Here is a 57,671-nt window from a genome sequence, read left to right as displayed (position 1 = left end):
GCCCGCACCGGCGCCCCCCGCCGGTCCGCACCCGGCCCCGGACGGTGCCCCCGCCGCCACCGACACCACCACCCCACCGGGCAGGGACCGGGCACCCGAGTCCCCGAACGGCCCGGCACCGCGCCCGGGCAACACCCCACCGCCCGCACCGGGTTCGACCCGGGCGCCCGCGCCTGAGGCGCATCCCCCGGCCGCCATGTCGGAGACGGGCAGTTTCCGGCTTCCGCCCCCGCAGGCGTCCGTCACCTCCACGTCCGTCCCCGGCCCCCACCCGGGCGGTCCGGGCGGCCGGCCCCCGTACTACGGCCCGCCGCTCCCCGCCCAGTCCCCGCCGTCGCCGTCCGCGGGACAGCAGGACGCCGACACCGACACCGACACCACCGCCGCCTACACCGCGCGGAGCCCGCAGGGGCCGGTGCCGGCAGCACCACCACCGGCAGCCGCACCCGTGACCGCCCCTGTCCCCGCGCCGCCGCGGCGGCGCGTGTCCCGGCGGCGGCGCCGTCCCGGGCCGCCGGCCGGTGTGGCGGTCCCGGTCCTGCTGCTCGCGCTGGTCTGCTACGCCGTGGGCTTCTGGGCCCTGGCCCGGCTCTGACCCGGTCGCTAGGCCCTGCGCGCCCCGCGGCGGGCCGCCGCCGTCCACGCGCCCAGGCCGAGGAGCAGCGCGCTGCCCGTGCCGATGCCGCCCACGGCGAGTGCCTTCAGGGCGAGGTCGTCGTCCGTGGCCCCGGCCGCCTCCGGCGCGGCCGCCCGGTCCGCCGCCGAGACCTCGAAGACGCCCTCCGGCCGGGACTCCCCGGCGTACTCGGGGCCGGCCTGCGACGCTCCCCCGAGCCGTACGCGCAGCGTCAGTCCGAAGGGGCCCTCGCCGAAGTCGTCGGCGACCTGGGCCGCCAGGTGCACCACCAGGTAGTAGGCGCCGGCGAAACGCATCGCGGCGACCTGGCCGTCGGCGTCGTACCGGTTGGCGTAACCGACCGGCGGCAAGGGGGACAGGGCGGCCGTGGCCGGCCGGCCGGTGTAGCCCTTGGCGGCGTCGTCGACCTCGCCGCGCACCGGGTTGTGCAGGGCCAGGCGCAGGGCGCCGGTGGCGTAGCCGGAGCGGTCGCCGGAGCCGTCGAGTTCGGCGGTGGCGTGCACCTGGCGGCCCCAGTCGAGGGGCACCTTGTAGAAGAGGGTCTGTCCGGGGCGGATGTCGTCGCGCCAGGCCCCCTGCTCGACCGGGGTGGCGTGGGCGAAGCCGCTGCCGCCCGCAAGGTGTTCCGGTTCGCCGGCGGGGGGCTCGGGTGAGGCGGAGTCCCAGGATTCGGGTGCGGTGGTCTCGCCGGGCTGCTCCGGGCGGGGTTCGGTGACGGCCGTGATTTCCAGGTCCCAGGCGTCCGGCGGGGAGTCCTCGGGCCGGGTCCGCTCGACCGTGACGTAGTACGTGCCCGGGTCCTGGCAGCGGGACCCGCCGGGGTCGATCTCCCGCAGTCCCCAGGCGGTGACCGGCCGGGGGCTGCGGGCCGCGCCGAAGGTCGCGCTGTCAGAGGAGCAGGCGGCGCCGTCGGTGCCCTGGACGGAGACCCGGACACCGTCGACGGCGGTGACCTCGCCGGCCGCGCCCGGTACGGCGGTGACGGCGACGTGGGCGTCGGAGGCGGCGTCGAGTTGCAGCCGGTAGTAGAGGGTGCCGTTCCTCGGGAGGGAGCTGTGGTAGGTGGCTCCGGGTTCCAGCGGCGGAGCGTCCGACGTGCTGTTCGCGCCGTCGATCCGCCGGGCGTCGTCGGCGAAGGCGTATCCGGCGGGCTCACCGGCCGCGCGAGCCGTGCCGCCGGGGAGCGCGGCGGTGGTGACCAGTGCGGCGGCCGTGACCAGTGCGGCGGCCGTGGTGAGCGAGACGGTCGTGGTGCGGACGACGGTCGCGGTGCGTACGACGGTCGCGGCCCGTATGACGGTCGCGGCCCGTATGACGGTCGCGGCCCGTATGACGGTCGCGGCCCGTATGACGGTCGCGGCCCGTATGACGGTCGCGGCCCGTATGACGGTCGCGGCCCGTATGACGGTCGCGGCCCGTATGACGGTCGCGGTGCGTACGGCGGTCGCGGTGCGTACGGCGGTCGCGGTGCGTATGACGGTCATCCCCGCCCGCCGCGCACGTCCCGCCCCGGCACGCCGCCGTTCACCGCGCCGCCGTCCCATCATCCGCCACCCTCCGCGCTCACCGGCGTCGTCCACCGCCGCTTTCGGACCGGACCGTGGCCCATCCTGCCGCGCGAACCCGTACTCCCGTGCGCTGAGCGGGAATTCACCGGGAATCCGGGCAACACAAAACCCCGACCGCAAGACGGCCGGGGTCTGCTCGGGGCCGGTGTCAGAACCGGATGTCGCTCGTACTCACGAACCCGTGGGCACGGAGTCAGTCGCCTCCGTCCACAGATCCTGCTCGGCGCGATCCGCCTGGATCTGGCGGTACACGAGGAGCCCGCCGATGGCGGCCAGTGCGACCAGGAGAAGCTTCTTCACCGCGCGACCTCGTCTTTCCTTGACGTAGGGGACCTCTGGCGCCCGACTATACACACCGGCCGATACCGATCGGTTACCTGCGTCGGCGGCCAACTTCCGGACGCCGGAGCCTCGTAGAGGGGCCGGGAGCCGGTCCGATCGGAGGGTGATCACACCCTCACGAAGAGTTGTTTCGCCCGGCTCTCTCCCGTCTCGGCACCTTTTCCGACCCCTTGCGCCCATCCGGGTGGTGTTCATCTGAACATCGCCGCGCCACGGGCGTCGGTCCACCACTTCGCGAGGCTCATACACATCATGAGGAAAGTACGCAAATCGCCCAACCCGAAAGTGAGGGGTTATGGCCCGGAACAAGGTCATGACGCTGTGGACCGCCATCGTCACCGCCTTCCTCGCGCTGTGCACGGCGCTCGGACTGATCACGACGTCCGCCTCGGCCGCCGTACCGCAGAGCGGCTCGCACAGCAACGCGGAGAGCGCCTCCCCCGAGACGGCGCCCACGGTGGTGATCCCACGGCCCCGGTCCCGCACCGGCTCCCTGCCCCCCACGATGAAACAGCGCATCCGCGCCGAGGCCCACGGCAAGGCCCCCAACTGCCGGCACCGCCCGGCCACCGGAACCGCCGCCACCGCCACCGACCTCCTGTGCGACGACACCGCCGAGACCCGGACCCAGCACCCGGCCGCCCAGCACACCGCGCCACTCCAGCGCTGAGCCGGACCCGCAGTACCTCATTCAGACACAACCGGCGATCTGCGTACCGCACCACACGCCAGAAACGGCCCGGCCGCTCGAGAGAGCAGCCGGGCCGCCGCCATGCCGGGCGCCACTGCGGGAGCCCTCGAGTCCTCAAGACCTCTTTAGGAGCCGTACGCTGTGCTCGTGCCCAAGGCGTACGAAGTCATCGCGGACGACCTCCGCCGCTCCATCCGCGAGGGGGAGCGCGGACCGGGCGACCGCCTGCCGTCCGAGGCGGTCCTCGCCCGGCACTACGGGCGCAGCGTGCCCACCGTGCAGAACGCACTGCGGCTGCTGAACGACGAGGGCCTGATCGACAAGCACCACGGCCGCGGCACCTTCGTGCGCCGCCCCCGCACCCCCGCCGTCCGGGACAACAGCCGGCACCAGTGGGAGAAGGACCGCGCCCGCACACCCCTCGCCAACCGGGCCGCGACCGGCGCCACCGAGCGCGACACCGGCCTGCACCCCGGCGACCTCGTCTTCCACGCGGAGTACCGGGAGGTCCCGGCCTCCGCCGAACTGGCCGGGGCCTTCGGGGTCCCCGAGGGCACCGTGCTGCTGCGGCGCGGCTACCGGACGCGCTGCTCGGCCGAGGCCGCCCCGTTCAACCTCGTCACCTCCTACCTGGTCCGCGACATGATCGCCGCCAACCCCGACCTGCTGGACGAGTCCAACGAACCCTGGCCGGGCGGCACCCAGAACCAGCTGTACACCGTGGGCATCGAAGTGGACCGCGTCGAGGAGCGCTTCACCGCCCGCCCGCCGACCCCGGAGGAGGCGGCGGCCCTGGACCTGCCGCCGGGCACCTCGGTGATCCTGCTCCACAAGACCTCGTACGACACCGACGGCCGCGTGGTGGACGTCTCCGACGTCACCCTGCCCGGCGACCGCACGGAACTGCTGTTCACCACTCGTCTGGAAAGGTGGTGAGTGCCGCCGTGAACCGGCGCGTCATCATCGTCACCGCCGTCCACGGGCCCTCGGCGCCCTTCCTGCCCGAGGCCCACCGTTCCCTGTGCGCGCAGGAGCTGCCCGAGGGCTGGGAGTGGCGCTGGGTGATCCAGGAGGACGGGCGGACCGACGACGTACGGCCCCACGTGCCCGACGACCCGCGTGTCGTCTTCCGGCAGGGGCGGCCCGGCGTGCAGGGCGGTCCCGGTGTGACCCGCACCCTCGCCCTGTCCCACGCGGACGGCGAGTACGTGAAGATCCTGGACGCCGACGACCAGCTCGCGCCGGGCGCCCTCGCCCGCGACCTGGCCGCCCTGGAGGCCGACCCGGCGCTCGGGTGGGCCACGTCACGGGTGCTGGACCTGCTGCCCGACGGGTCGACGGCCGGTTTTCCGGGCGATCCGGAGCACGGACCGGTCGAGCGCGGGGCGGTCCTCGACTTCTGGAAGGCGAACGGCTACCGCGCCCAGGTCCACCCGGCGACGCTCCTGGTCCGGCGGGATCTGCTGCTCGCCCTCGGCGGCTGGATGGCCCTGCCGGCCTCCGAGGACACCGGCCTGCTGCTGGCGCTCAACTGTGTGAGCCGGGGGTGGTTCTCCCAGGAGGTGGGGCTCCTGTACCGCAAGTGGGAGGGCCAGGTCACCGGCCAGGCGGCCCACGTGGACCCCGGCGAGCGGGACGCCCGGATGGCGGTGGTCGAGGCAAGGGCGCGAGCGCTGGCGTCACTGGGGTGGCGTTTCCCGGCCGACGGGGACACCCGGGCCGTCCAGCCGTAGCGGCCCGTTCAGCCGCAGCGGCTGGGTGGGACGCCCGGATGACGGTGGTCGAGGCCGGGGCGCGAGCGCTGGCGTCACTGGGGTGGCGTTTCCCGGCCGACGAGGACGCCCGGACCTCCAGCCGTAGCGGCCCGTTCAGCCGCAGCGGCCTGTCCGCCCAGAGCCTCCCGTCCACCCAGCGCGGCCCGTCCACCCAGCGCGACCCATCCGGCCCGGCCTGCCCACCCGGAGCGGCCGGAGCGGTAGGGACCCGGCGGCCCCCACGCCCGCCACGAACCACCAGCACCCGACGGCACACCACCGCCCCGCTCAACCGCCCCGCGCCTCCTCACCCGGCACGGCGGCGGCCCGGCGGATCAGCGGAGCGTCTCCGCGTCGACCCGGGAGAAGACCAGGTCGCTCTCCTCGGTCACGGGCCCCCGCAGGCGCACCGGGACGCCCAGCGCGTCGCCGCGCGCGGCGGGGTAACTCCCGGGCGTGTAGTCGTTGGCCAGCCGATAGCCGTGGAAGCCGGCGTCGCGCATCACCGTGAGCAGTTCGCCGATGGAGTCCCCGAGGCGGGCCATGCGCTCGGGGGCCACCTCGACACTGATCTCCGCGTCGGGCCGCAGGGCCCCCAGCATCGGCGCCAGCCCGCGCACGACACCGCCCTCCGCCCCCTCGACGTCGATCTTGATCACCCGGGCGCTCGCGATCTCCGCCGGATCCAGCAGCTCGGGCAGCGGCCGGGCCTCGATCTCGAACGTGGACTCCGCCGGCCCCTCGTACGGAACGATGCTGTTCGCGCCCATGTTGCGCGAACTGGCGAGGACGAAGGTGAGCGTCTTGCGGCCGTCGGAGACGGCGGCGTTGACCGTCCGGAGGTTCCCGCACCCGTTCAGCCGGGCGTGCCGCACCAGCCGCCGGTGGAACCCGGGAGAAGCCTCGATCGCGACGACCCGGCCCGCATCACCGACTAGCCGCGACGCGAGGACGCTGAAGACACCGATGTTGGCCCCGACGTCGATGAAACCGTCCCCGGGCCGCAGCCGGCGCCGCAGCCAGGCCGTCAGGTGCGGCTCCCAGACCCCGAAGAGGTAGAGGTACCGCTGGATCAGGTCCCGCGTGTCCACGGCGAACCGGTCACCGGAACGCACCTGGACGACCCTGCGACGCGGGTGCTCGCGCAGGTGCGGGTCGAGCAGACGCGCGGCGAGCGCCGCCTTCCCGACCGTGCCGGGGGCGCCGCGCACATAACGGCTGCCGAGGGTGACCAGCGTGCGCGGGACGACGCCGTCCGGTCCGCCGCGGATGATCAGTCCTCCCGCGTGATGGTGATCGCGGCAGCGGGGCACCCCTCGACCGCCTCACGTACCCGTGGCACGTCCAGGTCGTGCTCCCGCCCGGGTATCACGGCGCCCAGACCGTCCACCTTCGTGAACACGGACGGAGCCCGGTGGACGCAGTCGCCGGAGCCGTAGCACTGCTCGGGATCGACGGAAATCCTCATACGCCCTCCAGCGGCAGTCGGGAAGCGCGGCCGGCGGCCGCGGCCAACACGACGTCCCTGCCCGCGGACCGCCCCGCTGAATCCGCCCCGCCCGCTTGCCGGTTGGGGCAGCGGCCATAAGATCGACCGGCATTCCGCGAAACGACTGGGGGGACGGCGTGGGGACCGGCGCGCAACTCGTGACGATCGCGGCCGTGGTGATCGGCGCACTGACCACGCACCTCACGAACCACCTGATGGAGCGGAGCAGGAACCGCCACCAACTGCGGACGCGCTGGGACGACAAGAAGGTCGACACGTACGGGGAGTACGTGGAGGCCGCCAAGACGAGGATCGCCGCTTCCGCACGGCTGTACGAAGCCAGGGAGAACCTGCGCGAGGACCACCGGCCCGAGGAGGAGCTCCGCGAGGACCTGGCGGCTGCCGCCCGACGCTGGGGGTCGGCCTTCGAGCGGGTCATGCTGCTCGGCGGCGACGGCGCCATCGAGGCGGGGCACGAGCTGAACAGGCTGGTCGCCGAGATCGACTGGCAGGCGACCGGCCGCGTCGCCGGCACCCTGGAGCAATGGCGCGAGCGGCACCGGGCCGCGTTCCGCGCGATCAACGCCTTCCACGAGGAGGCGCGCGCCGACCTCGGCATCCGGGGCAGCGTCACCGGGGAGAAGCACCCCGAGCGCGACCTGCTGCTGCCGCCGGCCCGGCAGGCGTCCGCCGAGGACTGACCTCCGCCCCCGGGATTCCACCACCACCGGCATGCTTCGGCACCGGTCCCTCCCCTCGTGGGGACCGGTGCCCAACCATGCCGGCGGCGTGCTGGACGCCGTACCGGAACAGGAAGGGCTGGGCCGTCGAAAGCTGACCGAGAACATGCGGCCTCAGGTGGCGGCTTCCGGGAACGCCGGGCCGCTGACCTGTCCTGGTGTCGGCCGGCCGACTCGGCACCGCGACGCGATCCTGCCAGCTGCGGTCGCCCGCGAGGAGGCCGCAGCACCACAACACTGACGTAGCCGCAGGTCAGACGTATAGAGTGAGTTTTCCGGTCCGGACGTCCAGGTGCGGGGGAGTAAGGAGTGGAGGCCTTGAGTTTCGACTCAGGGGCACGCACGGCCTTCGCCGAACGTCTCGCACTGCTGTACCGGGAGGCCGGCAACCCTCCCCTCAAACGCGTCTCCGAAGCGGTCGTCCGGCTCCAGCGCGTCGACGAACGGGGACGCCCCGTACGGGCCTCCGCCCAGCGGATCAGCGACTGGCGGCGGGCCAAGAACGTCCCCGCCCAGTTCCCCGCCCTCGCCGCGGTACTGCACGTCCTCATCCCCCAGGCACGGCGCGCGCGGCCCGAGCCGGTCGTCGTGGGCCTGTACGACCTGGCCCAGTGGCAGCGGCTGTGGGAGCGGGCGTTGGCCGACCCGTCCGGCGAGCGCCCGGCGCCGGCCACGGGCGACGAGGAACGCGCCGCACCCGACCGGGCCCCGGGCGGCGTCTGCCCCTACCGGGGGCTGGCCGCCTACCGGCAGCAGGACGCCGGCTGGTTCTTCGGGCGCGAGCGGAGCACGGCCGCGCTCGTCGACCAGCTCCGCGCGGCCGAGGACACCGGCGGCCTGGTGATGCTCGTGGGCGCCTCGGGGGCGGGGAAGTCCTCCCTGCTCAACGCGGGCCTGGTGCCCGCCTTGCGCGACGGCGGGCCGGACGGCGACACGGGGCCGCCGAGGGCGGTGCTCCAGCTCGTACCGGGAGCCGGTCCGCTGGGCGAACTGTGCCGCCGCATCCCCGGGCTCGCGTCCGTGGCCGCAGCCGACCGGGCGCGGCCGGCGGAACCGGACGACCCGGGGTTCGCGCGCGCGGTCAGAAGGGCCTTCGCGGCCTGGGCCACCGGCGACGGAGCGGCGACAACGGTCCCGCCGACCACGTCGGGCACCTCGGGCACGCCGACGGCCACGACCACGTCGGTAACACCGGCGACCTCGGACACCTCCGGCGCGTCGGGCGCCTCAGGTACGTCGGGTGCGTCAGGCACCTCAGGGACGTCGGGGGCGTCGGGCACCTCGGGCACGCGGGCCACCTCCGGCACCCCGGGCACCTCGGGCTCATCGGGCGCCTCAGGCACGTTGGGCACGTCGGACACGCTGGCCACCGCGGACACCTCCGGCGCGTCTGGCACGTCGGACACCTCGGACACCTCCGGCGCCTCTGGCACGTCGGACACCTCAGACACCTCCGGCCCGTCTGGCACGTCGGGCACCTCGGGCACGCCGGCCACCTCCGGCGCGTCAGGCACCTCCAGAACGTCGGACACGTCGGGCACCTCGGGCACGTCTGGCACCTCGCGTGCCTCAGACACCTCGGGCACCTCGGGCACGCCGGCCACCTCGGGCACGCCGGCCACCTCGGACACCTCCGGCGCGTCTGGCACGTCGGCCACCTCGGGCACCTCGGGCACGCCGACCACGAACACGTCGGTAACACCGGCGACCTCGGACACCTCCGGCACATGGGGCGCCTCAGGTACCTCCGGCACGTCGGGCACCTCGGTGGCCACGAACACGTCCGGCACCTCAGGCACCTCGGCGGCGACGGCCGCGTCGGCAGTCACGACTACGCCCGCCACAACGGTGACCACGACCACCTCCAGCACCTCGGCGGCCTCGGCCGCCACGAGCACGCCGGTCACACCGGCAACCTCGTACACCACCGGCGCGTCGGGCACCTCGGCCGCATCGGCACCCGGCACCACATCAGGGGTCTCGGCCGGCCCAGCCGCCCCGGCCCGCCCGGCCACCCCGCCGCGCCCCGTCCTGATCGTGGACCAGTTCGAGGAGGTCTTCACCCTCTGCACCGACGAGTGGGAGCGGCGCGCGTTCATCCGGATCCTCCAGGCCGCCTGCACGCCCGGCGGCCCGGACGACCCGGCGCCCCTGCTGGTCGCCCTCGGCGTGCGCGCCGACTTCTACGAGCGGTGCCTGCGCCACCCCGAGCTGGCCGACGCGCTGCAGCACCGGCACATGGTGCTCGGGCCGCTGACCACCGCGGAGCTGCGCGAGGCGGTGACCGGCCCGGCCAGGGCCGTGGGCATGGAGCTCGAACCGGGCCTGGCCGAGCTGATCGCCCGGGAGGTCGGCACCGACGGCCCGGGCGCCGCGCACGACGCGGGCGTGCTGCCGCTGCTGTCCCACGCCCTGCTCGCCACCTGGCAGCGCCGCAAGGCGGGCCGGCTGACGCTGGCGGGCTACCGCGCGGCCGGCGGCATCCAGGGGGCGGTGGCGGCGACCGCCGAGCGGGCCTGGTCGGACCTGGACCCGGCGGCCCGCGCGGCCGCGCGGCTGCTGCTGCTCCGGCTGGTCCGGGTGAGCGAGGACACCCAGGCCACCCGCAGACGGGGCACCCGGCGCCGGCTGGCGAAGGAGTCCAGGGACCCCGGCAAGACCGAGGAGTCCCTGGAGGCGCTGGTCCGCGCCCGGCTGGTCACCCTCGACGCGGACACCGTGGAGATCACCCACGAGGCCCTGCTGCACGCCTGGCCGCGCCTGCGCGACTGGATCGACGAGGACCGGGCCGGCAACCTGCTGCGGCAGCGGCTGGAGGAGGACGGCCGGGCCTGGGAGGAGTCGGACCGCGACACCTCGCTGCTCTACCGGGGCTCCCGGCTCGAGCAGGCCCGCGGCTGGGCGGAGTCCGCCGACGGCACCCTCCTCACCCGCGGCGCGGTGGACTTCCTGGCCGCCGCGGTCAGGCTGCGCAGGCGCACCGTCGTGCTCAGACGTGCCGCGGTGTCGTCCCTGGTCGTCCTGGCACTGCTCGCGGTCGGTTCGGCGGTGCTCGCCTGGCAGCAGCGCAACGACGCCGTGTTCGAGCAGGTGGTCGCCGAGGCGGACCGCGTCCAGTACACGGACCCGTCGCTGTCGGCCCAGCTCGACCTGGCGGCCCACCGCCTGCGCCCCGACGACGCGGACGTGCGCAACCGCCTGATCTCGATCGTGAACGCACCCCTGGCCACGCCGCTCCTCGGCCACACGGGCGCCGTCTACCTGACGTCCTTCAGCCCGGACGGCCGGACCCTGGCGACGGCCAGCTACGACCGGACCGTGCGGCTGTGGGACGTGTCCGACCCCGCCCGTCCCGAACCGCTGGGCAAGCCCCTCACCGGTCACACCAGCTGGGTGAGCACCGCGGTGTTCAGCCCGGACGGCCGCACGCTGGCCAGCGCCTCGGACGACGGCACGATCCGGCTGTGGGACGTGTCGGACCCCGGCGCCCCCCGCCCGCTCGGTGATCCGCTGCCCGGTCGCGGCGGCACCGTCTACCTGCTCGACTTCAGCCCGGACGGGCACACCCTCGCCTCCGCCCACGACGACCACGCCGTACGGCTGTGGGACGTGACCGCTCCGGGCCGGCCCGGGGCACTGGGCACCCTGACGGGCGCCGGCGCGGCGGTGCGCTCGGTGGCGTTCAGCCCCGACGGGCGGACACTGGCGGTCGGCGGCGACGACGAGACGGTCCATCTGTGGGACGTCGCCGACCCGCACGACGCGTCCCGGATCGGCACGCCGCTGACCGGCCACACCGGCCTGATCCACTCCGTGGCCTTCAGCCCCGACGGCCGCACCCTCGCCAGCGGCGGCGCCGACGACACCGTACGGCTGTGGGACGTCACCGACCCGCGCGACGCCTCGCGGATCGGCTCGCCGTTGACCGGGCACACCGGTCCCGTCTGGTCGGTGGCCTTCAGCCCCGACGGCGACATGCTCGCCGCGAGCAGCGCGGACAGCACGGCGAGCCTGTGGAACGTCAGCGACCCGGCCTACCCCTCGCAGATCGGCGTGGAGCTGGCGGGCAGCAGCGGGGAGATGTACGCCCTGGGGTTCAGCCCGGACGGGCACACCCTCGCCACCGGCAGCGGCGACAGCAAGGTCCGTCTGTGGTCCCTGCCCACCTCGGACATGAACGGCCGCATCGGGGCGTTCCGCCCGGACGGTCACCTGCTGGCCACCGCCGCCCGCGACGGCCGGGTCCGGCTGTGGGACGTCAGCGATCCCGCCCGGCCCGTGCCCGTGAGCGAGCCCTTCAGGCCGGGCGAGGGCGACGTCCGTTCCCTGGTGTTCTCCCCGGACGGCGGCACCCTGGCCGTGCTGACGGGCAGCCGGGCCATGCAGCTGTGGGACGTCACCGCCCCGTCCCGGCCCACCGCCCACGGCCCGCCGGTCGCGCTGCGCAACCGCTACGCGGGCCCCGGCACTCTTGCCTTCGGCCCGGACGGCCACATCCTGGCCACCGCCCAGGACGACCGGGGCATCCAGCTGTGGAACACCGAGGACCCGTCCCGGCCCCGCCCGCTCGGCAACCCGCTCACCGGTCACACCGGCTACGTCAACACCCTCTTCTTCAGCCCCGACGGCCGCACCCTCGCCAGCGGCGGCGCGGACGACACCGTACGGCTCTGGGACGTCACCGACCCCGCGCACGCCACCGCCCTCGGTGTCTCCCGCACCGGCCACCTGGGCCCCGTCAACGCCCTCGCCTACAGCCCCGACGGCCACACCCTGGCCAGCGGCAGCGACGACGGCACGGTCCGCCTCTGGGACGTCACCGACCCGGGCCGCCCCACGCCGGCCGGAGAGCCGCTGACCGGCCACACCGACTCGGTGGTGACGCTGACGTTCAGCCGGGACGGCGCCACCCTGGCCAGCGGCGCCAACGACAACACGGTCCGCCTCTGGGACACCCGCACACCCACCGAAGCCGCTCCGATCGGCGAGGCGATGAGCCCCAACGCCAAGACGGGCGGCTTCCTGTCCTTCAGCCCGGTGCGTCACATGCTCGGGGTGTCGAGCGGCACGGACAGCGTCCGCCTGTGGAACCTGGACGTGGACGACGCCATCGACCGCATCTGCTCGGCGACCCGGGGCGTGCTGACCGAGGAGAAGTGGCACGAGTACCTCCCCCGGCTCTCGTACGAACCACCGTGCGAGCGGTGAATCCCTCCCGCGCCCCGTCCGCCCTTGTTAGCCTGACCCACAGCCCGGCCGCCGGCGTATCCCCCGTCGCCGGCGGCCGGGCCCTGAACGCAGCAGACCCCCAGCCGGATCCGACTGGGGGTCTTTGTGCTGGTGGGGCTAACAGGATTTGAACCTGTGGCCTCATCCTTATCAGGGATGCGCTCTAACCAACTGAGCTATAGCCCCGCCGCGCTCTGCGGTGTTTGTCCCGCGCGCTGACTCCTGAAGATTAGCGCACGAGGCGGGCAGTCCCAAAATCGGTTGGCGCCAGGCCGGAGAGCGACGGTCACTCGTCCTCGGCGAGCGTCAGCTCCACACCGCCGACGAAGCCGGCCGACAGGTTGTAGATGAACGCGCCGAGCGTGGCCAGGGCGGTGGCGAGGACGACGTCGATGACCGCGATGACCGTGGTGAACAGCAGCACGTTGGGCAGCGACAGGAAGGACTGCAGGTCGAAGCCGTTGGACTCGTTGGAGCCGGTCGCTTCGGAGATCGTGCCGCCGACGGTCGAGAAGACGCCCATGGCGTCCATGACCATCCACAGCACGGCGGACGCGACGATCGTGCAGATGCCGAGCGCGATGGAGAGCAGGAAGCTGACCTTCATCACCGACCACGGGTCCGCCTTGGCCACGCGCAGGCGCGCCTTGCGGACGCGGGGCGTGGTGCGGGCGCCGGTGCGCGGGCGGCGCACGGCGGCGGCGTTGCCGCCCTGGGTCTCATAGGCCTGCGGCGGGTGGTACGGCCCGCCGGGCTGCTGGGGCTGCCGTTCCCCCGGCAGCGGCGAGGCCGCCTGCTGGGTCTGCTGGCCCCGGGTGTCCGTCACAGTTCCCCCCTGGGAATGCGTCTTGGACGAGCTGCCCGAGTGCGAGTCGGTCGCTCCGTCTTCGATCTTGCGCAGTTGAGTCGTGTGCGGATCCGCCGCACGCGTGGCGGAGCCACGGCCGCCCCCGTCCGTTTCCGTACCCCTGGAGGTACCGGCCGATCCGGCGCCCGTGGCTCCGCTCACGATGACTCTCTCCTCGTGCTACTCGGCCGAGGGCGCCTCACCCTCGTCCGTGCCGGTGGTCGCGGCACCCTCGGCGGTCTCGTCGACGACCACGTCGCCGTCGACCTCCTCCGCCTCGCGTCCCGCCTCGGCGTTGCGTGCGATGCCGACCACGGCATCGCGCTTGCCCAGATTGATCAGTTGGACGCCCATGGTGTCACGGCCCGTCTCCCTGACCCCGCTGACTCGCGTACGAATCACACCGCCCGAGAGTGTGATGGCGAGGATCTCGTCGTGCTCCTCGACCACCAGCGCGCCCACGAGCGACCCGCGGTCCTCGACGATCTTGGCAGCCTTGATGCCCAGGCCGCCGCGGCCCTGGACGCGGTACTCGTCGACGGAGGTCCGCTTCGCGTAACCACCGTCGGTGGCAGTGAACACGAACGTACCGGCTCGAACAACATTCATCGAGAGCAGCTCGTCCCCTTCGCGGAAACTCATGCCCTTGACGCCCGAGGTGGCACGGCCCATCGGACGCAGCGTGTCGTCCGAGGCGGTGAACCTGATCGACTGCGCCTTCTTGCTGATCAGCAGCAGATCGTCGTCGGCCGAGACGAGTTCGGCTCCGATCAGTTCGTCGTCGCTGCCGTCCGCCTGCTCACGCAGGTTGATCGCGATGACGCCACCCGAGCGCGGCGAGTCGTAGTCCTTCAGCGGCGTCTTCTTCACCAGGCCCGCCTTGGTGGCCAGGACCAGGTAGGGCATCGCCTCGTAGTCGCGGATCGCACGGATCTGGGCGATCGTCTCGTCCGGCTGGAAGGCCAGCAGGTTCGCCACGTGCTGGCCGCGCGCGTCCCGGCCGGCGTCGGGCAGCTCGTAGGCCTTCACCCGGTAGACGCGGCCCTTGTTCGTGAAGAACAGCAGCCAGTGGTGCGTGGTGGACACGAAGAAGTGGTTGACGATGTCGTCTTCCTTGAGCTTCGTGCCGCGCACGCCCTTGCCGCCCCGCTTCTGGGCGCGGTAGTCGTCGGTCTTGGTGCGCTTGATGTAGCCGCCCCGGGTGACCGTGACGACGATGTCCTCCTCGGCGATCAGGTCCTCGATGGACATGTCGCCCTCGTAGGGGATCAGCTTCGTCTTGCGGTCGTCGCCGTACTTCTCGACCAGCGCCGTCAGCTCCGCGCTCACGATGCCGCGCTGGCGGACCGGGGAGGCCAGGATCTCGTTGTACTCGTTGATCTTCGCCTGGAGCTCGTCGTGCTCCTGGACGATCTTCTGCCGCTCCAGGGCCGCCAGGCGCCGCAGCTGCATCTCCAGGATCGCGTTGGCCTGGATCTCGTCGATCACCAGGAGGTCCATCAGGCCGCCGCGGGCGATCTCGACGGTGTCGCTGCGCCGGATCAGCGCGATGACCTCGTCGATGGCGTCCAGGGCCTTCAGCAGACCACGCAGGATGTGCGCCCGCTCCTCGGCCTTGCGGAGCCGGAACTTCGTCCGCCGGACGATGACCTCGATCTGGTGGTTCACCCAGTGGCGGATGAACGCGTCCAGGGAGAGGGTGCGCGGCACGCCGTCGACCAGGGCCAGCATGTTGGCGCCGAAGTTGGTCTGGAGGTCGGTGTGCTTGTACAGGTTGTTCAGCACGACCTTGGCGACCGCGTCCCGCTTGAGGACGATCACCAGGCGCTGGCCGGTGCGCGAGGACGTCTCGTCGCGGACGTCAGCGATGCCGCCGATCTTGCCGTCCTTCACCAGGTCGGCGATCTTCTGCGCGAGGTTGTCCGGGTTGACCTGGTAGGGCAGCTCGGTGACCACCAGGCACTGGCGGTTCTGGATCTCCTCGACCTCGACGACCGCGCGCATGGTGATCGAGCCGCGCCCGGTGCGGTAGGCCTCCTCGATGCCCCTGCGGCCCACGACGAGGGCGCCGGTCGGGAAGTCGGGTCCCTTGATGCGCTCGATCAGCGCGTCCAGCAGCTCCTCGTGGGAGGCCTCGTAGTTCTCCAGGTACCACTGGGCACCGGCCGCGACCTCGCGCAGGTTGTGCGGCGGGATGTTGGTCGCCATACCGACCGCGATGCCCGCCGAGCCGTTGATCAGCAGGTTCGGGAAACGGGCCGGCAGGACGGTCGGCTCCTGGGAGCGGCCGTCGTAGTTGTCCGTGAAGTCGACGGTCTCCTCGTCGATGTCGCGGACCATCTCCATCGACAGCGGCGCCATCTTGCACTCGGTGTACCGCATGGCCGCCGCCGGGTCGTTGCCCGGTGAGCCGAAGTTGCCGTTGGAGTCCACCAGCGGCATCCGCATCGACCAGGGCTGGGCGAGACGGACCAGGGCGTCGTAGATGGAGGAGTCGCCGTGCGGGTGGTAGTTGCCCATGACGTCGCCGACTACGCGGGCGCACTTGTAGAAACCGCGCTCGGGCCGGTAACCGCCGTCGTACATCGCGTACAGCACGCGCCGGTGGACGGGCTTGAGGCCGTCGCGGACGTCGGGCAGCGCACGCGAGACGATGACGGACATCGCGTAGTCGAGGTACGAGCGCTGCATCTCCGTCTCGAGCCCGACGGGCTCGACACGCATGGCGAGGGCGTCACCCTCGGGCGTCGTCACAGGGGTGTTCTCGTCGGTCATTGCTGGTGAAGGTCCTTCCTGGTGCGGTCAGCTGAGACCGACTCAGATGTCGAGGAAGCGGACGTCCTTGGCGTTGCGCTGGATGAACGCGCGCCGGGCCTCGACGTCCTCGCCCATCAGCACCGAGAACAGGTCGTCGGCCTGCGCGGCGTCGTCGAGCGTGACCTGGCCGAGGACGCGGTGCTCCTGGTCCATGGTCGTGATGCGCAGCTCCTCGGCGTTCATCTCGCCGAGGCCCTTGAAGCGCTGCACGGAGTCCTCGCGGATGCGCTTGCCCGCGCTTCGGCCCATCTCGATCAGCGCGTCGCGCTCGCGGTCCGAGTACGCATACTCGAAGTCGTCCCGGCCCCACTTGATCTTGTAGAGCGGCGGACGGGACAGGTACACGTGCCCGGCCTCGACCAGCGGCCGCATGAAGCGGAACAGGAAGGTCAGCAGCAGGGTGTTGATGTGCTGGCCGTCGACGTCGGCGTCCGCCATCAGGATGATCTTGTGATAGCGGAGCTTCTCGATGTCGAAGTCCTCGTGCACGCCCGTACCGAACGCGGAGATCATCGCCTGGATCTCCTGGTTCTGCAGGATCCGGTCGATGCGCGCCTTCTCGACGTTGAGGATCTTGCCGCGGATCGGGAGGATCGCCTGGTACTGCGGATTGCGGCCGGACTTGGCCGAACCGCCGGCGGAGTCGCCCTCGACGATGAAGATCTCGCACTTGGTCGGGTCGTTCGACTGGCAGTCGGACAGCTTGCCCGGCAGCGACGCCGTCTCCAGCAGGCCCTTGCGGCGCGTCAGGTCACGGGCCTTGCGGGCCGCGACACGCGCGTACGCCGCCTGGATGCCCTTGCGGATGATGTCCGCGGCCTCGTTCGGATTGCGGTCGAGCCAGTCCGTCAGGTGCTCGTAGACGATCTTCTGGACGAAGGTCTTCACCTCGGTGTTGCCCAGCTTCGTCTTGGTCTGGCCCTCGAACTGCGGCTCGCTCAGCTTCACCGAGATGATCGCGGTCAGTCCCTCGCGGATGTCGTCACCCGTGAGGTTGTCGTCCTTCTCGCGCAGCAGCTTCTTGTCGCGCGCGTACTTGTTGATCAGCGAGGTCAGCGCCGCGCGGAAGCCCTCCTCGTGCGTACCGCCCTCGTGGGTGTGGATGATGTTGGCGAACGAGTACACACCCTCGGTGTAGCCGCCGTTCCACTGCATGGCGATCTCGAGGGACAGGTTCTTGTCCTTGTCCTCGGCCTCGAGGTCGATCACGGTCGGGTGCACCAGCTCTCCCTTGCGGGAGTTGAGGTACTTCACGAAGTCGACGATGCCGCCCTCGTAGTGGTACGAGACGCTCTTGACCTCGTGCTTCTCGTCCTCGCCCGCCTCGTCCGCACCGGCGGTCGCCATCGCCGACTCGCGCTCGTCGGTGAGGTTGATCCGCAGGCCCTTGTTGAGGAAGGCCATCTCCTGGAAGCGCCGGGACAGCGTCTCGAAGGAGTACTCGGTCGTCTCGAAGATGTCGCCGTCGGCCCAGAAGGTGACCGACGTGCCGGTCTCCTCGGTGGCCTCGTGCCGGGCGAGCGACGCCGTGGGGACACCCAGCTTGTACTCCTGCGTCCAGCGGTAGCCGTCGGTCTTGACCTCCACCGCGACCCGCGTGGAGAGGGCGTTGACGACGGAGACACCCACGCCGTGCAGACCACCGGAGACCGCGTAGCCGCCGCCGCCGAACTTGCCGCCCGCGTGCAGCACGGTCAGCACGACCTCGACGGCCGGCTTCCCCTCGGAGGGGACGATCCCCACCGGGATGCCGCGGCCGTTGTCGACGACCTGGACACCGCCGTCGGCGAGGATCGTGACGTCGATCGTGTCCGCGTGACCGGCCAGCGCCTCGTCGACGGAGTTGTCCACGACCTCCTGCACCAGGTGGTGCAGGCCCCGTTCACCGGTCGAGCCGATGTACATACCGGGTCGCTTGCGGACCGCGTCCAGACCCTCGAGCACGGTGATGGCACTGGCGTCGTACGAAGCGGCTGCCTCGTCGGCCGACGCGTGCACCACGTCGTTCACGCCGGTGTCGGTGGACGGGTTGTTCTCGTTGGGGTTGCCGGAATCGGCCACGAAGCGCCCTTTCTGGCACAGCACGAGCCGGGCTCGTCGGCAGGTTGCCGGAGCGGCTGCGGCATGTTGCGTTGGTAAGCCTTGATCAGCGTTGCTCAGCTAGTCCCGGACGGTCCCCACGATCGGGGCGGGATTGTCTTCCATTCTACCGGTAGCACTGACACTGATGGGGGTTTGCCGGTACCTGAGTCCGCATGTGCCGCCCTGAACCGGGCTCGTCCGACTCCCGATATGCGGAAGGGGGCCTCAAGAGGCTCACGACGGCACTCAGCGCTTCCGTACGTCAACCCTTGGCTACTTGGGAGTCAGATCGTGATTCGCAACCGTGTGCGGTGGTACGACGAAGCGGACGCCGAAGGTCCACACCGACCGCTGACGCCCAATTATGTGAGGTACATCACCTGTTGCTGACGGGGTGCCAGAGCCCCCTCCTGGCCCCGGCCGGGGTCACCCGTAGGTGTCCCCGGGCCCCCGGCTGCCGGGCGCGCGCAACGGACCGTACCGACGGCCGGCGCCCGCAGGGCCCCCGGGCCCGAGCACCTTGATCATCCGCACCGACCCGTGCCCGAGATCCTCGTTGAGACGGGCCACCAGCGTCGGCGCCAGCAACCGCAGGTTCGTCGCCCAGGCCGTCGAGTCGCAGCGGACCAACAGCACCCGCTCGTCCTCGTCGTACCGCTCCGGCACACAGTGCTTCGCCACGTCCTCACCGACGATCTGCGGCCACCGTCCCATCACACCGCCCACCGCGGCAGGCGTCTCCCAGCCGCGCTCGGTGATCAGACGGTTGATCGCCGACCCCAGCGCCATGGGATCACGCCCGTCGGCGCGCGCACCGGAACGCAGCCCACCGCGCCGCGCCTGCTTCTTCTGCCGCGCGGCATCCCCACGCGCGCGTGCCGCCTCGCGCGCCGCCCGCAGCGCGACGCGGGCGAGGTCGACACCCGACGGCTCGGGGCCTTCGCCGCCCGCGCCGGCAGTCTCTCCCAAGGACGCGCCGGGAGCCTTCCCGCAAGCCGCGCCGGAAACGGGGTCCTCCGCGCTCATACGCGCTCCACCGTCCCCTCCGCGACCGAGAACCGGGCGCCCGCCAGCACACCCGGCACATCGTCGTCGACCGCGGCCGTCACCAGCACCTGCTCGCCGGGCGCCACCAGCTCCGCCAGCCGCTCACGGCGCCGCGCGTCCAGCTCGGCGAAGACGTCGTCCAGGACGAGAACGGGCTCGTTGCCCTCCGCCCGCAGCAGATCGAACGACGCGAGGCGCAGCGCCAGCGCGTACGACCAGGACTCCCCGTGGGAGGCGTAGCCCTTGGCGGGCAGCGACCCGAGCTTCAGCAGCAGGTCGTCCCGGTGCGGCCCCACCAGAGTGACGCCCCGCTCGATCTCCTGTTTGCGGGCCTCGGCGAGCGCGCCCATCAGCTGCTCGTACAGATCCTCACGCGTGTGCGCCTCACCGGGCGCCGACGGCTTGTACTCCAGCGCGACCGGACCGCCGCCCGGCGCCAGCTGCTCGTACGCCTTGTCGGCCAGCGGCTGCACCGCGGCGATCAGGTCCAGGCGCTGCGCCAGCAGCTCGGCGCCCGCGCGCGCGAGGTGCTGGTCCCAGACGTCCAGCGTGGACAGGTCCATCGTGCGCCCGCCGTGCCGACGCGCCAGCGCGGCCGACTTCAGCAGAGTGTTGCGCTGCTTGAGCACCCGGTCGTAGTCGGAACGCACCCCGGCCATCCGCGGGGAGCGGGCGGTGATCAGCTCGTCCAGGAAGCGGCGCCGCTCCCCGGGGTCGCCCTTGACCAGGGCGAGGTCCTCGGGCGCGAACAGCACCGTACGGACGATGCCGAGCACGTCACGCGGCCTGACCTGCGAGGACCTGTTGATGCGGGCCCGGTTGGCCCTGCCGGGGTTCAGCTCCAGCTCGATCAGCTGCTGCCGCTCGCCCTGCCGCACCTGAGCACGGATCACGGCACGCTCGGCGCCCATGCGGACCAGGGGGGCGTCGGAGGAGACCCGGTGGCTGCCGAGGGTGGCGAGATAGCCGACCGCCTCGACGAGATTGGTCTTGCCCTGCCCGTTCGGTCCGACGAAGGCCGTGACGCCCGGGTCCAGCGGGACCTCGACCCGGGCGTACGAACGGAAGTCGGCCAGCGACAGATGCGTGACGTGCATGGTCGTGCGCCGACCTCCCAGCCTTTCGCTACTTCTTCTCGACCGCGTGCCCGCCGAACTGGTTGCGCAGCGCGGCGATCATCTTCATCTGCGGCGAGTCGTCCTGCCGGGACGCGAACCGCGCGAACAGCGACGCGGTGATCGCCGGCAGCGGCACCGCGTTGTCGATCGCGGCCTCCACGGTCCAGCGTCCCTCACCGGAGTCCTGTGCGAAACCGCGCAGACCCTCCAGGTGCTCGTCGTCGTCGAGGGCGTTGACCGCCAGGTCCAGCAGCCAGGAGCGGATCACCGTGCCCTCCTGCCAGGACCGGAAGACCTCGCGGACGTTGTCCACCGAGTCGACCTTCTCCAGCAGCTCCCAGCCCTCGGCGTAGGCCTGCATCATCGCGTACTCGATGCCGTTGTGGACCATCTTCGCGAAGTGGCCCGCGCCGACCTTGCCGGCGTGCACGGCGCCGAAGTCGCCCTCCGGCTTGAGGGCGTCGAAGACCGGCTGCACCCTGGCCACGTTCTCCGCGTCGCCGCCGTACATCAGCGCGTAGCCGTTCTCCAGCCCCCACACACCGCCGGAGACACCGCAGTCGACGAAGCCTATGCCCTTGGCGGCCAGCTCCTCGGCGTGCTTCTCGTCGTCCGTCCAGCGGGAGTTGCCGCCGTCCACGACGACGTCACCGGGCTCCAGCAGCTCACCGAGCCGGTCGACGGTGGCCTGGGTGGCCTCACCGGCCGGGACCATCACCCAGACCACGCGGGCGCCCTCGAGCTTGCCCACCAGCTCTTCCAGGCTGTGGACGTCGGCGAGGTCGGGATTGCGGTCGTATCCGACGACGGTGTGGCCCGCGCGGCGGATCCGCTCGCGCATGTTGCCGCCCATCTTGCCGAGGCCGACGAGACCGAGCTCCATCAGTTGCGTTCCTTAGGTGTGCGAGGTGGCGGGGCGGCACGTCCGGGCCGGCCGGATGCGTGCCGCGGCACTTTCGTACCCGCCCCGAGCCTAAACCCGGACGTCCGTGCACAGCTGTGGGCGTACGCGCTCATACGTACGCCCACACCTGCGGATTCGTCCCGAGTCCGTCCTCAGCCTGTGGACAGCCCGGCGCGGACCCTCAGCCGCTCAGCCGCACCGGCATGATCAGGTACTTGTAGGCCTCGTCCGCCTCGGCGTCCAGGGCCGGCTTGCCGCTGAGCAGCGCCGGCTTCGTGGACGTGGTGAAGGAGAGCTGGGCCACCGGGGAGTCGATGGCGCTCAGGCCGTCCAGCAGGAACGTCGGGTTGAAGGCGATCGAGATGTCGTCGCCGTCCAGCTGCGCGTCGACCCTTTCCACAGCCTGTGCGTCGTCGCTGGAGCCCGCCTCCAGGATCAGTACGCCCTGCTCGAAGCTGAGCCGCACCGGGGTGTTGCGCTCGGCGACCAGGGCCACGCGCTTGACGGCCTCCACGAAGGGGGCGGTCTCGATCACGGCGACGCTGTTGAACTCCGTCGGGAAGAGCGTCTTGTACTTCGGGAGGTCGCCCTCCAGCAGACGCGTCGTCGTGCGGCGGCCCGCACCCTCGAAGCCGATCAGGCCCTCGCCCGCGCCCGAGCCGGACAACGCCAGGATCACCTGGTCGCCGCTGGTCAGCGCCTTGGCGGTGTCCTGGAGTGTCTTGGCGGGCACCAGGGCGACCGCGGAGACCTCCGGGTTCTCCGGCTTCCACAGGAACTCGCGGACCGCGAAGCGGTAGCGGTCGGTGGAGGCCAGCGTCACCGAGTCGCCCTCGATCTCGATGCGCACACCGGTGAGCACGGGCAGCGTGTCGTCGCGGCCCGCGGCGATCGCCACCTGCTGCACCGCTGCGGCGAAGACCTCACCGGGGACCGTGCCGGTGGCCTCCGGCATCTGCGGCAGCGCCGGGTACTCCTCCACCGGCAGGGTGTGGAGGGTGAACCGCGAGGATCCGCAGACCACCGTCGCCCGTACACCGTCTGTGGAAATCTCCACCGGCCGGTTGGGGAGGGCCCGGGAGATGTCGGCGAGCAGGCGGCCGGAGACGAGCACCGTGCCCTCCTCCTCGATCTCGGCCTCCACGGACACCCGCGCCGAGACCTCGTAGTCGAAGCTGGACAGGCTCAGTTGCCCCTCCTCGGCCTTCAGCAGCAGGCCCGCGAGGACCGGCGCCGGCGGACGGGCCGGGAGACTGCGAGCCGCCCAGGCCACTGCCTCCGCGAGTACGTCGCGTTCCACCCGGATCTTCACTGTTGCCGCCTCCTGCTGTTGCCGGCGCTGCTCGCCCTGCCTGGCTTCGTCGCCTGGCTTCGTCGTCTGACTCGGTGTCGTCGGTCCCCGTTCGGGGCAGGACACCGGAGAACAGTCTGACGCACCCCACTGACAGTAGGTGCCCTTCGGGGTCAAGTCGTGGCGAGGGACGGTCGGGCTCGAGGGGGCGAGTTGTGCACAGGTCCCGCTTCGAAACGAATTCCGCTCTCTCTGTAGTCGGGAGTAGTAGTAGGGCCTGTGGATACCGTGGATAACCTCGTTTCCCCAGGTCAGGGCAGGAATTTTGTCCACGGGGCCTGTGGGCGGAGCCGGTGGACAACCGGGCGTATCTGTGGAGAACAGAAAGTTCTGCACACTCCGTGCACAGGGAAGGCCGACTTCTCCCCAGAGCCGTCCCCAGGTTTCCCGATGTTTCCCACAGCCCGCCTCGGCACTTCTGTGTGACGCCTTTCACTCGACGCGGTGAGAGGGCGCGTTGCGTTGCCGAACAGTGGACAGACATGTGGAGAAGCTGGGGACCGCTGGGGACAACCGGCCGCTGCCTGTGGGTTGTGCGTGGACAACTCGATGCACAGCTTGTGGACCGATCCGTTGTCCACACCCTGTGGAGATCGTTCGTCCACGAATCCACAGGCAGCTGACCTGGCCTGATGGTTCCTCAACAGCCTGGCCTGTGGACAAGATCGGGACAACTTCCCAGTCCCCAAGGTGTGGACGGAAAAAAGTGACCGAATCTGTGGAGAGCGGCCGTAACCCGGCAGGTAATCGAACAGCGGAGTCGCCTCCACGACCGGGCGGAGTCGCACCAAGGACCGGGCGGAGTCGCCCCAGGGATCGGGCGGCGACCCGTCGGTGACCGGGAGAGGGCCCGTCGGTGACCCGGCGGTGGCGCCGCGGGAGCCGTCCACTGGCACGGAAAAGGCGCCCCAGGGTGTCCAGGGCGCCTTCGAGGGGCCGGTGCCGGTGCCGGTGCCGGCCGCGCTCAGCCGTTCTTGATGCGATTGGTCAGCTCGGTCACCTGGTTGTAGATGGAGCGCCGCTCGGCCATCAGATTGCGGATCTTGCGGTCGGCGTGCATCACCGTGGTGTGGTCGCGGCCGCCGAACAGCGCGCCGATCTTCGGCAGGGACAGGTCCGTCAGCTCGCGGCACAGGTACATGGCGATCTGCCGCGCCGTCACCAGCTGGCGGCCGCGTGAACTGCCGCACAGGTCCTCCACTGTGAGGCCGAAGTAGTCGGCGGTCTCGCTCATGATGGCCGTCGAGGTGATCTCCGGCGTCGAGTCCTCCCCGCCGGGGATCAGGTCCTTGAGGACGATCTCGGTGAGGCCCAGGTCGACCGGCTGCCGGTTGAGCGACGCGAACGCCGTCACCCGGATCAGCGCGCCCTCCAGCTCGCGGATGTTGCGCGAGATACGCGAGGCGATGAACTCCAGCACCTCGGGCGGGGCGTTGAGCTGCTCCTGCACCGCTTTCTTGCGCAGGATCGCGATGCGCGTCTCCAGCTCGGGCGGCTGGACGTCGGTGATCAGTCCCCACTCGAAACGGTTCCGCAGCCGGTCCTCCAGGGTGACCAGCTGCTTGGGCGGCCGGTCGCTGGAGAGCACGATCTGCTTGTTGGCGTTGTGGAGGGTGTTGAAGGTGTGGAAGAACTCCTCCTGCGTCGACTCCTTGTCCGCGAGGAACTGGATGTCGTCGACGAGCAGGATGTCCATCTCGCGGTAGCGCTTGCGGAAGCTGTCGCCCTTGCCGTCGCGGATGGAGTTGATGAACTCGTTGGTGAACTCCTCGGAGCTCACGTACCGCACGCGCGTGCCGGGGTAGAGGCTGCGGGCGTAGTGCCCGATCGCGTGCAGGAGGTGGGTCTTGCCGAGTCCCGACTCCCCGTAGATGAACAGCGGGTTGTAGGCCTTCGCGGGTGCCTCGGCGACGGCGACGGCCGCGGCGTGGGCGAAGCGGTTGGAGGCTCCGATGACGAAGGTGTCGAAGAGGTACTTCGGGTTCAGGCGCGCGGTCGGCTCGCCGGGTCCGGTCGCCGGCGCCGGCTGTGCGGCCAGGGGGCCGGGGGCGCCGGTGGCGGGTCCGGGGCCGACGGGGCCGCCGCGGTGCACGTGTCCGGAGGCGGGGCCGGATCCGGACTGCGGCTCGGGCAGGTCACGGCGGGGGCCGCGCTGGTCGTAGTCGCCGCGCTGCTGGTCGTAGTCCGGCCGCTGCTGGTCGTAGTCGGGTCGCGACTGGCTGTGGTCGGGTCGCTGCTGGCCGTGGTCGCCGCGGGACTGTTCGTAGTCCCGCGCCTCGTACTCGCCGCCGCGGTCGTAGTCGTCGCGTTTGTAGTCGGTCCGTTGGTAGTCGCCGTGCTGCGGGTCGTACGACGGGCGCTCCGAGGACTGCGGACGGTAGTTCTGCCCGTACGTGTCCTGTGGGTACGGCTCCTGGTCGTAGCCGTCCTGGGGCGGCGACGCGTACGGGTCGCGCTCCGGGAAGCCCAGACGCTGCTGCTGCCAGCCGTAGTCGTCCTGCTGCGTGGGGCGGGGCCAGGAACCGGGCTCGGGGCGCTGGTACTCCTGCGGGTAGGCGGGGCGGGCGGTGGGGAGCTGGTCGCCGCGGTGGCGTCCGTATCCCTCGTAGTCGTCGCGGCCGCCCTGGCCGTGGCCGGGTGCGGGGAGCTCGGGCTCCTCGTAGCGGGGCTGGGGGCGGGCGGGGGGCGCCTGAGGCGTGGGGCCGGGCGTAGGGGGCGCGGGTTCGCCGGCGGTGTCGTCGACGGTGATCGCGATGCGGATGGGACGGCCGCATTCGCGGCTCAGTGTCTCGCTGACGACCGGGGCGAGGCGGCCCTCCAGTACGCCCTTAGCAAATTCGTTCGGTACGGCGAGCAGAGCGGTGTCGGCGACCAGCGCGAGGGGCTGGCAGCGCCGGATCCAGTGCTCGTCCTTGGACTCGACGCCCTGCCCGCGGTTGTCCCCGAGGAGTTGCTCCAGAACGCGTGGCCACACTGCGGCAAGATCGGCAGGTACGTCAGCCACAGGGCACGCTCTCTCACGAGTCCCTCGAAGGTGTGATTCGGGGACGGGTCGGGATGAAAATCGGGTGGGGCAGGGATAAGGGAACGAATCGGAGTCCAGTCACGGTAGTCAGCGTGGCCGGTAGGGTTCAAGTTGTTGTCCCCAGCCTGTGGACAAGTGTCTCCCGGTCACCGCTGGTTTGACCGAATGGCGCAGTCCCACGTACCGTGACCAGGTCGAGTTGTCGATGGCTGCTGCCGCCTGCCTCCGATGGGCACAGGTCACGTCCAAGGTGATCGAAAAGCGGTGCACTCGGGCGTAACGCGAGCTACTCGTGGGCGCACGGTGACAGCCAGGACGGCACCCCGCCAACCCCGATTCTTTCTGGAGCCCCCGAGTGAGCAAGCGCACCTTCCAGCCGAACAACCGTCGTCGCGCCAAGACCCACGGCTTCCGGCTGCGTATGCGCACCCGTGCCGGCCGCGCGATTCTCGCGACCCGCCGCAGCAAGGGTCGCGCCCGTCTGTCCGCCTGATCCGGTCAGGTCATGACGTCGTGCTGCCCACCGAGAACCGGCTGAGGCGGCGCGAGGACTTCGCGACCGCGGTACGACGAGGCCGCCGGGCCGGACGCCCGGCCCTGGTCGTCCACCTTCGAAGCGGTGCCACGGACCCGCACGCGCCTGGGGAGAGCGCTCCCCCGACACGTGCGGGTTTCGTCGTGAGCAAAGCCGTGGGTGGCGCGGTGGTGCGCAACAAGGTGAAGCGCAGGCTTCGCCATCTGATGCGCGACCGGATCGACCTGTTTCCCCCCGGTAGCCTGGTAGTGGTACGAGCGCTGCCCGGTGCGGGCGACGCCGACCATCCACAGCTGGCCCGAGACCTGGACGCCGCCCTGAAGCGGCTACTGGGAGGGGGCGCGCGATGAAGTACCCGCTGCTGGCTCTGATCAAGCTGTACCAGTGGACGATCAGTCCTCTGCTGGGGCCGGTGTGCAAGTACTACCCGTCGTGTTCCCACTACGGCTACACGGCCATCGATCGACACGGTGCTCTCAAGGGCACGGTGCTCACTGCCTGGCGCATCCTTCGGTGCAATCCGTGGTCGCTGGGTGGAGTGGACCATGTTCCGCCGCGCAAACGCCCGCGGTGGCACGAAATGCTGCGTGACGCCTGGCGCGCACGCAAGGGCGGGACCTCCGCCGCCGAACCGGCCAACGAGGGACAGACTGCTCCGACGAGTCCGTCCAGTCCTTCGAGTCCGGCCGCAGAGACCCCGTCCCATGCCCAAGGAGCATGATTAGTGGACACGATTGCCAGCCTCTTCAGTTTCATCACGACACCTGTCTCCTGGGTCATCGTCCAGTTCCACACGGTGTACGGCGCCATCTTCGGCCCTGACACCGGATGGGCCTGGGGCCTGTCGATCGTGTCCCTGGTGATCCTCATCCGCATCTGCCTGATCCCGCTCTTCGTGAAGCAGATCAAGGCGACGCGCGGGATGCAGACGCTCCAGCCGGAGATGAAGAAGATCCAGGAGCGCTACAAGAACGACAAGCAGCGCCAGTCCGAAGAGATGATGAAGCTGTACAAGGAGACGGGCACCAACCCGCTCTCCTCGTGCCTTCCCATCCTGGCGCAGTCACCGTTCTTCTTCGCCCTGTACCACGTGCTCAACTCGATCGCGTCGAACGACACCATCGGCGTGATCAACGAGCGCTTGCTGGCCAGCGCCCAGAAGGCCCACATCTTCGGCGCGCCGCTGGCCGCCAAGTTCACCGACGACGCGTCCAAGGTGGAGGCCCTCGGGTCCTCGCTGACGGACGTCCGGGTCGTCACCGCGATCATGATCGTGCTGATGTCGGCGTCGCAGTTCTTCACTCAGCGGCAGCTGATGACCAAGAACGTCGACACCACGGTGAAGACACCGTTCATGCAGCAGCAGAAGATGCTGATGTACGTCTTCCCGATCATGTTCGCCGTCTTCGGCATCAACTTCCCCGTCGGTGTCCTCGTCTACTGGCTGACCACGAACGTGTGGACCATGGGCCAGCAGATGTACGTCATCCGCAACAACCCGACCCCGGGTTCCAAGGCCCAGGCGGCCTACCTGGAGCGCCTGCTCAAGCACGTCACGGACACCGGCAAGACGCGCGGTCGTGGTCAGCGCTCCGTCGTCAAGGCCATCGTCGCCAAGGGCCGGGACCGCAACGAGTTCGAGCGCAAGTTCATCAACGGTCTGAACAAGGCGGGCCTCGCGGCCCAGACCGACGGCACCGTGGTGAAGGGCGAGGCACCCGCCGCCGCCCAGAGCGCGGACGGCGCGTCCGGCACCACGGCGATGCCCAAGCGGCAGCAGCCCAAACGGCAGAGCAAGGCGCAGCGCCAGTCCGCCAAGCCGGCCGGTGAGTCCGCCGGCGAGCCGGAGGCCAAGACCTCCCTCAGCAAGTCCGGCGAGCCGGAGGGCGGCCAGGGCGGCAAGTCCGCCGGCGCCGCCAAGAAGCCCGCGCAGAAGCCCGGCGGCGGTGGCCGCAGCAAGGCCCAGTCCGGACAGCGCAAGGGCCCGCAGCGGCCCAAGTCCCCGTCGAAGAAGTAAGAAGGAGTCCATCCCGTGACGGAAGGCACCACCTCCGCCGCTGCCGAGGGCGCAGACACCCTGACTCGTCTCGAGAACGAGGGCGAGATCGCCGCGGACTACCTGGAGGGTCTGCTCGACATCGCCGACCTCGACGGTGACATCGACATGGACGTCGAGGCCGACCGTGCCTCCGTCTCGATCATCAGCGACAGCAACAGCCGGGACCTGCAGAAGCTGGTCGGCCGGGACGGTGAGGTGCTGGAGGCTCTCCAGGAGCTCACGCGCCTGGCCGTGCACCGGGAGACCGGCGACCGCAGTCGGCTGATGCTCGACATCGCGGGCTACCGGGCCAGCAAGCGGGCCGAGCTGTCCGAGCTGGGCGCAAAGGCCGCGGCCGAGGCCAAGAGCAGCGGCGGGCCGGTGCGGATGAAGCCGATGACGCCGTTCGAGCGCAAGGTCGTGCACGACGCGGTCAAGGCTGCCGGACTGCGCAGCGAGTCCGAGGGCGAGGAGCCGGAGCGCTTCGTCGTCGTGCTTCCCGCCTGATCGGCCCCCACGTTCTCCGGCCCCGTCTGTTGCGCAGACGGGGCCGAATTTTGTCAGCCTGATAGTTCTGGTGGTTCTGGCAGCGGCGTCTGGTGCGCCGGTGCCGTACGGAAGGACGGTCCCCTCGTGACGGAGGCAGCGGAGCTTCCCCCTGTTCCCGAGCAGGCACGCGACGTGTTCGGTGCTCGGTACGCGGACGCGGTCCGCTACGCCGAGCTGCTCGCCGAGGCGGGGGTGAAGCGTGGTCTGATCGGTCCGCGTGAAGTCCCCCGTCTGTGGGAGCGGCATCTGCTGAACTGCGCGGTGCTCTCGGAGGTCGTGCCCGAGGGCGTGACGGTGTGCGATGTCGGTTCGGGTGCCGGCCTGCCCGGGATCCCGCTGGCGCTCGTCCGGGACGACCTGAAGATCACCCTTCTGGAGCCCCTGCTGCGGCGCACCAACTTCCTGACCGAGGTAGTGGAGCTTCTGGGGCTCGACCATGTGACCGTGGTGCGTGGCCGGGCCGAGGAAGTCATGGGGAAGTTGCCGCCGGTGCATGTGGTGACGGCCCGCGCCGTTGCTCCGCTGGACCGGCTGGCCACCTGGGGGGTTCCGCTGCTGCGGCCGTACGGCGAGATGCTCGCGCTCAAGGGCGACACGGCTGAGGAGGAGCTGAAGGCCGCGGCCACGGCGCTCAGCAAGCTGGGGGCGGTGGAGACCTCCATCCTGCATGTGGGTGAGGGGGTCGTGGATCCCATGTCCACCGTGGTGCGGGTCGAGGTCGGTGAGAGTCCCGGCGGAGTGCGTTTCGCCGCCAAGCGGGCCAAGGCGGCGCGGACCGGTCGCGCGCGGCGGCGTCGCGGATAGCCGTACTCCACACAAGCTGCCCTCCCTGTGCGTGCCGGAGTGTCGCGGCTGATCGGCCTCGGCGGCGCTGCATCGTGTTTCACGTGAAACGTCGCTCACTGCTGCACGGCATCATCAGTCGCGGCCGCGCTGCGGCCGACCCCCGCGACCGAAAGCCTCTCGGGTCGCTCGGAGAGGGTACGGAGTTGTCCACAGAGGTGGATTTCTCCACAGAACAACAGGCCTCACTGGTTCATGACCCTGAAGACATGGGAGGCTCTGTTCATTGCGAGCCTGAAGTCGAGGAGAGTGAATCCTTGCGGTCCGACGCCAATATCGCGGGACCGATGACCGATCCGGTCCCCGGTCCCCGTACCGAGTCGACGGGGGCGGATGTTTCACGTGAAACACCGCCACCGATGGACGACACTCCGATCGGTCGTGCTGCCCAACTGGCGGTGGAGGCTCTGGGCCGCGCCGGTGAAGGGCTGCCGCGGCCCGAGCAGACCAGGGTCATGGTGGTCGCCAACCAGAAGGGCGGTGTGGGCAAGACGACGACGACCGTCAACCTTGCCGCGTCGCTCGCGCTGCACGGGGCACGGGTCCTGGTCGTCGACCTCGATCCGCAGGGCAATGCCTCCACCGCTCTGGGGATCGATCACCACGCCGAGGTTCCGTCCATCTATGACGTCCTGGTCGAGAGCAGGCCGCTCTCGGAGGTGGTCCAGCCGGTCCCGGACGTCGAAGGTCTCTTTTGCGCGCCCGCCACGATCGATCTCGCCGGTGCGGAGATCGAGCTGGTGTCCCTGGTAGCACGAGAGAGTCGACTTCAGCGGGCGATCCAGGCGTATGAGCAGCCGCTGGACTACATCCTCATCGACTGCCCGCCGTCCCTCGGTCTGCTGACGGTCAACGCGCTGGTCGCCGGCCAGGAGGTGCTGATCCCGATCCAGTGCGAGTACTACGCGCTGGAAGGACTGGGGCAGCTGCTGCGCAACGTCGACCTGGTGCGGGGCCACCTCAACCCCACACTGCATGTGTCGACGATCCTGCTCACCATGTACGACGGCCGGACGCGGCTCGCGTCCCAGGTCGCCGACGAGGTGCGCAGCCACTTCGGCGACGAGGTACTGCGGACGAGCATTCCCCGCTCGGTCCGTATCTCCGAGGCCCCCAGCTACGGACAGACGGTCCTGACCTACGATCCAGGATCGAGCGGAGCCCTCTCCTATCTGGAGGCGGCGCGAGAGATCGCGCTCAAGGGCGTGGGCGTCAGCTACGACGGTACGCACGCCCACATCGGAGCACAGAATGACCCGAACATGGTGGAGGGGATCCAGTGAGTGAGCGACGGAGGGGGCTGGGCCGTGGTCTGGGCGCACTGATCCCCAATGCTCCGACGGAGAAGTCGGTGGCTTCAGCGGCATTGGGGAATGCGGCTCCCGCGTCTCCGGCGGCGATGCCGCTGCTGCCCAACGACCGTGGTGTGGCCGCGGCCAAGGTGACGACGCTGCCGCCTGTTCCACGTGAAACAGAGGAGTCGGTGGCTTCGGTCGGTCCGGAGTCTCTCCGGCCTCCGATGGGCGCGCACTTCGCGGAGATTCCCCTCGACGCCATCACACCGAACCCACAGCAGCCGCGTGTGGTCTTCGACGGTGACGCGTTGGCGGAGCTGGTCACCTCCATCAAGGAAGTGGGCCTTCTCCAGCCGGTCGTCGTGCGCCAGGTGGGACCGGCGCGCTTTGAGCTGATCATGGGCGAGCGTCGCTGGCGGGCCTGTCGTGAGGCGGGCCTGGAGGCGATCCCGGCGATCGTGCGTGCCACAGAGGACGAGAAGCTCCTCCTGGACGCGCTGCTGGAGAACCTGCACCGGGCGCAGCTGAACCCGCTCGAAGAGGCTGCCGCCTACGACCAGCTGCTCAAGGACTTCAACTGCACGCATGACCAGCTGGCCGACCGCATCGGCCGTTCCCGGCCACAGGTCTCGAACACACTGCGTTTGCTGAAGCTCTCCCCGAAGGTTCAGAACCGGGTGGCCGCCGGCGTGCTCTCGGCCGGTCACGCGCGGGCCCTGCTCTCCGTCGATGATTCGGAGGAGCAGGAGCGGCTGGCCCACCGGATCGTTGCTGAAGGGCTCTCGGTCCGGGCGGTGGAGGAGATCGTGTCCCTCATGGACTCCCGACCGCAGAAGCCCCAGCGGGCGAAGGGGCCTCGGGCCGGCTCCCTGGTCTCCCCGGCGCTGTCCGATCTGGCGACGAGGCTCTCGGACCGCTTCGAAACGCGGGTGAAGGTCGACCTGGGCCAGAAGAAGGGCAAGATCACCGTGGAGTTCGCCTCCATGGATGACCTTGAGCGCATCCTTGGGAGCCTCGCTCCCGGTGAGGGGCCTGTGCTGCAGAAGAGCCTTTCGGACGGCGAGGCCGAAGAGCTCGACTCATGATGCGCGCGGCAGGGGAACGCTGAGCATCGTTCCCCTGCCGACAGGGCGGGTCGTGTTCCGGTAGGCATCGGAACACGACCCGCCCTTTCCTTTTCGCCGGTGCCGAGGGCGGCGCTTCGTGGATACGATGCGATCGGGATGGCGCAAGCACCTGGCAGCACTTCTGAGAGGAAGGCAGGGGCCATGCGAACGATGAGCCGTACCGGGCTGGTGAGCGCGGGCTTGGGGCTGGGCGCGGTCGGTGGCTTCGTTGGCAGCCTGCTCAGGGAGCGGAGCGCTCTGACAGCCGCCCGCGACGCGGCGGGCGAAGGAAGCGAGGAACAGCCTTCATGGGGCGCCGGCTCGTACCGCTCACGCTGGACAACCTTCAAGACCTTCCCCAGCGCTGTCGCACGTGCGTCTTCTGGGAGCTGGACCCCGTCAGTGGCGAAGCCGCGGTAAAGGCGGGCACGCCTGCTCTGGAGAAGGAATCCTGGATCTCCGCCGTGCTGCTGGACTGGGGATCGTGCGGACGGGTGGCCTATGTCGACGACGTGCCGGTGGGCTTCGTGCTCTACGCGCCGCCCGCCTATGTGCCGCGATCGACGGCCTTCCCCACCAGCCCCGTCTCGCCGGACGCCGTGCAGCTGATGACCGCGTTCGTGATGCCCGGCTATCAGGGACAGGGACTGGGCCGGGTGATGGTCCAGACAGTCGCCAAGGATCTGTTGCGCCGGGGCTTCAAGGCGATCGAGGCGTTCGGAGACGCGCGCTGGAAGGAACCGGCCTGCGTGCTGCCCGCCGACCACCTGCTGGCCGTCGGCTTCAAGACGGTGCGCCCACATCCCAGCCATCCGCGGCTGCGCCTGGATCTGCGCTCCACGCTGTCCTGGAAGGAAGACGTGGAGATGGCTCTGGACCGACTGCTGGGTGCCGTCCAGAAGGAACCCGCGCTGCGGCCGTTGTAGTGGAGTCACCGTTCCGGGCACGGAAGCAGAACGAAGGGGCCGACCCGTCCGGGTCGGCCCCTTCGTGTTTCACGTGAAACGTCACTCGGCGATGAAGTCCTCGAGGTCGCGAACGATCGCGGCCTTCGGCTTGGCACCGACGATGGTCTTGGCGACCTCGCCACCCTGGTAGACGTTCAGGGTCGGGATGGACATGACGCCGTACTTGGCGGCCGTACCCGGGTTCTCGTCGATGTTGAGCTTGACGACCTCGATCTTGTCGCCGTACTCGGCGGCGATCGCCTCGAGGGACGGCGCGATCTGGCGGCACGGACCGCACCAGGCGGCCCAGAAGTCGACCAGCACGGGCTTGTCGCTCTTGAGGACGTCCTGCTCGAAGGAGTCGTCGGTCACGTGCTTCAGAGTTTCGGCCACGGCGGGCTCCTCAAATGGTTGGTGCGTGGGGCGGGTGGGTCAGACAGCGGTCTTCTCGGGCTCGGCCTTGTCCTCGTCGGTGAGCGCGGCGAGGAAGCGCTCTGCGTCGAGCGCGGCGGAGCAGCCCGTACCGGCGGCGGTGATGGCCTGGCGGTAGGTGTGGTCGACCACGTCACCGGCGGCGAAGACACCGGTGAGGTTGGTGCGGGTCGACGGGGACTCGACCTTGAGGTAGCCCTCCGGGTCCAGGTCGAGCTGACCCTTGAAGAGCTCGGTGCGCGGGTCGTGGCCGATTGCGATGAACAGGCCGGTCACCGGCAGGTCCGAGAGCTCACCGGTCTTGACGTTGCGCAGCTTCAGGCCCGAGAGCTTCTGGTCGCCCTGGACCTCGGCGACCTCGCTGTCCCAGACGAACGTGATCTTGGGGTCGGCGAACGCGCGTTCCTGCATCGCCTTCGAGGCACGCAGGGTGTCACGGCGGTGGACGATCGTCACGGACTTGGCGAAGCGGGAGAGGAACGTGGCCTCCTCCATTGCGGTGTCACCGCCGCCGATCACGGCGATGTCCTGGTCCTTGAAGAAGAAGCCGTCACAGGTCGCGCACCACGAGACGCCACGGCCGGAGAGGGCGTCCTCGTTCGGCAGACCGAGCTTGCGATGCTGGGAGCCGGTGGTGACGATGATGGCCTTCGCCTGGTGGACCGTGCCCGCGGTGTCGGTGACGGTCTTGATCTCGCCGGTCAGGTCGACGGCGACGACGTCGTCCGGGATCAGCTCGGCGCCGAAGCGCTCCGCCTGGGCGCGCATGTTGTCCATGAGCTCGGGGCCCATGATGCCGTCCTGGAAGCCCGGGAAGTTCTCCACCTCGGTGGTGTTCATCAGCGCGCCGCCCGCGGTGACGGCGCCCTCGAACACCAGCGGCTTCAGCGACGCGCGCGCGGTGTAGAGCGCCGCCGTGTAGCCGGCGGGCCCGGAGCCGATGATGATCACGTTTCGGACGTCGCTCACGGCTTCATTCCTCGTCTCTGGACTGCGTCTTCAGGGCCGGGTGGAGCTTCTCTCGGAGCCCTCACCCCACCCAACGGATCCTAAGGGGCGCGCATTCCCGCTGTGTCAGGGCACACGGCAGACGCCCGCCGGGCGAGTGCCGGGCGGGCCTTCAGGTGCGTGTTTTCAGGAGCGCGCGTAGGAGTGCTTCAGCAGAACCTTGGCCTTGCTGATGCTGGGCCGGTCCACACACGCCGACTCGACGATGTAGGCGGTGACCCGGCTGTCGTTGGCGGCGTCGGGAAGGACCACGAGGAGAGCTTCCCTGCCCTTGTAGACGCCCTCCTTCGTGGCGAGTGCCGCGTCGTTCCGGCCGATGCCCCGCTGGACGCACTCGGGAACCGTCGGCTGCTTGAAAACGTGGTTTTCGGCGCCGGTCTCGGATTCCATGCCGAAGCTGCGCGGGGTACGAGGCCCGTCCCGGGTGTCCTGCTCGTCGGCGATGAGACCGGCGACCTGCTCCTTGAGCTTGCCCTCGGAGAAGGTGTCCGCGAGCGCCGTCTGCTGCCCGTGGGCGGTGTCGTCGGCAGGGTCGCCACCGGTGAGGGAGGAGACGACGACAGAGCCGAGTCCGAGGGTGGCTGCGGCGGCCACGGCACCGAGCACGGCGATCCTGCGGCGTCCACCTCGGCGGCGTTCCTTGCGCCCCGGGCCGGTGGAAGAGAGACGGGCGTTCCCGGCGGGACGATCTGTGGATGGCGATGTTTCACGTGAAACACGCGCGCTGTCGTCGGCGGTGGTTGGGCGCAGTGGTGCCTCGGCGGCGAGGGCGGCGTCGATACGGGCCGCGACGTCGTCCGGCATGCGCTCCGGCCCCGGCAGTGTGCCGAGCAATCCCTGGATCTCCTCCAGCGATGTGTAGACGTCCGCGCAGAGCTCACAGGTCTCCAGGTGCCGTCGGACGTCCGTGGTCCGTGACGGAGGGAGCAGGCCCTCGGTGAGGTCGGAGATCTCGGTGACGTCCGGGTGCCCGGTCATGTCTGTCGTCGACGACGTCACGCTCGTCCACCTCCGCCCTTCACTGCGGCTGAATCGCTCGGCCCTGTGTCCGCCGGTCCCGCACGGCGCGGTCCCGCTGCCGGTGGGACGGATGTCCCCCGGGTCCGGTTCCGTTCATCGCCGGCCTTCCCGTCCTGGCCGGCCTTCGCGTTCTCGCCGCTGCCGTCCGGGCGCAGGTGGGTCAGCAGCGGCAGGAGTCTGGCTCTGCCTCGCGCGCATCTGCTCTTGATCGTCCCAGTCGGCACATCCAGGACCCGGGCGGCCTCCGCGACGGGATAGCCCTGCATGTCCACCAGGACGAGCGCCGCCCGCTGGTCGGCGGGCAGGGTGCCCAGGGCCTCCAGGAGCTGGCGGTGCAGGTCGTTGCGTTCGGCGGGGGCCGATGCCGACTCGTGCGGTTCCAGGAGCTGTTCCAGGCGCTCGGTGTCGTCGACCGGAGCGGTCTTCCGGGAAGCGGCCTTGCGGGCGCGGTCCAGGCAGGCGTTCACCGTGATCCGGTGCAGCCAGGTCGTGACGGCCGCCTGGCCACGGAAGGTGTGGGCGGCCCGGTAGGCGGAGACGAGGGCGTCCTGGACGGCATCGGCGGCTTCCTCGCGGTCCCCCAGCGTCCGCAGGGCCACGGCCCAGAGACGGTCGCGGTGACGGCGGACGAGTTCGCCGAAGGCGTCGGGGTCGCCCTCGACGTGGCGGGCGAGGAGGTCCTGGTCGCTGACGTCGCCATAGGCGGTGCCGTCTGCCATCGGACCCCCTCCCCTTCAGCCGCCGGGCTCTCAGCCCTTGAACGTCACGTCGGTGATGGCCTGCTTGTACCCGGGGTCGCTGTACTTGTCGCCCGGCGCATGGGGCAGAGCGGTGAGCCACACGAGGACGTACTGCGTCTTCACCGGCTTGGTGAGCTTGACGGTGGCGTCGGTCCCGCTGGTGGTGACCGTGCCGATCTTCCGCATCGCGTCGATCGACGACGGCTGCAAGGAGTCCGCGGCGTACAGCTCCACCGTCGTGTGGTCGCCGCCGTAGAAGAGGCCGACGTCCGCCGTCGACAGGTCCTTGGACGAGCCGAGGTCGTAGACGATGCCGACGCCCGGCTTGAACGGACCGATGACCGGCCCCTCGTAGAAGCTGTTGGTCCGCCAGAGGGTCGTGCTGTCGCCGTCGTAGGTCTTGCCGACGTCGCCCGGGTGCTGCGCGTCGCCCTTGACGACGAACTCCTGGGCTCCCTGAACCGCGACCGGCTTCGCCGGACGGGACTGCTTCTCGTTCTTGTCGTCGCCGTCCGTCGTCTGGGTCTGGTTCTGGTCGTCGGCCTTGCCGCCCCGCTCCATGAGCGCGTCGGCGAGCTGCCAGCTGCCCAGGCCGAGCGCTGCGATCAGCAGGGCGGAGACGCTCCACTTCAGTGCCTTGCCGGTACGGCTCTGCAGCGGTGGCGGCGGCGTCGGCACGGGCTGGGTGGCGCCGGGACGCGGTGCCGGGCGGCCGTAGGCGCCTTGCTGGTAGGCGGTGCGCTGGTACTCGGGCGGGGCCGTGTACGCGGGCTCCGGCGGGCGGATGCGGGGCATCTCGCCGATCGCCTTCACCAGCTCCTCCGGCGTGGTGCACGGGGACTCGTGGCGGGAGGCCGTGGCGCCGTCGTTGACGAGCGCCCGCATGGTGAGCTCGGACAGGCCGCGGTGGACACCCGCGCGCACCTGGTCGGGCGGAATGAGCCCGATGTCCTTCGGCAGACCCGCCAGACCGTGGGCGTCGGTCTCGTACGGCCAGCGCTGGGTGAGCGCCGCGTACAGCAGAGCCCCGATGGCCTCCGTGTCGGTGCGCTGGGGGGTCTCGGAACTGATGCCGCGCAGGGCGGCGTTGACGGCGAGACCGCGGATCCGCCACTGACCCGTCGATGTCCGCAGCACCGCGTTCGGGCTCAGACGCAGGTGCGCGAGGCCCTCGCGGTGGGCCGCCGCCATCGCGGCCGCGACCTGACTGACCATCTGGTAGGCGTCGTACACCTCCAGCGGGCCGGAGGCGAGCAGCGCGGTCATCTCGGTGGCGTCGGGGAGCCATTCGTGGACGACGTACACCAGGTCGTTGTCCTCGACGGCGTCGAGGACCTGGACGAAGCGCGGGTCGCCGAGCAGGGCGGAGGAGCGCGCCGCGGCCAGCACGGAGCGGGCGCGGGCGTGGTCGGCAGGCAGGACGTGCACGCCGACGGCGCGGCGGAGCTTCTCGTCGACGGCCCGCCAACTGCTGAAGCCGTCCAGACGGGTGACGCACTCCTCGAGGCGGTAGCGTCTGGCGAGTCTGTGCCCGCTGTGCAGTTCGGGAGGCGAGGTCTTGCCGGAATCCTCGCTCGTCGGGCTCCCCTGTGCCTCGTCGCTGTCCGTGTCCCGCTCCCGGTTGTTGGCCACCCCGTCGGCCGTGGACTGGTCCGCCTGTGCGGTCAGCGGCTCGTCACCGCTGTTGTCTGCCACGTCGACGGCAGCTGTGCTCCGTTCTGCCACCGTCGTTCTGCCTCCCCATTCGATGCGCGCCGACCGGCTCCCGATGCGCGCGGTCCGACGCCGAACCCAATTGTGCCCACAGTCCGCCGCTATGCACGACACACGGCGGTGAACGATAGTTGTGCGCCTACCCCGGCTCTCAGCGTCCCAGGCGTCCGCGCACCATGCCGACCAGCGAGTTGACCTCTTCGATGCGCATGCGGCGGGCGGCGACGAAGAAGACACCGAACAGCAGCACACCGCCGGCCAGCAGCGCGGCGAACGATCCCAGGACGTCCTGGCCGAGCGCACGGCTGATCGCGTAGCAGGCCGCGCCGCTGAGCAGGGCCGCCGGCACCGACGCGATGCACAGCCGGGCGTACGTCCGCAGCACCCGGGCGCCGTCGAGATCCCCGCCGAGCCGCTTGCGCAGCCGGCGCCAGGCGACACCGACACCGATCACGTAGGCCAGTCCGTAGGAGGCGGCCATGCCGACGACGGCCCAGCGCGAGGGCAGCAGGAGGTAACAGAGTCCGGAGGCGACCGCGTTGACCACGGCCACGATGACGGTGTTGTAGAAGGGCGTCCTGGTGTCCTCGTAGGCGTAGAAGGCGCGCAGGACGACGTACTGGACGGAGTACGGGATGAGGCCGAGGCCGAAGGCCATCAGCATGTAGCCCATGTTGGTGGCGGCGCCCGTGCCCGAAGAGCCGAAGATCAGGGTGCACATCGGGATACCGAGTGCGACGAAGCCGAACGAGACAGGCACGATCGCGACGGCCGTCGTGCGCAAACCTTGGGAGATGTCGTCTCGAACCGCACCGCCGTCTTCCTCGGCCGCCGAGCGGGAGATGCGCGGCAGCAGGGCGGCCATCAGGGAGACGGTAATGATGGCCTGCGGCAGGCCCCAGATCAGCTGGGCGTTGGCGTAGGCGCTGTAACCGGTGCCGGCGAGGTCGGTGTCCGTGACCGAGGCCGTTGCCAGCTGGATGACGACGAGGGCACCCGCCTGGTTGGCGAGGACGAACAGGATCGTCCACTTGGCCAGCATCGCGGCCTTGCCGAGGCCATGGCCCCTCCAGTCGAAGCGCAGGCGCAGCTTGAATCCGGTCTCGCGCAGATAGGGGATCATCGCCAGAGCCTGGACGACGAGGCCGAGGAGGATGCCGACCCCGAGAAGTCGCTCACCCTCCGGTGGGATGGTCTCGACGGTCATACCGGAGTCGGCGGCGGTGCCGTAGACCCAGAGGAACATGCCGAGCGTGACGATGATGACGATGTTGTTGAGGACCGGGGTCCACATCATCGCGCCGAACCGCCCGCGGGCGTTCAGGATCTGCCCCATCACCACGTGGACGCCCATGAAGAAGATGGACGGCAGGAAGTAACGGGTGAAGGTAACCGCCGTCTCGTTGGCTGCGGCGTTCGAGGCGACTGGGTTGGACAGGGCGCGCACCAGCAGGGGCGCCGCGAGCATGCCGAGCGCGGTAAGAAGTCCCAGGGCGACCATGACCAAGGTCAGCAGTCGGTTGGCGTAGGCCTCGCCGCCGTCGTCGTCCTCCTTCATGGCACGGACGAGCTGGGGGACGAACACCGAGTTGAGACCGCCACCGACAGTCAAGATGTAGATCATCGTCGGTAGCTGGTAGGCAATCTGGAACGACTCACCCAGCAGCGCGAGGCCCAGAGCGGAGACGATCATTGCCGACCGGATGAACCCGGTCAGCCGCGACACCATCGTGCCCGCCGCCATCACGGCGCTCGACTTCAGCAGGCCGCCCGCACGTCCGCCCTTCTTCGGCGCGGCGGCCGGTGCGGGCTTGGGTGCCGGCTCGGGCTCCTGGAGGGGGGCCTCGGCCGCTTCCGGGGTGGGAGCCACCGCGTACTGGCCCGGAGCGGGCGCCGCGTGCTGCTGCCCGTGCGTCGGCGGCTGCGCGCCGTACGGCCCGGGTGCCGGAGCGTTCTCGTACTGAGCGTGCCCCTGGGGGTAGCCGTACTGGCCCGGCTGCTGCCCGGGTCCGCCGCCGTACTGCCCCGGTGCCGGAGCAGGGGCGGGGACGGAGGCGTGGTCGTCGTAGGAGGGGTGGCCGCCGCCCTGCTGCTGGTCGCGGAACAGGTGGGCGAACGCGTCCGGCTCGTGGCGCTGCTCGCCCGCCTGGGTGACCAGGTCGTCGACGCCGACGAACTGAGTGGTGCGCGGATCGTCGCCGTACGGCAGGTACTGCGTGGGGCCCTCCGGCTCAGGGGCCGGTGTCTGGGCCCAGACACGCGGGTCGGGCGCGTAGGGCGACTGGGAGGGCTGGGAGTACAGCGGCTGCTGGGGCGGGTGTGTGCCCGGCGGTGGTGGCGGGTGCGCGGCGCGGTCGTAGAGCGCCTCGGAGACCGGGTCCTGGGCGGCGAGGTCGTGCGCCCGGTAGGGATCCTGGTCGTAGGCGTCCTGGAGGTACATGTCCGCGTGCGGCTGCGGCGGTGTCTGTCCGGGGTCGGACGGCGGACCCTCGGGGTGACCCGAGCCGTCCGCGGTACCACCGCGGTCACCGTCGTACGGCGCGTTCATGGTTACCCCACCTCATCGTCCCGGGCCCACGGCCACGACATCCTCAACGGTCCACTCTCTCACCCGTGCCGGACGGGTCTGCGTTTTCCGCTGCGGTGTCCGGTGCCGGGTCACTCGGCTGCTCCGGGTCGCCTGCCCGGGGGCGTGCGTCGGACTCCTCGCTGAGACGCTCGCCGGGGCCTTCCGGGTTCTCCGGACCGTCCTCGGCGTCCTCGGTGTCCTCCGCGTCACCCGCCTCGCCCTTCTCGGCGTGGCGGGCGGCGGCCCTCTTGCGCTGGGTGTACATGCGGAAGCCGGCCAGGACGAGGAGCAGGACGCCGCCGCCGATGACGAGCATCACGGTGGCCGTGATCTCGGTGACCTTCACGTCGAAGGTGACGGGGTCGCCGTACGCGCGCCCGTCCATCGTGTAGAGCTGGGCGACCACCGTGGCCCGGCCGTTGGCGTTGGCCGACGTGGTGAACTTCACCGACTGGCTGTGGCCGCCGGAGACGGAGATCGGCTGCTCCTCGTAGGCGGCGCCGTCGATCTCCAGACGGGTCGGGTTGGTGGAGGTGAGCCGCAGGACCAGGGGCCCGACGTCCTGCACCAGGTTGTTCTGCACCGTCACGGGGATCGTGGCGCTGCGGCCGGAGAGCTTCGTCTCCGACTTGTCGATCAGTCTGACCCGGCCGGTCAGTCCGTCGAGGTAGGTCTTCACCCTGGTGCGGAAGGACTTCGCCGCGTCGGCCCGGCCGCGCCAGGACGCGGACATCTCCCTGTTCAGCGCGCGTCCGAAGGGGGTCGCCACCCGGGACGGGTCCGACAGGACGACCTTGAAGTTGTCGAGCGCGTCCTGTGTGCGCGCGATCTGCACGAACGCCGACCGGGGCAGCTCCTGCCTGCGCAGGGACGCGGGGTAGGCGGAGGCACTCGGGACCTTCGTGCTGGCGTCCGGGTCGGGCTTGGCCGCGGCGGCCGCCGACAGCTTCTGGGGCTCGGTCCAGGTGCCGTCCTGCAGCGCGCGCAGCGCCTCGGCCATCGCGCGGGCCTGGCTGCCGGAGGGCATCCGCTGCGGGGCGATGACGATGCTGCGCTGCTTGCCGGTCTGGAGGTTCAGGGAAAGGCTCTGGGCGAGGAACCGCTGGACCGCGAGCGTGGACGCGGAGGCGTCGGTCAGGTCGCCCTCGAACGCCCTGGACAGCCGGGAGTCCGCGACGACTGCCGTCGTGCCGCCGCCGACGGGGCGGGCCGCGGAGGGCGTGTACGGCAGGCCGCTGGTCTCCTGGAGGCTGTCGCTGCGGGCGATCACCTTGTCGGCGCCCGCCGAGGTGGCGACCTTGACGATGGAGCGGTCGACCGCGCCGTCCACGGGCCACGCGAAGTCGGTGCTCGGCTTCACGTGCAGGATCGGATCGACCGTGTTGTGGATGACGTCCGTGGCGCTCTTGAGCTGGCTGAGGGAGCCGGTGACGTCGGTGCCGTTGTGGGCCAGGGAAGCCAGATCGGGGTCGGCGAAGGGGAGGGAGATCACCTCCGCGTCGGCCACCGCGTCCTGGAGGTCGGCGAGCCACTGCTTGGCCACGTCCTGGTGGGTGCCGGCGACCGTCTTGTCCCCGTCGCGGACGCTGTAGTTTCCCGTCATCGCGTCGACGGACGCCAGCAGGTCGGGATCGACGACCCAGGTGACGTCGAGGTCCTTGCCGAGCGTCACCATCTGGTTGAGGCGTCCCCCGGGGGAGATCTCCTCGGCCAGGTCGTCGTTGAGGAAGACCGGTGTCTGTTCCTCGTTCGGACCGGTCTCGGCGGCCATGTGCGTGGTGGAGACGAGCGGCCACAGCGCCGTCGTCTTCGTCTTGGTGCCGGCCTCGTCGGGCTGCCAGGGCAGGAAGGTGCGCTGGATGCCGAGAATCTGCTCCCAGGGCCGGGCGGAGGTCTCCCCGGAGAGGGAGACGGCGAATTCGTAGACGCCGTCGTCGCCGAGGTCCAGGTCGTCGACCGGTACCGAGATGTTGAAGTGCTCGGCGACGCCGGGGGTGAGCTTGGAGAACTTCTCCGTGTACTTGTCGTCGATCTCCGGAGGAATCGACCCCTGGAGGTCGTCGGCGTCCTTGGCGATCGCGTCGACGGACGAGCGGGTGTTGATCTCGGGCCCCAGCCGCAGACCCACGTGGGCGTCGGTGACGGTCTGCTTGCCGTTGTTGGTCACGGTGCCGGACACGGTCACCGTGTCGCCGTCGGTGGGTGCCGAGGGGGTGAGTGAGTCCACGGCGACGGCCACGGAACCCACGTCGCCGTCGGCCTTCGCGGAGGGCTGCCCGTCGGCGAGGGCCGGGCTCGCGGCGGGCAGCTGGACCAGGCCGGCCAGCAGCGGCGCGCCCGCGACCAGTGCCGTGGTGCGCCGTAGCCACCGGCGGGCAGGTGAGGGACGGGTCCCCTGGAAGTCTGCCGCCTCGGCCACGCGCTCGCCCGTCCCTCGTCGTCGTCAGTGGTCGTCGGAATGTGCGTCCACGCATGGTAACGATGCGCGCTGAGGGTAAGTGCCGCGACGTACGCCACAAGATCCGCCGCCGGTCGCGGTGGCCCCGTATGTGCGCCTATATAGGGAGGGGCGCCGATGAGGGGTGTTCGGTACGCGATCAAAGGGGGCGCGGGGTTCCGCGCGAGCCACGTACCCTTTTCTGTTGTGCCGAACGCCAACGAAGCCAGCCCCAGTGTCCCCAGCCAGGAGCAGCGCCGAGCGGTGAGTGAACTGCTGCGGGTCGCCCCTGTCGCCGACGACCTCGCCCGCCGCTTCCAGGAGGCCGGGTTCTCCCTCGCCCTGGTCGGTGGCTCGGTCCGGGACGCATTGCTCGGCCGGCTCGGCAATGACCTGGACTTCACGACCGACGCGCGCCCGCAGGACGTACTGAAGATCGTGAAGCCCTGGGCGGACGCGGTCTGGGACGTCGGGATCGCCTTCGGCACGGTCGGGGCGCAGAAGTCCGCACGCGTGGGAGACGCTGACCGGATCTGGCAGATCGAGGTGACCACGTATCGGTCGGAGGCGTACGACCGCACCTCGCGCAAGCCGGAAGTGTCGTACGGCGACTCCATCGACGACGATCTGGTCCGCCGTGACTTCACGGTGAACGCGATGGCCGTCGCGCTGCCGGAGAAGGAGTTCATCGACCCGCACGGCGGGCTCGAAGACCTGGCGGCCCGAGTCCTGCGCACCCCGGGCACGCCCGAGGAGTCGTTCTCGGACGATCCGCTCCGGATGATGCGCGCCGCCCGGTTCGCCGCGCAGCTCGACTTCGAGGTGGCGCCCGAGGTCGTGAAGGCCATGACGGACATGGCCGGGCGCATCGGCATCGTCTCGGCCGAGCGGGTCCGGGACGAGCTGAACAAGCTCATCCTCTCTCCCCACCCCCGCAAGGGCCTGTCCCTGCTGGTGGAGACCGGGCTGGCCGAGCACGTCCTTCCCGAGCTGCCGGCCCTGCGGCTGGAGCGGGACGAGCACCACCGGCACAAGGACGTCTACGACCACACGCTGATCGTTCTGGAACAGGCGATGGCCCTGGAGACGGAGGGCCCCGACCTCACCCTCCGGCTGGCCGCCCTGCTGCACGACATCGGCAAGCCGCGCACGCGCCGCTTCGAGAAGGACGGGCGGGTCTCTTTCCACCACCACGAAGTGGTCGGGGCGAAGATGACGAAGAAGCGTATGACCGCGCTCAAGTACTCCAACGAGCTGGTGAAGGACGTCTCGCGCCTGGTCGAGCTGCACCTGCGGTTCCACGGCTACGGCACCGGCGAGTGGACGGACTCCGCGGTCCGCCGGTACGTCCGGGACGCCGGCCCGCTGCTGGGCCGGCTGCACAAGCTGACCCGCTCGGACTGCACGACCCGCAACAAGCGCAAGGCCTCGGCGCTCTCCCGTGCCTACGACGGGCTGGAGGAGCGGATCGCTCAGCTCCAGGAGCAGGAGGAGCTGGACGCGATCCGTCCCGACCTGGACGGCAACCAGATCATGGAGATCCTCGGCATCGGTCCCGGGCCGGCGGTGGGGCAGGCGTACAAGCACCTGTTGGAGCTGCGCCTGGAGAACGGGCCGATGGAGCACGACGCCGCGGTGGGTGCGCTCAAGGAGTGGTGGGCCGCGCAGGAGCGGTGAGCATGCGAAAGCGGGGTCATGTTTCACGTGAAACATGACCCCGCTTTCGCATGCAGAGCGCGGTTACTTCACTTCCTTGAGGCAGAGCACGACCCTGTGGCTGCTGTCGCCCGTCTGGTAGTAGGCGATCGTCGCTTCCTTGACCGCCTTGCACTTGCTGTCGTCGCTGGTGTTGTCGAACTTCTCGACCACCTCGTACTCCGCGTCACTCGAGGAGCAGTCGACCGTCTTGAGCTCCGGGGTGATCTGCGAGCCCTCGTTGTGCATGCAGTCGCCCACCGCAGTGGTCTCGGCGTCCGACTGTCCCAGGTACCACTTGCCCACGCCGAGCAGGGCGGCCACCAGGATGACGCCGAGGACGCTCAGCAGCTTCTTCTTGAACCCGTTGGAGCGGGAGGGCGGCGGAACGGTCCCACCGGGCGGGGGGAAGCCCGGCTGGCCGGCCTGCTGCGGGAAGCCCTGCTGGCCCTGCGCGTACGGGTTCATGCCCTGGGGCTGCTGGGGAGCGGGCGGCTGGCCCTGCGCGAACGGGTTGCCCTGGGGCGGCGGAGTGGACACTGGGTTCCCCCTGAAGAGATAGGTGCGTGTCGCGAACATGTCGCGAATAAGACCCACGTAAGCTATCGCTCCCCACTGACAACTCTGTAGTCCTGTGGGGCTTCGTGGCACTGATGTGACACTTACTCGCTGTCAAACCGGGTCATAGCCACAGCAACCGCTCCGTAGACGAGGGCGACTGTCACGATCAGCGTGACCGAACGGCCGTCCGGGGGCAGCATCAGCGCGGCCACCCCGGCGGCGCCGACGAATGCGACGTTGAACAGGACGTCGTAGACGGAAAAGATCCGGCCACGGAAGGCGTCGTCGACCGAGGACTGTACGACCGTGTCCGTGGCGATCTTCGCCCCCTGGGTCGTCAGCCCGAGGACGAACGCCGCGATGAGCAGCGGCACAGTGGCGAACGGCAACCCGAGCGCAGGCACCAGAACCGTGGCGATCCCCGCGCACACGGCCATCCAGCGGCCGGGCCCGAGCCGCCCCGCCGCCCAGGGCGTGACCACGGCGGCGGCGAAGAAGCCCGCGCCGGAGACACCCAGCGCCAGCCCCAGCAGGGCGAGCCCCTCGTCCGTGTCCGAGGTCAGGGCGTACCGGCACAGCATCAGCAGCATGACCAGCAGGGCGCCGTAGCAGAACCGCATCAATGTCATGCCCGCGAGCGCCCAGGCCGCGTCCCGGCGCGCGGGCGCGGCGAGGTGGCGTACCCCTGACACCAGGTCGCGGGCGGTGACGGCGAGCGCCGACGCCAGACGCGGCGCCTGCGTACGGTCCGGCCCGAGCAGTTCCACGGCGATGCGCAGTGACGCCAGTGCCCCGCAGAGGTACAGGGCGGCTCCGAGCAGCACCACGGCGGCGTCGGAGTCCGCCACCACGAGGCGCACGACGAAGGCGAGGCCGCCGCCCGCCGTGGCGGCAAGAGTGCCGGCGGTCGGGGACAGCGAGTTGGCGATCACCAGGCGCTCGGCATCGACCACGCGCGGCAGCGCGGCGGACAGACCGGCGAGGACGAAGCGGTTGACGGCGGTGACGCAGAGCGCGGAGACGTAGAAGAGCCAGTCCGGTACGGAAGCGATCATCAGGACCGCCGTCACCGAGGCCAGTGCGGCACGCAGCACGTTGCCGTACAGGAAGACCTGACGGCGGCGCCAGCGGTCCAGGAGGGCGCCGGCGAAGGGGCCCACCAGGGAATAGGGGAGCAGCAGGACCGCCATCGCGGAGGCGATCGCGGTCGGTGAAGTCTGCTTCTCGGGGGAGAAGACGACGTAGGTGGCGAGCGCGACCTGGTAGACCCCGTCGGCGCCCTGGGAGAGCAGGCGCACGGCGAGCAGTCGCCTGAAGCCCTTCAGGCGCAGCAGGACGCGCAGGTCACGGACGACGGCCATGGGGCACAGCCTCACATACGGGAAAGGTCCCCGGGTCATGTGACCCGGGGACCTCCGACGTACCGGAGCCGGCGCTCGTCAGCGCTCGACCTCGCCGGCGATGAACTTCTCGACGTTGGTGCGGGCCTCGTCGTCGAAGTACTGGACCGGCGGGGACTTCATGAAGTAGCTCGACGCCGACAGGATAGGACCGCCGACACCGCGGTCCTTGGCGATCTTCGCGGCGCGCAGGGCGTCGATGATGACACCCGCGGAGTTCGGGGAGTCCCAGACCTCGAGCTTGTACTCCAGGTTCAGCGGGACGTCGCCGAAGGCGCGGCCCTCGAGGCGGACGTAGGCCCACTTGCGGTCGTCGAGCCACGCGACGTAGTCGGACGGGCCGATGTGCACGTTCTTCTCGCCGAGCTCGCGGTCGGGGATCTGCGAGGTGACGGCCTGCGTCTTGGAGATCTTCTTCGACTCGAGGCGGTCGCGCTCGAGCATGTTCTTGAAGTCCATGTTGCCGCCGACGTTCAGCTGCATCGTGCGGTCCAGGACGACGCCCCGGTCCTCGAACAGCTTCGCCATGACGCGGTGCGTGATGGTGGCGCCGACCTGCGACTTGATGTCGTCACCGACGATCGGGACGCCCGCCTCGGTGAACTTGTCCGCCCACTCCTTGGTGCCGGCGATGAAGACCGGCAGGGCGTTGACGAAGGCGACCTTGGCGTCGATGGCGCACTGGGCGTAGTACTTCGCCGCGTCCTCGGAGCCGACGGGCAGGTAGCAGACGAGGACGTCGACCTGCTTGTCCTTGAGGACCTGGACGACGTCGACCGGCTCCTCGGCGGACTCCTCGATGGTCTCGCGGTAGTACTTGCCGAGACCGTCGAGGGTGTGGCCGCGCTGGACCTGGACGCCGCTGTTCGGCACGTCGCAGATCTTGATGGTGTTGTTCTCGGAGGCGCCGATGGCGTCCGCCAGGTCCAGGCCGACCTTCTTGGCGTCCACGTCGAAGGCGGCGACGAACTCGATGTCACGGACGTGGTAGTCGCCGAACTGGACGTGCATCAGGCCCGGGACCTTGGACGCCGGGTCGGCGTCCTTGTAGTACTCGACGCCCTGTACCAGCGATGCGGCGCAGTTGCCCACGCCGACGATGGCTACGCGAACCGAACCCATTCCGGTTGCTCCCTGTGTGTACGAGTGAGGCCCTGACTGGGCGCTCACGTGGCGGTGTCGCCGGGCGTATCCGGCCGGGGGTCGTCCCCGGTCCGGGGCAGGCCGCCCGTCGCTCCAGATGTCGTGTCCTGTTGAGCGGTCCCCTCCGACGCGGAACCCCGCAGGTCCCGCCCCGCCCGCTCGCTTTCGATGAGCTCGTTCAGCCAGCGCACCTCGCGCTCCACGGACTCCATTCCGTGGCGCTGGAGCTCAAGCGTGTAGTCGTCGAGTCGCTCCCGGGTACGGGCCAGGGAGGCGCTCATCTTCTCCAGGCGCTCCTCCAGCCGGCTGCGCCGACCCTCGAGAACGCGCATGCGCACGTCACGCGACGTCTGGCCGAAGAACGCGAAGCGAGCGGCGAAGGTCTCGTCCTCGTACGCGTCCGGGCCCGTCTGCGAGAGGAGCTGCTCGAAGTGTTCCTTGCCGTCGGCCGTCAACCGGTAGACGATCTTGGCGCGGCGTCCCGTGAGGGAGGCGGCGGCCTCGCCGACGTTGCCCGGTTCCTCGATCAACCAGCCGTTGGCGACCAGCGTCTTGAGGCAGGGATAGAGCGTCCCGTAGCTGAACGCCCGGAACACACCCAGTGATGTGTTGAGTCGTTTGCGCAGCTCGTAGCCGTGCATCGGGGATTCGCGGAGCAGGCCGAGTACGGCGAACTCGAGGATGCCGGAACGTCGGCTCATCGTCGCCTCCTCTCGCCTTTATGCCGCGCTGATGTATCGACTCGATACATCAGCACGATAGAACGAGCTACCGCGTGCGACAAGAGGGGAACTCGTGAACGGGATCACATCAGGGTTTCATCGAGTGCAAGTTGCCTGATTTGAGGTGAACTTCGGGGCTCGGGGGTTTTGGCGGTGCGTAGTCTGTGCGCCATGCAGACCACCGGGAACCGAGTGACGCGTGGGGGCGTCCCTGTCCCTGGTGCAGTACGGGTGAATGCGGAAGGGACCGCATCCGTACTTCGGGGGGACCGGAAACCAGCCGCCTTTTCCAGGCGCGCAAAGGTGCGCCTGCCCGAGGAGTAGTCGTTCGATGAGCGAGCACCGTCGCAAACCGCCGCAGCCGCAGGGAGGCGGACGTGCCGCGGCCCGACGCGGCCAGTCCGGTTCGTCCTCCGGCCGCCGTGCGGCACCGCGGGGCGCCACAGGGTCTCCGTCCGGCTCGTACGGCCATGAGGACGAGGAGCGTCCGTACGGGAGCCGTGCCGAAGCCAGGCGTGCGGCACAGCGCAGCGCAGGCGGCCGCCGCAGAGCGGCCGAGTCCGGTCGCAGCGGTCGGCGGGCCGCTCCCGCCGGTCCCGGGAGGGGTCGCGGGGCGCCGCCCGGCAAGAAGCGGATGATCGACTATCCGCGCCGTGACCGAGACGGGTGGCGCAGGTGGGTGCCCTCGTGGAAGCTCGTCTCCGGCCTGTGCATCGGCTTCTTCGGCAGCCTGGTGGCCGCCGCGGGCATCGCGTACGCCATGGTGGGCGTCCCCGACGTCGCCAACATCGCGAAGGCCCAGAACAACGTCTACTACTGGGCCGACGGCACGCAGATGGTCGCGACGGGCGGTGACCGCAACCGCCAGATCGTCGATCTGTCGCGGATCCCCGAGGAGATGCGGCACGCGGTCATCGCGCAGGAGAACAAGACCTTCTACACGGACAGCGGCATCGATCCCAAGGGCATCGCCCGGGCCGTGTTCAACATGGCCACCGGCGGTGAGACGCAGGGCGGGTCGACCATCACTCAGCAGTACGTGAAGAACGCGATGCTGAACGACCAGTCCCAGACGCTTTCCCGCAAGGTCAAGGAAATCTTCGTCTCGATCAAGGTCGGAGCCGAGGAGCCGAAGGACAAGATCCTCGAGGGCTACCTGAACTCCGCCTACTACGGACGCGGTGCCTACGGCATTCAGGCCGCCGCCCGGGCGTACTTCAACAAGGACGCGGTCGATCTCAACCCGGGCGAGTGCGCGTTCCTCGCGGCCATGGTCAAGGGCGCCACGTACTACGACCCGGCGGGTGCGACTTCCATCGACCCTGATGCCACTCCTGAGGCCAACCAAGTGCGCGCCCTCAAGCAGATGCAGGACACGCTCAACAAGATGGTCGAGTACGACTACCTGAGCGCGGCGGACCGTGCCAAGTACAAGACGTTGCCCGACTGGCAGAGCCCGCGGTCGAACGCCAAGCTGGGCGGTCAGATCGGCTACCTGGTCGATCTCGCCAAGTCAACCCTGATCAAGAACAACGTCGCCACCCGCGACCAGCTGGAGAAGGGCGGCTACTCGATCCACACGACCTTCGACAAGAAGATGGTCGAGGAGCTCGAGACCGCGGTGCAGAAGGTCTACAAGGAGAAGATCGACCCCGAGAAGCGTCCCAAGAAGGACACGCACGTGCAGTTCGGCGGTGCTTCCGTGGACCCCGAGACGGGCGCCATCAAGGCCGTGTACGGCGGACAGGACGCGACCAAGCACTTCACCAACAACGCCGACGTGACCGGCGCCCAGGTCGGGTCGACGTTCAAGCCCTTCGTGCTCGCCGCGGCGATGAAGTGGGGCGTGCGCGACCCTGATCTCGGCCCGGTCCAGGCTCAGGACGAACGCACCATCGCCTCCCCGAAGAGCCTCTACAGCGGTAAGAACGACCTCAAGATCAAGAACTACGACGGGACGATCTGGAAGAACGAGGACGGCGAGCAGTGGCTGCAGGAGAACGACGGCAAGGAATCGATCGGTGAGCCGCCGAACTACCAGATCGATCTCCGGGAGTCGATGAGGCTGTCGGTGAACTCCGCCTTCGTGCAGCTGGGCATGGACGTCGGGCTGGACAAGGTGAAGGAGGCCGCAGTCGAAGCGGGTCTTCTCGAGGACAGCCTCGCGGGCGCCGGCTACCCGTCGTTCTCCATCGGTGTCTCCAGCCCGAGCGCCATCCGCATGGCGGACGCGTACGCCACCTTCGCCGCCAGTGGCAAGCAGCGCGAGCCGTACTCCGTGACCAAGGTGACGCGCGAGGGTCGGACGATCTTCACGCACAAGGTGAAGACCGAGCAGGCGTTCACGTCCCTGGTGGCGGACAACGTCACGGACATCCTGAAGACCGTCGTCGAGGACGGAACGGGTACCAACGCCCAGCTGCCCGGCCGTGAGGTCGCGGGCAAGACCGGTACCACGGACGGCAACAAGTCCGCCTGGTTCGTCGGGTACACGCCGCAGCTGTCCACCGCGATCAGCATGTTCCGCTATCCGGACGACGAGTCCATCAAGGACCGGAAGTTCCTGGAGATGTACGGAACCGGTGGCGAGAAGAAGATCCACGGTGCGTCGTTCCCGTCCCAGATCTGGCAGGACTTCATGGAGGACGCGCTGAAGGGCACATCGCCGGAGAGGTTCCCGAAGCCAGAGCCCATCGGCGAGGTCGTCAACGACGCTCCGTCGCCGAGCCCGACTCCGTCGCCCTCCAAGTCGGAGGAGGAAGAAGAGGAGTCGAGCCCGTCGCCGTCCTCGTCGCCCAGTGAGAGCGAGGACACCAGCCCCTCCCCCTCGCCGGGCGACACCTGCGGTGTCTGGGAGTGGAACTGCGAGGACGGGGATAGCGGCGGCAACGACACAGGCAATGACTCAGGCGCCCCGGGCGGCAGTCCGTCACCTTCGACGTCACCGAGTCCGACAGGCGAAGAGGACGACAGCAGAGGCAACCAGAACGGTGGCGGCGGCCTTTTCGGGGGGCCGAACGGCTAGCCGCAGAACGCACCGCATGGGTGTTTCACGTGAAACACCCGCACGTTTCACGTGAAACAGGGGCCGCCGCACCGACAAGGGTGCGGCGGCCCCGGCCCTTTCCCAGGGGCGTACGGCAGGATGTCCCCATGCCCAGTGCAGAATCGACGCCAGCGAGCGTGCGCGAGCCGGATTCGGTGCGGCCGACCCGGGAGGACGCGGTCGCCGCGGCCAGTAGTGAGCTGATCGGCGGCCCGGCCGGGCGGCGGGCCCTTGTCGGGACGTCCTGGTGGACGCCTGTCCGGGTGATCGCACTCGTGGCGATTGGTATGTTCGCCCTCGGCCTGGTTCAGAAGGCGCCTTGCTACAACGGCGCCTGGTTCTTCGGCGCCAGCTCCCAGTACACGCACGCGTGCTACTCGGACATCCCGCACCTGTACCAGGGCCGTGGGTTCGTCGACGGCCTGGTGCCGTACTTCGACAAGCTCCCCGGCGACATGGAGTACCTCGAGTACCCGGTGCTCACCGGCGTGTTCATGGAGGTCGCCTCCTGGCTCACTCCCGGTAGCGGCTCCATCCAGCACCAGGAGCAGTGGTACTGGATGGTCAACGCCGGGATGCTCATGGTGTGTGCGGCCGTCATCGCCGTCTGCGTGACCCGCACCCATGCCCGGCGTCCCTGGGACGGACTGCTGCTCGCCCTCGCGCCCGCCTTCGCGCTGACCGCCACCATCAACTGGGACCTGCTGGCGGTCGCTCTGACGGCCGCCGCCCTCCTGATGTGGTCGCGGAGGCGCCCGGTGGCCTTCGGTGTCCTGCTGGGCCTGGCCACGGCTGCCAAGCTCTACCCGTTCCTGATCCTCGGACCGCTGCTGGTGCTGTGCTGGCGTGCCGGAAGATGGCGTGAGTTCGGGAAGGCGCTGGGAGGCGCGGCGGTCGCCTGGCTGGTGGTGAACCTGCCGGTGATGCTCTTCGCCTTCGAGGGCTGGTCGAAGTTCTACACGTTCAGCCAGGAGCGGGGTGTCGACTTCGGTTCCTTCTGGCTGATCCTGGCCCATAACTCCGACAATCCGCCCAGCACCGAGACCGTCAACACGCTCGCCACGCTCCTGATGCTGCTGTGCTGCGGCGCCATCGCGGCGCTCACCCTCACGGCGCCCCGGCGCCCCAGGTTCGCCCAGCTCGCCTTCCTGATCGTCGCGGCGTTCATCCTCACCAACAAGGTCTACTCACCGCAGTACGTGCTCTGGCTGGTGCCGCTGGCCGCGCTGGCCCGGCCGAAGTGGCGTGACTTCCTGATCTGGCAGGCCTGCGAGGTCGTGTACTTCCTGGGCATCTGGATGTACCTCGCCTACACGACCAGCGGCGACGCCCACAAGGGCCTGCCGACGGACGGCTACCACTGGGCCATCGGCGCGCACCTGCTGGGAACGCTGTTCCTGTGCGCGATGGTCGTGCGCGACATCCTGATGCCGGAACGGGACCCCGTCCGGCGCACGGGCGACGACGACCCCTCGGGCGGGGTGCTCGACGGCGCGCCGGACGTCTTCGCCCTGGGCCCCGCGGCTCATACCGGGCAGCACGCCGCTCACTTCGAGAGGCCGCAGGTGCGGTGGGGCGTGAGCCGGCAGACGGGTGGTTCGCCCTGAGGGAACGCAGGAGAGGCCGTACACGGAGGGCCCGTGTACGGCCTTTTCGCTAGCGGTCGAGAATCCGGTCGAACTGCGTGGTGGTGTGCCGCAGATGGGCCACCAGTTCGTCGCCGACCGTGGGCTCCGGAGCGTCCGAGGGCACGAACAGGATGGAGACCTGCATGTGCGGCGGCTCCGCGAACCAGCGCTGCTTGCCGCCCCAGACGAACGGTGAGAGGTTCCGGTTGACCGTCGCGAGGCCGGCCCGGGCGACGCCCTTGGCACGCGGCATGACGCCATGCAGCGCCTTCGGTGCCTCCAGGCCCACACCGTGTGACGTACCGCCCGCCACGACCACCAGGAATCCGTCGGAGGCCGCCCTCTGCTGCCGGTAGCCGAAGCGCTCCCCCTTGGCGACGCGAGTGACGTCCAGGACCGCACCGCGGTACTCGGTGGCCTCGTGGTCCCCCAGCCACAGCCGGGTGCCGATCCGGGCCCGGAAGCGGGTCTGCGGGAACTGCTGCTGGAGCCGGGCCAGCTCGTCCGCCTTGAGGTGGCTGACGAACATCGTGTGCAGCGGGAGGCGCGCCGCACGCAGGCGGTCCATCCAGCCGATGACCTCCTCGACGGCGTCCGAGCCGTCGGTGCGGTCCAGCGGCAGGTGGATGGCGAAGCCCTCCAGCCGGACGTTCTCTATGGCGGCGTGCAGCTGCGGCAGGTCCTGCTCGCTGATGCCGTGCCGCTTCATCGAGGACATCACCTCGATGACCACACGCGCACCCACGAGGCCGTACACGCCGTCCACGGACGACACCGAACGCACGACCCGGTCGGGCAGCGGCACCGGCTCCTCACCACGCCGGTACGGCGTCAGCACCAGCAGGTCGCCGCCGAAGAAGTCCTTGATCCGGGCGGCCTCGTACGTGGTGCCGACGGCCAGCACGTCCGAGCCGAGCCTTGTGGCCTCCTCCGCCAGCCGCTCGTGCCCGAAGCCGTAGCCATTGCCCTTGCAGACCGGGACCAGCCCGGGGAACTGCTCCTGCACGTGCTTGTGATGCGCCCGCCAGCGCGCGGTGTCGACGTAGAGGGTGAGCGCCATGGCCGGACCTGGAACCTTTCTCGTGGCTGTCAGAGGTGCGGGTGGGGATGAGGTGGATCAGCGGCGCGACATGTAGATGTCGAGCGCCTTGTGGAGCAGCTTGTTCAGTGGGAAGTCCCACTCGCCGAGGTACTCGGCCGCCTGCCCACCCGTGCCGACCTTGAACTGAATCAGACCGAAGAGGTGGTCGCTCTCGTCCAGGGAGTCGGAGATGCCGCGCAGGTCGTAGACGGTGGCGCCCAGCGCGTAGGCGTCGCGGAGCATCGCCCACTGCATGGCGTTCGAGGGCCGGACCTCGCGGCCGATGTTGTCGGAGGCGCCGTAGGAGTACCAGACGTGCCCGCCGACGACCAGCATCGTCGCCGCCGACAGGTTCACCCCGTTGTGCCGGGCGAAATACAGCCGCATGCGGTTGGGGTCCTCGTTGTTGAGGGCCGCCCACATGCGCTGGAAGTACGACAGCGGGCGCGGCCGGAAGTGGTCGCGCACGGCCGTGATCTCGTACAGGCGCTGCCACTCCTCCAGGTCGTGGTAGCCGCCCTGGACGACCTCGACGCCGGCCTTCTCGGCCTTCTTGATGTTGCGGCGCCACAGCTGGTTGAAGTTCTTGTGGACCTCTTCCAGGGAGCGGTTGGCCAGCGGCACCTGGAAGACGTAGCGGGGCTGCACGTCGCCGAAGCCGGCGCCGCCGTCCTCGCCCTGCTGCCAGCCCATGCGGCGCAGCTTGTCGGCCACCTCGAAGGCGCGCGGCTCGATGTGGTCGGCCTCTATGTCGCGCAGGCGCTTGACGTCGGGGTCCTGGATGCCCTTCTTGATGGACGCGGCGTCCCAGCGGCGAATGATCACCGGCGGGCCCATCTTCACCGAGAAGGCGCCCTGCTGCTTCAGGTGCGCCAGCATCGGCTCCATCCAGTCCTGGAGGTTCGGCGCGTACCAGTTGATGACCGGGCCCTCGGGAAGGTAGGCGAGGTAGCGCTTGATCTTGGGGAGCTGCCGGTAGAGGACCAGGCCCACGCCGACCAGCTGACCGGTCCGGTCGTCGAACCAGCCGAGATTCTCGGAGCGCCATTCCGCCTTCACGTCCGCCCAGGCCGGGACCTGCATGTGACTCGCCGCCGGCAGGCTCTGGATGTAGGCCAGATGCTGCTCGCGGCTGATGGTCCTCAGGGTCAGGCTCATTCGGGGCGCTCCTCGGGCTGGTGTGTCCCCATGGGTACAGGGGCTCCGGCTCTCGCGCGAAGCCTACTGCGCCCTGTGAGCGCCCCGTCCGGCGTACGGGTGCATGGGGGCCCGCGGTGGCCGGGCGGCGACCGGGATCAGCCGAAGAACCCACCGTGATTGATGCCGAAGAACAGACCGAGTGCGGAGCCGCCCAGCGCCAGTACCAGGCCGAAGCGCTCGCGCGTCGTCACCGAGATGAGCTGGCCGTATCCGGCGGTCAGGACGCCCAGCAGCCCTGCCCAGGAGGTCAGGATGTGGAGCCCGCGGAAGTACGCGGTGGCCAGGGCGAGCACGGCCAGGACGAGGCCCACGGCCAGCAGGGTGTCCTGAAGGGGGTGCGGTTTGCCGTCGGTGGCCAGCAGGCCGGTCCGGGGCTTGGCGGGTCGCATGATCTGTGCCATGGGGAACCTCCTGCCGAAGGCAGTGTGTCGTGGCCCTCACATCCGCTGAGTACCGATTGTCTCCCCTCACCGCCGGATTTCAACCGCAAGGCGATGGGCGGGTACTCTGTACCTTCTGCACTGGTGTCTTCTGCCGTCCACGGCCGGGCGTCTCCTCGGAGGAAGCCCGATTGTCAGTGGGTCCTGGTTTACTCGTTGATGCCGGTGCCAACGCATCGCAACCCTCCTGCCACGGAACGACCGTGGCCGCTGAGTCCAAAGGAGGTGGGTTCCACATGCGTCACTACGAGGTGATGGTCATCCTCGACCCCGATCTCGAGGAGCGCTCTGTCTCCCCGCTGATCGAGAACTTCCTCTCTGTCGTCCGTGACGGCGGCGGAAAGGTCGAGAAGGTCGACACCTGGGGCCGTCGTCGTCTCTCGTACGAGATCAAGAAGAAGCCCGAGGGCATCTACTCGGTCATCGACCTGCAGGCCGAGCCTGCGGTCGTCAAGGAGCTCGACCGCCAGATGAACCTGAACGAGTCGGTCCTCCGGACCAAGGTCCTCCGTCCCGAGATGCACTGAGCCTTCCCGCTCAGCTGATCCCGGGATCCGAGTAGCAGCAACCAAGCAGCCAGAGCAAACCCGCCGAGAGGTTCCCCCATGGCAGGCGAGACCGTCATCACGGTCGTCGGCAATCTTGTCGACGACCCCGAGCTGCGCTTCACCCCGTCCGGTGCGGCCGTCGCGAAGTTCCGTGTCGCGTCGACCCCCCGCACCTTCGACCGCCAGACGAACGAGTGGAAGGACGGCGAAAGCCTCTTCCTGACCTGCTCGGTCTGGCGTCAGGCGGCGGAGAACGTCGCCGAGTCGCTCCAGCGAGGCATGCGCGTGATCGTGCAGGGCCGGCTGAAGCAGCGGTCGTACGAGGACCGTGAGGGCGTCAAGCGCACGGTCTACGAGCTGGACGTCGACGAGGTCGGCGCCAGCCTGCGCAGCGCCACGGCCAAGGTCACCAAGACCTCGGGCCAGGGGCGCGGCGGCCAGGGCGGTTACGGCGGCGGTGGCGGCCAGGGTGGCGGCGGCTGGGGCGGCGGCCCCGGCGGTGGCCAGCAGGGCGGCGGCGCTCCGGCCGACGACCCCTGGGCAACCGGCGCTCCCGCCGGAGGCCAGCAGGGTGGCGGCCAGGGCGGCGGCGGCTGGGGCGGCGGCTCCGGCGGCGGTGGCGGCTACTCGGACGAGCCCCCCTTCTAGGCGGGCTCCACCCACACTTCTTGATCACACAGGAGAAACATCATGGCTAAGCCGCCTGTGCGCAAGCCGAAGAAGAAGGTCTGCGCGTTCTGCAAGGACAAGGTCACGTACGTGGACTACAAGGACACGAACATGCTGCGGAAGTTCATTTCCGACCGCGGCAAGATCCGTGCCCGCCGCGTGACCGGCAACTGCACCCAGCACCAGCGTGACGTCGCCACGGCCGTAAAGAACAGCCGTGAGATGGCGCTGCTGCCCTACACCTCCACCGCGCGATAAGGGAAGGGTGACCGACTCATGAAGATCATCCTCACCCACGAGGTCTCCGGCCTCGGTGCCGCGGGCGACGTCGTCGACGTCAAGGACGGTTACGCTCGCAACTACCTGATCCCGCGGAAGTTCGCGATCCGCTGGACCAAGGGTGGCGAGAAGGACGTCGAGCAGATCCGTCGTGCTCGCAAGATCCACGAGATCCAGACCATCGAGCAGGCCAACCAGGTGAAGGCCCAGCTCGAGGGTGTGAAGGTCCGTCTGGCCGTCCGCTCCGGCGACGCCGGTCGTCTCTTCGGTTCCGTCACGCCGGCCGACGTCGCTTCGGCGATCAAGGCCGCCGGTGGTCCCGAGGTCGACAAGCGCCGCATCGAGCTGGGCTCGCCGATCAAGACCCTGGGCGCTCACGAGACGTC

General features: G+C 69.9%; 46 protein-coding genes, 1 tRNA gene and 3 pseudogenes (2 of these 50 running past the window's edge). 23 read left to right on the top strand and 27 right to left on the bottom strand.

Annotated elements, in window-relative coordinates; translation table 11 throughout:
- Positions 1-595, top strand: partial view of a serine/threonine-protein kinase gene (locus M6G08_RS08005; protein WP_272586477.1) — the 3' end only. 977 nt of this gene lie to the left of the window's left edge; the window shows 595 of its 1,572 coding nt (coding positions 978-1,572); its start codon lies off the left edge, out of view; its stop codon occupies positions 593-595.
- Positions 596-603: 8 nt separating this feature from the next.
- Here the strand turns inward: M6G08_RS08005 and M6G08_RS08000 are convergent, their stop codons facing one another.
- Together M6G08_RS08000 and M6G08_RS07995 are read right to left on the bottom strand one after the other, a co-directional pair.
- The gene (locus M6G08_RS08000; protein ID WP_272586476.1) at positions 604-2,121 is read right to left on the bottom strand and encodes a hypothetical protein; all 1,518 of its coding nucleotides are present in this window, start codon (positions 2,119-2,121) and stop codon (positions 604-606) included.
- A 255-nt stretch (positions 2,122-2,376) separates the two neighbouring features.
- The gene (locus M6G08_RS07995; RefSeq protein ID WP_003999697.1) at positions 2,377-2,505 is read right to left on the bottom strand and encodes a DLW-39 family protein; all 129 of its coding nucleotides are present in this window, start codon (positions 2,503-2,505) and stop codon (positions 2,377-2,379) included.
- A 337-nt stretch (positions 2,506-2,842) separates the two neighbouring features.
- On the opposite strand from M6G08_RS07995, the gene M6G08_RS07990 reads away from it, so the two are divergent.
- The 3 genes from M6G08_RS07990 (at position 2,843) to M6G08_RS07980 (ending at position 4,971) form a co-directional block, all read left to right on the top strand.
- Positions 2,843-3,217 (top strand): DUF6344 domain-containing protein, encoded by a 375-nt coding sequence (locus M6G08_RS07990; RefSeq protein WP_272586474.1) that lies wholly within the window; start codon positions 2,843-2,845, stop codon positions 3,215-3,217.
- A gap of 168 nt (positions 3,218-3,385) precedes the next feature.
- Positions 3,386-4,174, top strand: a complete 789-nt coding sequence (locus M6G08_RS07985; RefSeq protein WP_272586473.1) for a GntR family transcriptional regulator — start codon at positions 3,386-3,388, stop codon at positions 4,172-4,174.
- A gap of 8 nt (positions 4,175-4,182) precedes the next feature.
- Entirely contained in the window at positions 4,183-4,971 is a 789-nt protein-coding gene (locus M6G08_RS07980; RefSeq protein WP_272586472.1) for a glycosyltransferase family 2 protein, read from the top strand.
- Between the two features lie 356 nt (positions 4,972-5,327).
- Here M6G08_RS07980 and M6G08_RS07975 read toward each other — a convergent pair whose 3' ends face one another.
- Both M6G08_RS07975 and M6G08_RS07970 read right to left on the bottom strand, forming a co-directional pair.
- Entirely contained in the window at positions 5,328-6,203 is an 876-nt protein-coding gene (locus tag M6G08_RS07975) for an FkbM family methyltransferase (RefSeq protein ID WP_272591282.1), read from the bottom strand.
- A 62-nt stretch (positions 6,204-6,265) separates the two neighbouring features.
- The gene (locus M6G08_RS07970; protein ID WP_272586470.1) at positions 6,266-6,460 is read right to left on the bottom strand and encodes a ferredoxin; all 195 of its coding nucleotides are present in this window, start codon (positions 6,458-6,460) and stop codon (positions 6,266-6,268) included.
- Between the two features lie 158 nt (positions 6,461-6,618).
- Here M6G08_RS07970 and M6G08_RS07965 point away from each other — a divergent pair, with 158 nt between their 5' ends.
- From M6G08_RS07965 to M6G08_RS07960, 3 genes and pseudogenes are all read left to right on the top strand, one after another.
- A complete protein-coding gene (locus M6G08_RS07965; RefSeq protein ID WP_272586469.1) occupies positions 6,619-7,182 on the top strand; it encodes a hypothetical protein in 564 nt (187 codons plus the stop codon).
- A 348-nt stretch (positions 7,183-7,530) separates the two neighbouring features.
- Positions 7,531-8,358: pseudogene (locus tag M6G08_RS35975) on the top strand (nSTAND1 domain-containing NTPase); the annotation flags it as partial.
- An 807-nt stretch (positions 8,359-9,165) separates the two neighbouring features.
- Positions 9,166-12,429: pseudogene (locus tag M6G08_RS07960) on the top strand (WD40 repeat domain-containing protein); the annotation flags it as partial.
- 130 nt (positions 12,430-12,559) lie between these two features.
- Here the strand turns inward: M6G08_RS07960 and M6G08_RS07955 are convergent.
- From M6G08_RS07955 to dnaA, 9 genes and pseudogenes are all read right to left on the bottom strand, one after another.
- Positions 12,560-12,636, bottom strand: a tRNA-Ile gene (locus tag M6G08_RS07955).
- A 100-nt stretch (positions 12,637-12,736) separates the two neighbouring features.
- Positions 12,737-13,459, bottom strand: a complete 723-nt coding sequence (locus tag M6G08_RS07950) for a DUF3566 domain-containing protein (RefSeq protein ID WP_272586467.1) — start codon at positions 13,457-13,459, stop codon at positions 12,737-12,739.
- A gap of 18 nt (positions 13,460-13,477) precedes the next feature.
- Positions 13,478-16,072, bottom strand: coding sequence for a DNA gyrase subunit A (gene gyrA, locus M6G08_RS07945; protein WP_272586466.1), 2,595 nt, complete (start codon positions 16,070-16,072; stop codon positions 13,478-13,480).
- Between the two features lie 42 nt (positions 16,073-16,114).
- The gene (gene gyrB / locus M6G08_RS07940; RefSeq protein WP_272586465.1) at positions 16,115-18,175 is read right to left on the bottom strand and encodes a DNA topoisomerase (ATP-hydrolyzing) subunit B; all 2,061 of its coding nucleotides are present in this window, start codon (positions 18,173-18,175) and stop codon (positions 16,115-16,117) included.
- Between the two features lie 447 nt (positions 18,176-18,622).
- Positions 18,623-19,222, bottom strand: coding sequence for a DciA family protein (locus tag M6G08_RS07935; RefSeq protein WP_272586464.1), 600 nt, complete (start codon positions 19,220-19,222; stop codon positions 18,623-18,625).
- On the bottom strand, positions 19,219-20,340 hold the full coding sequence (gene recF / locus M6G08_RS07930) for a DNA replication/repair protein RecF (RefSeq protein ID WP_272586463.1): 1,122 nt from the start codon (positions 20,338-20,340) through the stop codon (positions 19,219-19,221). Before recF ends, M6G08_RS07935 begins: the two co-directional genes overlap by 4 nt.
- 28 nt (positions 20,341-20,368) lie before the next feature.
- Entirely contained in the window at positions 20,369-21,244 is an 876-nt protein-coding gene (gene gnd, locus M6G08_RS07925; protein WP_272586462.1) for a phosphogluconate dehydrogenase (NAD(+)-dependent, decarboxylating), read from the bottom strand.
- Positions 21,245-21,446: 202 nt separating this feature from the next.
- On the bottom strand, positions 21,447-22,577 hold the full coding sequence (gene dnaN, locus M6G08_RS07920; protein ID WP_161330546.1) for a DNA polymerase III subunit beta: 1,131 nt from the start codon (positions 22,575-22,577) through the stop codon (positions 21,447-21,449).
- A 1,003-nt stretch (positions 22,578-23,580) separates the two neighbouring features.
- Positions 23,581-25,230: pseudogene (gene dnaA, locus M6G08_RS07915) on the bottom strand (chromosomal replication initiator protein DnaA); the annotation flags it as partial.
- Positions 25,231-25,996: 766 nt separating this feature from the next.
- Here dnaA and rpmH point away from each other — a divergent pair.
- The 9 genes from rpmH to M6G08_RS07870 all read left to right on the top strand — a co-directional run bounded on the left by rpmH (position 25,997) and on the right by M6G08_RS07870 (position 32,933).
- Positions 25,997-26,134 (top strand): 50S ribosomal protein L34, encoded by a 138-nt coding sequence (rpmH, locus tag M6G08_RS07910; RefSeq protein WP_003975051.1) that lies wholly within the window; start codon positions 25,997-25,999, stop codon positions 26,132-26,134.
- Positions 26,135-26,154: 20 nt separating this feature from the next.
- On the top strand, positions 26,155-26,526 hold the full coding sequence (rnpA, locus tag M6G08_RS07905; RefSeq protein WP_272586460.1) for a ribonuclease P protein component: 372 nt from the start codon (positions 26,155-26,157) through the stop codon (positions 26,524-26,526).
- Positions 26,523-26,897 carry a membrane protein insertion efficiency factor YidD gene (gene yidD, locus M6G08_RS07900; protein ID WP_272586459.1) on the top strand — a complete coding sequence of 125 codons (375 nt, stop codon included), beginning with the start codon at positions 26,523-26,525 and terminating at the stop codon, positions 26,895-26,897. Before rnpA ends, yidD begins: the two co-directional genes overlap by 4 nt.
- Positions 26,898-26,900: 3 nt before the next feature.
- Positions 26,901-28,193, top strand: coding sequence for a membrane protein insertase YidC (gene yidC, locus M6G08_RS07895; RefSeq protein ID WP_272586458.1), 1,293 nt, complete (start codon positions 26,901-26,903; stop codon positions 28,191-28,193).
- A gap of 15 nt (positions 28,194-28,208) precedes the next feature.
- Positions 28,209-28,721, top strand: coding sequence for a Jag family protein (locus tag M6G08_RS07890; protein WP_272586457.1), 513 nt, complete (start codon positions 28,209-28,211; stop codon positions 28,719-28,721).
- Between the two features lie 126 nt (positions 28,722-28,847).
- Positions 28,848-29,567, top strand: a complete 720-nt coding sequence (gene rsmG, locus M6G08_RS07885; RefSeq protein ID WP_217246993.1) for a 16S rRNA (guanine(527)-N(7))-methyltransferase RsmG — start codon at positions 28,848-28,850, stop codon at positions 29,565-29,567.
- A 248-nt stretch (positions 29,568-29,815) separates the two neighbouring features.
- Positions 29,816-30,889 carry a ParA family protein gene (locus tag M6G08_RS07880; RefSeq protein WP_272591281.1) on the top strand — a complete coding sequence of 358 codons (1,074 nt, stop codon included), beginning with the start codon at positions 29,816-29,818 and terminating at the stop codon, positions 30,887-30,889.
- Positions 30,886-31,986 carry a ParB/RepB/Spo0J family partition protein gene (locus M6G08_RS07875; protein ID WP_272586456.1) on the top strand — a complete coding sequence of 367 codons (1,101 nt, stop codon included), beginning with the start codon at positions 30,886-30,888 and terminating at the stop codon, positions 31,984-31,986. The genes M6G08_RS07880 and M6G08_RS07875 overlap by 4 nt, the downstream gene beginning before the upstream one ends.
- A 329-nt stretch (positions 31,987-32,315) precedes the next feature.
- Positions 32,316-32,933: a GNAT family N-acetyltransferase gene (locus tag M6G08_RS07870; RefSeq protein WP_272586455.1), complete on the top strand. Its 618-nt coding sequence runs from the start codon at positions 32,316-32,318 to the stop codon at positions 32,931-32,933.
- Positions 32,934-33,014: 81 nt separating this feature from the next.
- Here the strand turns inward: M6G08_RS07870 and trxA are convergent, their stop codons facing one another.
- From trxA to M6G08_RS07835, 7 genes are all read right to left on the bottom strand, one after another.
- Positions 33,015-33,347 carry a thioredoxin gene (trxA, locus tag M6G08_RS07865; RefSeq protein WP_272586454.1) on the bottom strand — a complete coding sequence of 111 codons (333 nt, stop codon included), beginning with the start codon at positions 33,345-33,347 and terminating at the stop codon, positions 33,015-33,017.
- 39 nt (positions 33,348-33,386) lie between these two features.
- On the bottom strand, positions 33,387-34,355 hold the full coding sequence (trxB, locus tag M6G08_RS07860) for a thioredoxin-disulfide reductase (RefSeq protein WP_272586453.1): 969 nt from the start codon (positions 34,353-34,355) through the stop codon (positions 33,387-33,389).
- Between the two features lie 165 nt (positions 34,356-34,520).
- Positions 34,521-35,393: an anti-sigma factor family protein gene (locus M6G08_RS07855; protein WP_524540346.1), complete on the bottom strand. Its 873-nt coding sequence runs from the start codon at positions 35,391-35,393 to the stop codon at positions 34,521-34,523.
- Complete coding sequence (sigM, locus tag M6G08_RS07850; protein ID WP_272586452.1) at positions 35,390-36,133, bottom strand: RNA polymerase sigma factor SigM; 744 nt, start codon at positions 36,131-36,133, stop codon at positions 35,390-35,392. The genes M6G08_RS07855 and sigM overlap by 4 nt, the downstream gene beginning before the upstream one ends.
- A gap of 30 nt (positions 36,134-36,163) precedes the next feature.
- Entirely contained in the window at positions 36,164-37,879 is a 1,716-nt protein-coding gene (locus tag M6G08_RS07845; RefSeq protein WP_272586451.1) for a protein kinase family protein, read from the bottom strand.
- 139 nt (positions 37,880-38,018) lie between these two features.
- On the bottom strand, positions 38,019-40,415 hold the full coding sequence (gene murJ / locus M6G08_RS07840) for a murein biosynthesis integral membrane protein MurJ (RefSeq protein WP_272586450.1): 2,397 nt from the start codon (positions 40,413-40,415) through the stop codon (positions 38,019-38,021).
- Positions 40,416-40,458: 43 nt separating this feature from the next.
- Entirely contained in the window at positions 40,459-42,855 is a 2,397-nt protein-coding gene (locus M6G08_RS07835; RefSeq protein WP_272586449.1) for a DUF6049 family protein, read from the bottom strand.
- A 225-nt stretch (positions 42,856-43,080) separates the two neighbouring features.
- On the opposite strand from M6G08_RS07835, the gene M6G08_RS07830 reads away from it, so the two are divergent.
- On the top strand, positions 43,081-44,550 hold the full coding sequence (locus M6G08_RS07830; protein WP_272586448.1) for a CCA tRNA nucleotidyltransferase: 1,470 nt from the start codon (positions 43,081-43,083) through the stop codon (positions 44,548-44,550).
- A 63-nt stretch (positions 44,551-44,613) separates the two neighbouring features.
- Here M6G08_RS07830 and M6G08_RS07825 read toward each other — a convergent pair whose 3' ends face one another.
- From M6G08_RS07825 to M6G08_RS07810, 4 genes are all read right to left on the bottom strand, one after another.
- Positions 44,614-45,108, bottom strand: a complete 495-nt coding sequence (locus M6G08_RS07825; protein ID WP_272586447.1) for an LppU/SCO3897 family protein — start codon at positions 45,106-45,108, stop codon at positions 44,614-44,616.
- 122 nt (positions 45,109-45,230) lie between these two features.
- Positions 45,231-46,490, bottom strand: a complete 1,260-nt coding sequence (locus M6G08_RS07820; RefSeq protein WP_272586446.1) for an MFS transporter — start codon at positions 46,488-46,490, stop codon at positions 45,231-45,233.
- A 78-nt stretch (positions 46,491-46,568) separates the two neighbouring features.
- The gene (locus M6G08_RS07815; protein WP_272586445.1) at positions 46,569-47,651 is read right to left on the bottom strand and encodes an inositol-3-phosphate synthase; all 1,083 of its coding nucleotides are present in this window, start codon (positions 47,649-47,651) and stop codon (positions 46,569-46,571) included.
- A gap of 44 nt (positions 47,652-47,695) precedes the next feature.
- Positions 47,696-48,373: a PadR family transcriptional regulator gene (locus M6G08_RS07810; protein WP_073726075.1), complete on the bottom strand. Its 678-nt coding sequence runs from the start codon at positions 48,371-48,373 to the stop codon at positions 47,696-47,698.
- Positions 48,374-49,028: 655 nt separating this feature from the next.
- On the opposite strand from M6G08_RS07810, the gene M6G08_RS07805 reads away from it, so the two are divergent.
- Together M6G08_RS07805 and M6G08_RS07800 are read left to right on the top strand one after the other, a co-directional pair.
- Entirely contained in the window at positions 49,029-51,419 is a 2,391-nt protein-coding gene (locus tag M6G08_RS07805) for a transglycosylase domain-containing protein (protein ID WP_272586444.1), read from the top strand.
- A gap of 128 nt (positions 51,420-51,547) precedes the next feature.
- Positions 51,548-53,047, top strand: a complete 1,500-nt coding sequence (locus M6G08_RS07800) for a glycosyltransferase family 87 protein (protein WP_272586443.1) — start codon at positions 51,548-51,550, stop codon at positions 53,045-53,047.
- Between the two features lie 49 nt (positions 53,048-53,096).
- Here M6G08_RS07800 and M6G08_RS07795 read toward each other — a convergent pair whose 3' ends face one another.
- From M6G08_RS07795 to M6G08_RS07785, 3 genes are all read right to left on the bottom strand, one after another.
- On the bottom strand, positions 53,097-54,128 hold the full coding sequence (locus M6G08_RS07795; protein WP_073726069.1) for an alanine racemase: 1,032 nt from the start codon (positions 54,126-54,128) through the stop codon (positions 53,097-53,099).
- Positions 54,129-54,185: 57 nt separating this feature from the next.
- Complete coding sequence (gene femX / locus M6G08_RS07790) at positions 54,186-55,307, bottom strand: peptidoglycan bridge formation glycyltransferase FemX (protein WP_272586442.1); 1,122 nt, start codon at positions 55,305-55,307, stop codon at positions 54,186-54,188.
- A gap of 137 nt (positions 55,308-55,444) precedes the next feature.
- Positions 55,445-55,750, bottom strand: a complete 306-nt coding sequence (locus M6G08_RS07785; protein ID WP_272586441.1) for a hypothetical protein — start codon at positions 55,748-55,750, stop codon at positions 55,445-55,447.
- Positions 55,751-56,025: 275 nt separating this feature from the next.
- Here M6G08_RS07785 and rpsF point away from each other — a divergent pair, with 275 nt between their 5' ends.
- From rpsF to rplI, 4 genes are all read left to right on the top strand, one after another.
- Positions 56,026-56,316 (top strand): 30S ribosomal protein S6, encoded by a 291-nt coding sequence (gene rpsF / locus M6G08_RS07780; RefSeq protein WP_003975025.1) that lies wholly within the window; start codon positions 56,026-56,028, stop codon positions 56,314-56,316.
- Between the two features lie 78 nt (positions 56,317-56,394).
- On the top strand, positions 56,395-56,985 hold the full coding sequence (locus M6G08_RS07775) for a single-stranded DNA-binding protein (protein ID WP_272586440.1): 591 nt from the start codon (positions 56,395-56,397) through the stop codon (positions 56,983-56,985).
- Positions 56,986-57,027: 42 nt separating this feature from the next.
- The gene (gene rpsR / locus M6G08_RS07770) at positions 57,028-57,264 is read left to right on the top strand and encodes a 30S ribosomal protein S18 (protein ID WP_003949403.1); all 237 of its coding nucleotides are present in this window, start codon (positions 57,028-57,030) and stop codon (positions 57,262-57,264) included.
- An 18-nt stretch (positions 57,265-57,282) separates the two neighbouring features.
- On the top strand, positions 57,283-57,671 hold the 5' portion of the coding sequence (gene rplI / locus M6G08_RS07765) for a 50S ribosomal protein L9 (RefSeq protein ID WP_003975023.1). It continues 58 nt past the right edge of the window; 389 of the gene's 447 nt are visible here — the first part of the coding sequence; its start codon is at positions 57,283-57,285; the stop codon falls past the right edge of the window.

The organism is Streptomyces sp. M92 (genome assembly GCF_028473745.1).
In the GTDB taxonomy this organism is placed as follows: domain Bacteria; phylum Actinomycetota; class Actinomycetes; order Streptomycetales; family Streptomycetaceae; genus Streptomyces.
Note: the sequence above shows the minus strand (reverse complement) of the source record. Positions and strands in the feature narration are given on the sequence as shown.

Bases quoted from the DNA above. Each gene is read 5' to 3' on its own strand.
- M6G08_RS08000 (WP_272586476.1), bottom strand. From the start codon at position 2,121: ATGACCGTCATACGCACCGCGACCGCCGTACGCACCGCGACCGCCGTA.
- M6G08_RS07990 (WP_272586474.1), top strand. From the start codon at position 2,843: ATGGCCCGGAACAAGGTCATGACGCTGTGGACCGCCATCGTCACCGCC.
- M6G08_RS07970 (WP_272586470.1), bottom strand. From the start codon at position 6,460: ATGAGGATTTCCGTCGATCCCGAGCAGTGCTACGGCTCCGGCGACTGC.
- gyrA (WP_272586466.1), bottom strand. From the start codon at position 16,072: ATGACCGACGAGAACACCCCTGTGACGACGCCCGAGGGTGACGCCCTC.
- M6G08_RS07935 (WP_272586464.1), bottom strand. From the start codon at position 19,222: ATGAGCGCGGAGGACCCCGTTTCCGGCGCGGCTTGCGGGAAGGCTCCC.
- recF (WP_272586463.1), bottom strand. From the start codon at position 20,340: ATGCACGTCACGCATCTGTCGCTGGCCGACTTCCGTTCGTACGCCCGG.
- gnd (WP_272586462.1), bottom strand. From the start codon at position 21,244: ATGGAGCTCGGTCTCGTCGGCCTCGGCAAGATGGGCGGCAACATGCGC.
- yidD (WP_272586459.1), top strand. From the start codon at position 26,523: ATGAAGTACCCGCTGCTGGCTCTGATCAAGCTGTACCAGTGGACGATC.
- M6G08_RS07880 (WP_272591281.1), top strand. From the start codon at position 29,816: ATGGGAGGCTCTGTTCATTGCGAGCCTGAAGTCGAGGAGAGTGAATCC.
- M6G08_RS07870 (WP_272586455.1), top strand. From the start codon at position 32,316: ATGGGGCGCCGGCTCGTACCGCTCACGCTGGACAACCTTCAAGACCTT.
- sigM (WP_272586452.1), bottom strand. From the start codon at position 36,133: ATGGCAGACGGCACCGCCTATGGCGACGTCAGCGACCAGGACCTCCTC.
- murJ (WP_272586450.1), bottom strand. From the start codon at position 40,415: ATGAACGCGCCGTACGACGGTGACCGCGGTGGTACCGCGGACGGCTCG.
- M6G08_RS07820 (WP_272586446.1), bottom strand. From the start codon at position 46,490: ATGGCCGTCGTCCGTGACCTGCGCGTCCTGCTGCGCCTGAAGGGCTTC.
- M6G08_RS07815 (WP_272586445.1), bottom strand. From the start codon at position 47,651: ATGGGTTCGGTTCGCGTAGCCATCGTCGGCGTGGGCAACTGCGCCGCA.
- M6G08_RS07810 (WP_073726075.1), bottom strand. From the start codon at position 48,373: ATGAGCCGACGTTCCGGCATCCTCGAGTTCGCCGTACTCGGCCTGCTC.
- M6G08_RS07805 (WP_272586444.1), top strand. From the start codon at position 49,029: ATGATCGACTATCCGCGCCGTGACCGAGACGGGTGGCGCAGGTGGGTG.
- M6G08_RS07800 (WP_272586443.1), top strand. From the start codon at position 51,548: ATGCCCAGTGCAGAATCGACGCCAGCGAGCGTGCGCGAGCCGGATTCG.
- M6G08_RS07795 (WP_073726069.1), bottom strand. From the start codon at position 54,128: ATGGCGCTCACCCTCTACGTCGACACCGCGCGCTGGCGGGCGCATCAC.
- femX (WP_272586442.1), bottom strand. From the start codon at position 55,307: ATGAGCCTGACCCTGAGGACCATCAGCCGCGAGCAGCATCTGGCCTAC.
- M6G08_RS07785 (WP_272586441.1), bottom strand. From the start codon at position 55,750: ATGGCACAGATCATGCGACCCGCCAAGCCCCGGACCGGCCTGCTGGCC.
- rpsF (WP_003975025.1), top strand. From the start codon at position 56,026: ATGCGTCACTACGAGGTGATGGTCATCCTCGACCCCGATCTCGAGGAG.
- M6G08_RS07775 (WP_272586440.1), top strand. From the start codon at position 56,395: ATGGCAGGCGAGACCGTCATCACGGTCGTCGGCAATCTTGTCGACGAC.
- rpsR (WP_003949403.1), top strand. From the start codon at position 57,028: ATGGCTAAGCCGCCTGTGCGCAAGCCGAAGAAGAAGGTCTGCGCGTTC.